The following is a 55,400-nucleotide window of genomic DNA, read 5'->3' as shown; positions in this document are numbered from 1 at the left end:
GACTCGCGAATGGCCGTCGAGCTGCTGGTCGGGGATCGTCGGGTCGTTCGACGCGACCTTGTATTTGTCGCGCTCGTTGCGGAACGCCGCCGCGCTGAGCAGCAGGCGCCCGTCCATGAACTCGGCCTTGGCGCCGATCTCGTAATTCTTCGCGGTCTCGGGATCGACGTTGCAGGTCGCGGTGGTGCAGGCGCCGTTCACGGCATTCTGCGACGGCGTCATCGAATTGCCGAACGCGGCGTAGAGCGAGACCGCTTCGACCGGCTTGTAGACCAGCCCGATGCGATAGGAGAACAGGTTCGCGTCGTTGTAGAGCCGCGGGCCGACGGTGAGCGGGCCCTGCGGCACCGTCACGGTCGCGGCGGGCGTCGAGGTGTCGGTGCGGTAATTGCCGTCGTTATGCTCCCAGCGGATGCCGCCGTTGATCTCGAACTTGCCGAGCTTCATCGCGTCGAACAGATAGAGCGCGTAATTGCTCACTTCGCCGCGCTGGCGGCCGCTCGCGATCAGATTGACCGGGCCGGTATAGACGTTGCTGCCATAGGTGAAGCCGGCGGGGCCGGGGACGACTTCGTTGGGATTGGCGATGTTGACCAGCGGGAAGGCCGCGTAGGCGGCGGTGCCGTTGGCATTGCGGAGTGCGTTGCCGGTCAGGAGCTGATATTTCTCCCAGCTCGCCGATCCGCCGACCACGAGGGTATGCTCGATCCCGCCGGTGTCGAACACCGCGCGCAGATCGAGCTGGTTGTACATCAGCTCGTTCTGCGAATCGCGGAAATTGCCGCGCGGACCGCCGATCAGATAATAGCCGGCGGGCACCGTCGCGGGGCAGGCCGCGCCGCTCGGCTGGACGCCGCTGGCGAGGCAATAGGTGCCCTGCGGCGGACCGACGATGGTGAGCTGGTTGACCTGCTGCCAGCGCGTCAGGTTGCGGACCGACATCGTGTCGCTGAAATCGTGCTCGAAGGTCATCGTCGCCTGATCGACGGTGATCTCCTGCGTATCCAGGTTGCGATAGCCGAAATAGTCGCTGCGATCGACGCCCGGCACGGCGCCGTCGTTGGTGGCGTTCTTGTAATAAGGCACGCCATATTGCGGGATGTTGGTATCTTCCTGATGGAGATATTGCAGCGTCAGGCGATTGGGGCTGCCGATTCCGATCGTCACCGAAGGCGCGACGCCCCAGCGCTCGTATTTCTCGACATCGCGGCCGGGGATATCGTTCTTGTGCGCCATCGCGTTGAGGCGGACCGCGACCAGCTCGCTGGCGCGCCAATTGGCGTCGATCGTGCCGCGATAATATTCGTCGGTGCCCACGCCGGCGGTCGCGACGACGCGGCTTTCGGCTAGCGGGCGCTTGGTGATGATGTTGATCGATCCGCCGACCGAGCCTGCGCCCGAATAGACCGAGTTGGCGCCGTTCACGATCTCGAGCTGCTCGAGATTGAACGAGTCGGAGCGGCTATAGGCGGCGCTGTCGCGGACGCCGTCCTGGGTGATGTCGCTGCCCGCCGAATAGCCGCGCAGATTGATCTGGTCGCTCGGCGGCGTGCCGCCCTCGGCCGCGCCGAAGGTGATGCCGGGGACGGTGGAGAGCATGTCGCGCAAGGTGAGCAGATTCTGCTGCTCGATCGTCTCGCCAGTGATCACGGTGACGGTCTGCGGGGTGTCGCGCACCGTTCGGGTGGCCTTGGGACTCTCCTGATGCGGCTGATAGGCCTGGCCGGTGACGATGATCGACTCGCGTTCCTGCGAGGTGTTGGCCTGACCTCCCGATTGGGTCTGGTCGTCGGCGACGACGGTCTTGTCCTTGTCGTCGGCGGCGCGGGCAGGCGACGAGGCGATGAAACCGACGCAGGCGAGCGCAAGGAAAGCCGGCGTCGCGGCAGGCGTGGAACGCGTCACGATGATCCCCCTATTGGTGTCGTTGCGGGGTCAGCTATTGCGAGGCATTCGCAGAGTCAAACGATATTGCGAACGACTTGCAGATTTGTATCAAATTGTCGCGGATTGGTGACGGTCGAGCAGCCAGGTCCGGATCGCGCTGGCGAGGTTGGGGGGATCTTCGGCCTGGATCCGGGCATGATCGATCGCCGCGACGAGCGCGTTGAGGGGAAGGGCGAGATCGGCCGCCGCGGCTTCGAGCGCGTCCCAGAAAGCGGGCTCGAGGCTGATCGAAGTCTGGTGTCCGGCGATGGTGACCGATCGCTTGACCGGGCCGTGGAAGCCGGTGCGGGGCGGCGTGATGTTCACCGATCAGCCGTCATCCCGGCGAAAGCCGGGATCTCGTGCAGCACGTCCTTCGCGCGCGGCCTGCGATCCCGGCTGTCGCCGGGATGACGAAAACGCCGGATCACTCGGTGTCGAACAAGGCCGCCAGCTGCTCGACCATCGTGCCCGCCAATTGCTCGGCGTCCATGATCGTCACTGCGCGGCTGTAATAGCGAGTCACGTCGTGGCCGATGCCGATCGCAACCAGCTCGACCGGCGAGCGCGCCTCGATCCAGCCGATCACCTGGCGCAGATGGCGTTCGAGATAGGAGCCCGAATTGACCGACAGGGTCGAATCGTCAACCGGCGCGCCGTCCGAGATCACCATCAGGATCTTGCGCTCCTCGGGACGCCCGATCATCCGCTGATGCGCCCAGAGCAGCGCCTCGCCGTCGATATTCTCCTTGAGCAGCCCCTCGCGCATCATCAGTCCGAGGCTGCGCTTGGCGCGGCGCCACGGCTCGTCGGCCTGCTTGTAGACGATGTGGCGCACATCGTTGAGCCGGCCGGGCTGGGCGGGGCGCCCCTCCGCCAGCCATTTCTCGCGCGCCTGGCCGCCTTTCCATGCCCTTGTGGTGAAGCCGAGGATCTCGGTCTTGACTCCGACGCGTTCGAGCGTGCGCGCCATGATGTCGGCGCTGATCGCGGCGATCGAGATCGGCCGTCCGCGCATCGAGCCCGAATTGTCGATCAGCAGCGTGACGACTGTGTCGCGGAATTCGGTGTCGCGTTCGATCTTGTACGACAGCGACTGCATTGGATTGACCACGACGCGCGCCAGCCGCGCAGCATCGAGCAGGCCCTCGTCCTGGTCGAAGTCCCAGCTGCGATTCTGCTGCGCCATCAGCCGGCGCTGGAGCCGGTTGGCCAGCTTGGTGACCGCGCCCTGCAGATGGACGAGCTGCTGATCGAGATAGGCGCGTAGCCGATCGAGCTCCTCGGCATCGCAGAGCTCGGTCGCGGCGATCACTTCGTCGAACTGGGTGGTGTAGGGACGGTATTCGAACTGCGGCGGCAAGTCGCTCCACGGGCGATTGGGCCGGACGGGCATCATGCCCTCCTCGCCATCGTCGCCGGGCTCGCCGTCGCCATCGTCCATCGCTTCGGACTCGCTGTCCTCGCCCTCCTCGGTCTGATCCGATTCGCGCTGCTCGCCGCGGGCCTCGACTTCGCCTTCGCCTTGCTGGGCCTCGCTGTCGCCTTCCTCGTCGCCGGGCTCGTCCTTGTCGTCGGTGCCTTCGTCCTCGCCGCCGCCTTCGTCCTCTTCGGGGACCATCTCGCCTTCGATCAGCTCGAGATCCTGAAGCAGCCGGGTGGCAAGGCTGGCAAAGGCGCGCTGATCGTCGATCGTAAGCGCGAGCGCATCGAGGTCGGCGGCGGCGCGCTCCTCGATCCAGTCGCGGATCAGCGCCATGCCCATCGCCGCGCCGGCCGGCGCCTCGCGCCCGGTCAGCCGCTCGCGGACCATCAGGCCGAGCGCGGTCGACAGCGGCACTTCCTCGCGGTTGCGCGCGCGGGCGATCGGGTCCGAGCGCAGCCGGACGTTCAGCGAATGCTCGAGATTGTCGGCGATGCCGACATAGCCGCGCGAACCGAGCGCCTCGACCCGCGCCGTCTCGACTGCGTCGAACACGGCGCGTGCCACCGGCTCCTTCGGGGCGCCGCGCAGGTGCAGCGCAGTGTCGTGATGGCGCATCCGCAGCGCGAAGCCATCGGCAAAGCCGCGCGCCTCGGCGACCTGCTCGGGCGGGAGGCTGCGCGACGGCAGCGGCACCTTGATGCTGCGCCCGTCCTGCCGCGGCGCCTCCGACGTGAAGGAGAGGTCGGCCTCGGCTTCGCCCGACAGCGCGCGTGCCGTGCCGCCGAGGACGTTGCGCAAACGCTCGAGAGGGGAATCGACAGCCATAAGTGCCTTTGTGCGGATCGAGGGGCAGGATGCAAGCGGACAACGCGGCAATCCGGGAGAAGCCTGCGGCATCGCCGCCGGGAGAGTGGCGTTTCCGACGACGATCGCGATCGAATTGCCGCCGCGCGAAAAGTCCAGCGAACGACGATTGCACCGGCTGCCCTGAAGAATGCTGCCGCGTTTAGAGAAATACTAACTACTCGACAGCAAGATCGTGCCCGACTGACTTCGGGAGACGAAGATGCGCGCGGCTGGCAAGCTCGTTCTGACCGTGGTGGGGGCGACGACATTGTTCGTCGCGCTGGCCGAGCCCGCCGAAGCACGGCGACGCATCCGTTTCGGCGGCTGGGGCAGCCACAGCAGCAGCAGCGGCTATGCCGAGAAGATCGACAAGGTCTATGACCTGCCCGATACCGGGGCCTATTTTCACGATGGCAAATATTACGATCTCGGCGCTTTCTATCAGGTCCGCGACGGTGCCGAGATCTATCCCGCCGAACCGAGCTTCGTGCTGTATAACAATGATCGCTACGTGAAGCTGGGCGGCGCCGAGCTGACGATGCTCACCGTTGATCTCGGCATGGATCCGACCGCGACCTATCGCGCGAACTATGCCGCGAAGGTGCCGGTGCGGCCGAGAAGCGCCAACGAGATCGAGCGCCTGCCCGGCGAGACCAATGCGCAGCTCCGCGACCGGGTGGGCAAGATGGCGCGCGAGCGCGGCGCGGGTGCGGCCGGGGCCGCGGAGCCGGCGGGAGCGGCGCGGGTCGGCGGGAACTGGCTGGCCGCCTTCTTCCTGCCGATGCTGATCATCGGCGGACTGTTCGCGTTCGGGTTGCGCAAATTCTTGCGCAAGCGGGTGGCTGCAGTGATCGCGGCCGAGCCGGATGCCCGCGCCGATCTCGACACGGGCTCGTTCGACCAGCGCATCGCCGCGCGCCTGCGCGAGTTGAACGGCGGGCAAAGCGACGCGGCCGCGCCGGCGATGCCGGCACCGCGAACCTTCGGGCGGAAGCTGGCCTAGCAACTCTACATTCAAGTCGCGCGTCAGCCCTGCCACGCGTCCTTCGTCACCCCGGACTTGTTCCGGGGTCCACCCTGCCGCAGGTGTCGGTCAAGCAGCTCTTTCGAATCGCTCGGCCGCCTGGCGGACCCCGGAACAAGTCCGGGGTGACGCCAGAGGTGTCGAGAGGCTGCTTCAACCCGCCTTGGCGACCACGCTCTCGGGCAGGTCCTTGCCGAACACGCGCTGATAATATTCGGCGACCTGCGCGCGCTCGGCCTCGTCGCATTTGTTGAGGAACGACAGGCGGAAGGCGAAGCCGACATCGCCGAAGATCAAGGCGTTCTGCGCCCAGGTGATCACCGTGCGCGGGCTCATCACCGTCGAGATGTCGCCGTTGATGAAGCCTTTCCGCGTCAGATCGGCGACGCGGACCATGTTTTCCACGGTCTCCTTGCCGCCCGGCTTGTCATACTCGCCCGACTTGGCGAGCACGATCTGCGCCTCGATCGCGGCGGGGAGATAATTGAGCGTCACCACAACGTTCCAGCGGTCCATCTGGCCCTGGTTGATCTGCTGGGTGCCGTGATAGAGCCCGCTGGTGTCGCCGAGGCCGACCGTGTTGGCAGTGGCGAACAGGCGGAAATACGGGTTCGGGCGGATCACGCGATTCTGATCGAGCAGGGTCAATTTGCCCTCGGTCTCGAGCACGCGCTGGATCACGAACATCACGTCGGGCCGGCCGGCGTCATATTCATCGAACACCAGAGCGGTCGGCGTCTGGATCGCCCAGGGGAGCAGGCCTTCGCGGAATTCGGTGACCTGCTGGCCGTCCTTGAGCACGATCGCGTCGCGGCCGATCAGGTCGATGCGGCTGATATGCGCGTCGAGGTTGATCCGGATGCACGGCCAGTTGAGGCGCGCCGCGACCTGCTCGATATGCGTCGACTTGCCGGTGCCGTGATAGCCCTGGATCATCACGCGGCGATTGTGCGCGAAGCCTGCGAGCACCGCGAGCGTGGTGTCGGCGTCGAAGACATAGGCCGGGTCGAGATCGGGAACCCGCTCGTCCGCCTCGCTGAACGCGGGGCATTCCATGTCGATGTCGATGCCGAAGACGTCGCGCACCTTAACCATCTTGTCGGGGGCGTCGAGAATCGTCGTCTCGCGGCTGTCGGGCTGGGTGTTGGGGATGTCGGCCATCATCGCTTCCTGCAAGAACGCCTTGCGAGTTAGAGGCTCGTTTGCCGCACCGCAACGCCAAACGTCCCCAATCGACGGACTCCACTCCCCTCCCTGCTTGCAGGGAGGGCCCCGGGGGTGGGTGCGCGCGTCTGCGCGCTCAAAACGACTCTTCGCCCGGAACCGAAGCGTCGGGCCAGGGCATCGAGCCCTGGCCCGACGCTACCCACCCTGACCCTCCCTTGGCAGGGAGGGGAATCAGTCGTTCTCGAATGTCGGCAGGCTGAACAGATCGACGAAGCGCTGGCCGAGCGGCACGTCCCCCGTCACCGTCACGCGTCCCTCGCGCATCGATTCGGTCAATGGATCGCGGCCGTAGAAGGTCGCCGCGAGCTTGGACGGCTCACCGGCGAAGATCACCTCGGCGCCCTCGGGATCGCGCCGCTCGATCGCGAGCAGCCCGTCGACGATTCGCGCGCGGAACGGATCGCCGCCGATGCGGAAGCCGAGATCGGGCGCGAAGTCCGGATCGGTCCTCGCGTTCATCATCGTGCGCAGCGAGAGCATGAAGGCGGTGTTGCTCAGCGGCAGCGTCACGTCGTGCGCCGGCGATCCCGCCGCCCAGCGACTGAGCGCGAAGATCGGCTCCTCGAGCGCGCGGCCCCATTTGGTGAGTTCATACACCTGCGCATTGGCGGGGGAGGGCAGGACGCGGCGGCGCAATATGCCCGCTTTCTCCATGCCTTCGAGCCTTTGGGTCAGGATGTTGGCGCTCAACCCTTCCAGCGCCCCGCGGATTTCGCCGAAGCGCCGCGGCCCGAGCAGCAGTTCGCGGACGATCAGCAGCGCCCAGCGCTCGCCGATCAGATCCATCGCCAGCGCTGTCCCGCACGCGTCGCGATACCAGCGGCGCATCTTGCCCAGATCGTTGTTAGTTATTTTTTGTGACTCCATGGTTGCTTTTTATAACTGAGTCGCGCATCAAGATCAAGAAAGCGATTCGCGACACTCGAAAAGCGGAGGTTTGCATGACGGTCGAAACGATCTTGCCCCCGGCGGAGGTTCTGGCGGCGCGCGCCAGGTCGCGCTGGCCGGGCGAGAGCGCCGAGTATCGCGCGGCGCGGACGGCGTTGCTGGCCGAGGAGATCGCGCTTCGCCGCCAGATCGAGCGCGTCGCCGGGCAGCGCCGGGCGCTGCCGCCGGGGCCGGTGGTCGGCGAATACAGCTTCGAAGGGCCCGAGGGTCCGGTGACGCTGGCCGAGCTGTTCGGCGACAAGGATACGCTCGTCGTCTATACGTGGATGTTCGGGCCGCAGCGCGAACGGCCGTGCCCGATGTGCACCTCGTTGCTTTCGGCTTGGGAGGGCGAGGCGCGCGACATCCAGCAGCGCGTCGCACTCGCGGTGACCGCGCGCTCGCCGCTCGCGAAGCTCGGCGCCTTTGCCGAGGAACGCGGCTGGCGGCATCTGCCGCTTTATTCGGACGCCAGCGGCGACTTCAGCCGCGACTATAACGCCGTCGCGCCCGACGGCGACGACATTCCGCAATTGCTGGTGTTCACCCGGCGCGACGGTACGATCCGCTTCTTCTGGGCCGGCGAGATGGACGACGCCACCGCCGATCCCGGCGAGGACCCGCGCGGCGCGCCCGATCTGATGCCGCTTTGGACGATTCTGGACTCCACCCCCGAGGGACGCGGTGCAGACTGGTACCCGTCGCTCACCTACCCGACCGCATAAAGGAGAGACGAGATGCCCCAGATGATCTTCGTGAACCTGCCCGTGAAGGACGTGGCGAAATCGACTGCGTTCTACGAAGCGATCGGCTGCACCAAAGATCCGCGCTTCAGCAACGAAGTTGCGAGCGCGATGCAGCTTTCGGACGAGATCGTGTTCATGATCCTGTCGGAGGATTTCTTCAAAACCTTCACGCCGAAGCCGATCGCCGATGCGCATGCCACCACCGAAGTGCTGATCTGCCTCTCGCGCGACAGCCGCGAGGCCGTCGACGCGATCGTCGACGCCGCGGCGGCGGCGGGGGGCGAGGCCGATGTCGGCCCGAAGCAGGACATGGGCTTCATGTACGGACGCACTTTCGCGGATCCGGACGGGCACATCTTCGAGCCGATGTTCATGGACATGGAAGCGGCGATGGCCGCGCACCCCGAAGGCCCGGCGCACGAGCCGGCCTGACCCGTTCGACAGGAGAGAGACGATGGACAAGCAACTGACCACCTGCCTGTGGTACAACTACACCGCCGAGGAAGCCGCGAACTTCTATGTCTCGCTGTTCCCGGACGGGCGCATCACCCGCGTCCAGCGCACCCCCGCCGACACGCCTTCGCAAAAGGCGGAGGAAGTGATCGTCGTCGAGTTCGAATTGCTCGGGCAGAGGTTCATCGGCCTGAACGGCGGCTCGCAATTCCAGCACAGCGAGGCGGTCAGCTTCGTGATCCACACCGACAGCCAGGACGAGACCGATCATTATTGGAACGCGATCGTCGGCAATGGCGGACAGGAATCGCAGTGCGGCTGGTGCAAGGACAAATGGGGCGTCAACTGGCAGGTCACGCCGAAGCGGCTGATCGAACTGGTCTTCGACAATCCCGATCCCGCCGCGGGCAAGCGCGCGATGCAGGCGATGTTCGAGATGAAGAAGATCGACATCGCGGCGATCGAGGCCGCCGCCAACGCCGGCTGAGGAGAGCACGATGTCGATCGAGATCACCGGCTTCAACTGGGTGCCCGACTTCGCCCGCGGCTATGTCCGCGACCTGCGTCCGCGCTGGGCATGCGAGGAAATCGGGCTGGAGTATGCCATGCGGCTGATCAGCCCGGTCCCGCCCAAGCCCGCTGCCTATTTCCACGAACAGCCCTGGGGTCAGGTGCCGGTGCTGCACGACGGCGAGGTGCAATTGTTCGAGAGCGGCGCGATCCTGCTCCATCTCGGCGAGCGCGACGCGCGGCTGTTGCCGCGCGAGGCCCAGGCACGCGCGACGGCGATTGCGTGGCTGTTCGCAGCGCTCAACAGCGTCGAGCCGTGGCTGTTCGAACTCGCCAATGTCGAGATCTTCGCGAAGGACGCGGAATGGGCGAAGCTGCGCAAGCCCAGCCTGCTCGCCGATACCGGCAAAAGGCTCGACGGATTGCAGGAGGCGCTGGGCGACCGCGAATGGCTGGGCGACGGGTTCAGCGTCGCCGACATCGCGATGGTCACCGTGCTGCGCAACGCCGATCATGCGGACCTGATGTCGAGCCGGCCGCGCCTCGCCGATTATGTTGCGCGCGGCACTGCGCGGCCTGCCTTTCAGCGCGCGATCGCCGCGCAACTCGCGGACTTCCGGCCCGAGCCGGTCGCCGCATAACCAGGAGAGAGAAGATGCCTTATGTCGCTGGTTTCGTGACTCCGGTTCCGACCGCCAACAAGGAAAGCTATGTCGCGCACGCCGCCAAAGCGGCGGACCTTTTCCGGGGGCTGGGCGCCACCCGCATGGTCGAAGCGTGGGGCGACGACGTGCCTGATGGCAAGCTCAACGATCTTAAAAAGGCGGTGCAACTCAAGTCCGACGAGAGCGTGCTGTTCAGCTGGATCGAATATCCCGACGCCGCGACCGGCAAGGCCGCGGGCGAGAAGTTGATGAACGATCCGCGAGCGGAGGAGATGATGAAGGACATGCCGTTCGACGGCAGCCGGATGATCTATGCCAGCTTCGATTCGATCCTCGAGCAGGGCTCGGGCGGCAAGCCCGGCTATGTCGACGGCTTCGTCGTCGCGGTGCCGCAAGGCAAGAAGGACGCGTACTGCGCGATGGCCGAAAAGGCCGCGGGCATGTTCGAGAAGCATGGCGCGTTGCGCGTCGTCGAGAATTGGGGCGAGGACGTGCCCGAGGGCAAGGTCACCGATTACAACCGCGCCACGCTGCGCGAGGACGGGGAACAGGTGGTCTATTCGTGGATCGAATGGCCCGACAAGTCGACTCGCGACACCGCCTGGGAGAAGATCATGGCCGATCCCGACATGCAGGCCGGGAAGGACATGCCGTTCGACGGCAAGCGCATGATGTGGGGCGGGTTCGTGCCCGTTCTCGACGAGACATTGGGCTGATCGGGAGAACGACGATGAGCAATCCGCATGGAACGCCGATCTGGTACGAATTGATCACCGGGGACCCCGACGCCGCCGGCGCCTTTTACGGCAAGGTGATCGGCTGGCAGAACGGCGGCTGCCCCGGCGGCACCGCCGAGGGCACCGGCGACTATCGCGTCTGGCTCGCCCCCGACGGGCAGGGTGTTGCCGGCATGATGAAGACGCCGGAGGGCGCGCCGCCCCAGCCGCGCTGGTTCAGCTATATCGGCGTCGACGATGTCGACGCGGCGGTCGAGAAGATCGTCGCGGCCGGCGGCAGCGTCCACATGCCGCCGACGACGATGGAAGGCGTCGGCCGGATGGCGATGGTCGCCGATCCGCAGGGCGTGACCTTCTATGTGATGAAGGGCGCCAGCCCCGAGGCGAGCACGGCGTTCAAGCGCATGACGGCGGGCCATGGCGAGTGGAACGAGCTCCAGACCAGCGACGACCAGGCCGCGCTCGCTTTCTATGCCGACCAGTTCGGCTGGGCGAAGGACGGGGCGATGCCGATGGGCGAGATGGGCGAATACAGCTTCCTCAGCCATGACGGCGGGATGATCGGCGCAGTGATGAAGGCGCCGCCGGGCGTGACGCCGGGCTGGAACTATTTCTTCCGGGTCGGCAGCATCGAGGAAGCCAAAGGCCGGATCGAGGCCGGCGGCGGCGCGATCGTCCAGGGACCGATGGAAGTTCCCGGCGGCGATTGGGTGATCTATGCGACGGATCCGCAAGGCGCCGCATTCGGCGTGGTCGGGACCAAGGGCTGATGCTCGAGCTCTTCGCGCATCCCTTGTCGTCTTATTGCTGGAAGGTGCTGATTCCGCTCTACGAGAACGACACGCCGTTCACCTACCGGATGCTCGACCCCGAGCATCCGGAGAACGGCGCCGAATTCGCCCGGCTCTGGCCGATCGGCAAATTCCCCTTGCTGGTCGACGACGGATGCCCGGTGATGGAATCGAGCGTGATCATCGAATATCTCCAGCGCCACCATCCCGGTCCGGTCCGCTTCCTCCCCGCGGACGATGCGGCGCTCGAGGTGCGGATGCTCGATCGCATCTTCGACAATCATGTGATGCACCCGATGCAACAGGTGGTGGCCGACGCATTGCGCCCGCCCGAACGACGCGATCCGGTCGGGGTCGAGCAGGCCAAGGCGGCATTGCGGCGGAGCTATGCGATGCTCGACGGCTGGCTCGCGGGGCGCGAATGGGCCGCGCCGGGCGGCTTCTCGCTCGCCGATTGCGCCGCGGCGCCGGCGCTCTTCTACGCCGACTGGGTCGATCCGATTCCGGAGGCGCTGGCCAATCTCAAGGCCTATCGCGCCCGCTTGCTCGCGCGGCCTTCGGTGGCTCGGGCGGTCGACGAGGCGCGGCCGTACCGACCGTATTTCCCGCTGGGGGCGCCGGATCGGGATTAGTGAAGAGTCAGTGCTCCTGCGAAAGCAGGAGCCCAGAGTCATGAAGCGATTCGACCTGCTACCCTAGGCTCCTGCTTTCGCAGGAGCACAGGAATCAGGCAAAAGCCGGCGAGCCCTTGAGCTGCTGATAGGCCTCGATGACCTGCTGCAGCCGCGTCTCGTAGCGGCGGTCGCCGCCGTTGCGATCGGGGTGGTAGCGGCGCACCAGCTCCGAATAGCGTTTGCGCAGCGCCGTCCGGTCCGAATCGATTTCGAGCGACAGCGTCCGCATCGCCTCGCGGTCGCGGCCGGTCAGCGGCTTGCCGTCCTTGCGGCCGGCCTGCTCCTTCATCCGATCGCGGAAGCGCGCGCCGATCGCGTCGAGCGGGTCGGCGAAATCGGCCCAGGGCGGCGGGCGGTCGGCGCCGCCGGTGGCGTTGAACGCACGGGTCTCGCGTTCCCAGCCCGAAAAGGGCCGCTGCGCGTCGTGGATCTCGTCGGGGCTCATGCCCTTGAAGAAATTATAGCCCGAATTGAATTCGCGGACATGATCGAGGCACAGCCAGCGGAACGGCGGTGGCCCGTCGCCGGTACGGCCGCTGCCTTCGAGCGGCGGCGCGCGGAACTCGCCCGGCTCGGCGCATCCCGGATGCGCGCACAATCGCCCCTCCGCCTCCACGCGACCGTGGAACCGGGCATTCGGTCGATCCTTTCTCGGCTGGCTGTCAGCCACGCTACCTCCCTTGGACAAACGGCGTATATAGGCGCGATGACCCACCCTTCCAGCGGCGGACTCGCCGATATCATCGCCGCCCGTCTCATCGCCGCGCTCGCCCCGACGCAGCTCGAGGTGATCAACGACAGCCACCATCACAGCGGCCATCTCGGCGACGACGGCACCGGCGAATCGCACTGGACCGTGGCGATCGAGAGCGGCGCCTTTGTCGGCCAGTCGCGCGTTCAGCGCCAGCGACTGGTCAACAACGCGCTCGCCGACCTGCTCGCCGGCCGCATCCACGCACTGGCGATTCGGGCCCGCGCACCGGGAGAATGAAATGACGACGTACAAGCTCTGGTACTGGGCCGAGATCCAGGGGCGGGGCGAGTTCGTCCGGCTGGCGATGGAGGCGGGCGGGATCGCTTATACCGACATGGCGCGCGAGCAGGGCAGCGACAGGTTGATCGCCGACATGAAGGGGCGGACCGACCGACCGCCTTTCGCGCCGCCTTATCTCGACACCGGCGAGCAAGTGATCGCGCAGGTCGCCAACATCCTGCTCTATCTCGGCGACCGGCACCGCATCGCGCCGTCGGACGATGCCGGGCGGCGCTGGCTCCACGAGGTCCAGCTCACCATCACCGATTTCATCGCCGAGGTGCATCAGGTCCATCATCCGGTGGGCGTCGGCCTTTATTATGAGGATCAGAGGGCCGAGGCCGCGCGCTTCGCGAAGGAATTCCGCGAGGCGCGGATGCCCAAATTCCTCGGCTGGTTCGAGCGTTCGGTCACCGGCGACTGGCTCGCCGGCGATCGCTGGAGCTATGGCGACACCTCGCTGTTCCAGCTGATCGAGGGGCTGCATTACATGTTCCCGAAGCGGATGAAGGCGATCGAGAGCGACTATCCGAAGCTGCTCGCGATCCGCGACCGCGTCGCGCTGCTGCCCGGAATCGCCGAATATTGCGCCAGCGATCGGCGGATCGGCTTCAACACCCAAGGCGTCTTCCGCCATTATCCCGAGCTCGATGCCGTCTGAATCGGAAAACATTGCTTTCCAAACTGTGGCTGTTCCGCCCGGGGCCGACTGGCTATTTCGGGGGCGAACGGAGGGCCGCATGACCGAAGACCTGATCATCCAGACGATCGAACCCGTCACCCACGATCTCGGCGGGTTCAAGGTGCACCGCACCCTGCCTTCACGGCCGCGGACGATGGTCGGGCCGTTCATCTTCTTCGACCAGATGGGCCCGGCGCATCTCGATATGGGCACCGGCATCGACGTGCGGCCGCATCCGCACATCAACCTCGCGACGGTGACCTATCTCTATGCCGGCGCGATCGATCACCGCGATTCGCTCGGCACGTTTGCGACGATCGAGCCGGGTGCAGTCAATCTGATGACCGCGGGGCACGGCATCGTCCATTCGGAGCGCTCGCCCTCGGCCGAGCGGGCGGTCGGTCCCGAATTGTCGGGGATCCAGACATGGATCGCCTTGCCCGAGCGCGACGAGGAGGTGGATCCCGCGTTCGAGCATGTCGGCGCTCCCGATCTGCCGGTGGTCGAGGTGGGCGGGGCGACCGCGCGGGTGATCATGGGCGAGCTGTGGGGGGCGAGGGCGCCGACCACGACCTATGCCGAGACCATCTACGCCGATATCGCGCTGGCGCCCGGCGCGAGCATCCCGATCGATGCCGGGGCCGACGAGCGCGCGGTCTATGTGTCGATGGGCGAGGCCAGCCTCGACGGGATGAAGCTCGCGCCGATGACGCTCTACGTGCTGCGCCCCGGCATTTCGGCGACCTTGCGTTCGGAGCAAGGCGGGCGGGTGATGCTGTGCGGGGGCGAGGCCTTCACCACGCCGCGCCACGTCTGGTGGAACTTCGTCTCGTCGAGCCGCGACCGCATCAACCAGGCCAAGGAGGACTGGAAGGCCGGCAATTTCCCCAAGGTGCCCGGCGACGACAAGGAATGGATCCCGATCCCGGAAATCCCGAAGACGGTGAGCTATCCCTAGCACGAGGCTCAGCGTCTGCCGGCGCAAGACGCGGTTCGGTTCGGAAGGGGAGGCGCTGGCGGCGGCTGCCCGTTTTGGAAAAGAGCTGCGGCCCTATCGCTGTGACCGCTGCTTCCAATTTCACTTGACCAGCCGCACCAAGGGCAAGCGGCTGCCCTAAGCGCTCCCCTCCCGCTTGCGGGAGGGGTCGGGGGAGGGCATGACCCATGTCCGCAGCGGGAGGCCAGCCCTCCCCTAGCCCCTGCAAGCGGAAGGGGAAAGGAAGGAGGGGACCATGACCGAACTCCAGCGGATCGCATTGCCCACCGGGGTCGAGCTCGACGTCGCGATCGCCGGCGATCCGGCCAACCCGCCGATCTTCCTGCTCCACGGCTTTCCCGAATCGCACCGGACATGGCGGCACCAGATCCCGGCGCTGGCGAAGGACCATTATGTCGTCGCGCCGGACCAGCGCGGCTTCGCGCGTTCGTCCAAGCCGGAGGGAGTCGAGAATTACACCCCCGACAAGCCCGTCGCCGATCTGCTCGCGCTCGCCGATCATCTCGGAGTCGAGCATTTCACGCTGGCAGGGCATGATTGGGGCGGAGCGATCGCGTGGATGGCGGCACTGCAGAATCCGCAGCGCATCACCCGGCTGATCATCGTCAACGCGCCGCACCCCAAGATCTTCCAGAAATCGCTGTTCGACGATCCCGGGCAGCGCAAGGCGAGCCAGTACATCACCCGCTTCCGCGACACGCGGATCGATCAGGGGCTGATCGGCGCGGGGCTCGAACGCTTCTTCGCCTCGACCTTCGCACAGCATGTGGTCGGCGGGATCGCGGGCGACGACAAGGCCGCGTACATGGACGAATGGGGCCAACCCGGCGCGATGACCGCGATGCTCAACTGGTACCGCGCCTCGGCGATCGTCGTGCCGGCACCCGGCGAAGATGCCGAGCGCCCGGCCTGGCTCGACGCGCCGTTTCCGCCGGTGACGCAACCCACGCTGGTGATCTGGGGGATGCGGGATTTCGCCTTGCTGCCGGTGCAACTCGAGCTCGGGGAGCTGGTCCCCGAGCTGACGATCGCGCGGATCGCGGAGGGCGGGCATTTCGTGCCGTGGGAGAAGCCCGAGGCAGTGACCGCGGCGATGCGCGACTGGCTGGCGGATCGAAAAGGCTGATGCTTCGTGCTCCTGCGAAAGCAGGAGCACCGGCATATGAACTCAAGGGCGACTCCGCATGACATAGGGCCGGGTTTCGTACGGCGGTGCCAGCGCCTCGACCCAGGCGCCATGGGCGTGAGTGAGCGCGACCAGTTCCATCGGCGTGTCGCCGGGCCAACCGCGGACGCGGACCTCGTGGCGGGCGAGGTCGCGATTGGGCTCCATCATCACCCAGCCGAGCGGGCGTTCGGGGGCGGCGCGTTCGCCGGCTTCGGTCATCGCAGCGGCGATGCGCTGCTGGGTCGCGGCGGGGAGATATTGCCAGACCACCGAGTGCATCAGCACCCGCGTGACTCCCTCGGGCTGAGGCTCGGCCAAGCGGGCCTCGACCCAGTCGGCGGCGTCGCCTTGCGCAAGCTCGACCCCTTCGGCGCGGACGATCGCGATGGTCTTTTCCAGCCGCGCCTGCCGCTCGACATTCTCGACCCAGCAATAGGCCTGAAGCCGCTCGGCATCGCGGTCGCCCGAGAGATCGAGCGGCTGGATGTCGACGCCGCGCGCCGAGAGGATCTCGACCGGGGCATCCGGCGGCGGCGGGCCGCGCCATTCGGGCATGATCTCGACCGGTGACTCCGCGGGTCCGGACTTGTGGCCGGCGAGATCGAAGCGATAGCGGCCGATCAGCAGATTGAGACCGGCACTCGAGCCGATCTCGAGCAGTTCGAATTTCGGGCCGTAGCGCGATGCGAGATGGAGGATGCCGGTCATCAGCCCGGCCGAGCGCCCGGCCTCGTTGGTCTGGGGCGGGCCGTCGAGCCATGGCAGCAGCGCGGCGTCGTGGGTGACGAACACCCGGTTCAGGATGGCGCCGATTTCGGCCTCGTCGGTGATAGCGCCGGTGAAGACCGGGGCGATCTCGGCGATGCCGCGGCGATGCAGCGCGTGGAGACCGCCGATCAGCCGCAGCACCAGGGCATCGGCGACCGGCTCGCCCGGCCAGTCGAGCACGCGGCGGCCGGTTGCGCTGTCGCGGGTCAGGCTGTGGCCGAGCACGGTGGCGATGCGCGTGGTGATCGGCGCGGCCATCGCGGCGCAATAGCCGGCCTGGATGCGGAAGCTGTCGCGGTTGGTCTGCTCGTCGGCCATGATCCCCCCTTTGCGAAGGCTCTGTTGCGCCCGCCCGGCCCCCCAAGTAAAGCCCCGGCACCCATGCAAGAACCGCTCATCCTCGCCGTGCCCAAGGGCCGGATCCTCGACGAGGCGCTGCCGCTGCTCGCCGCAGTCGGCATCGTCCCCGAGCCCGCGTTCTCGGACCCGAACAGCCGGGCGCTGCGCTTCGCGACCAACAGCCCGGCGATCGACCTGATCCGGGTGCGCGCGTTCGACGTCGCCACCTTCGTCGCGCACGGCGCGGCGCAGCTCGGCGTGGTCGGATCGGACGTGCTGGCGGAGTTCGACTATTCGGAGCTGTACGCGCCGGTCGATCTCGGCATCGGCCATTGCCGGATCTCGGTCGCCGAGCCGGTCGACCTGGCCGAGAAAGACGATCCGCGCGGCTGGAGCCATGTTCGCATCGCCACCAAATACCCGCACATCACCCGCGCCCATTTCGAGGCGCGGGGGGTGCAGGCCGAATGCGTCAAATTGAACGGCGCGATGGAGCTGGCGCCGGTGCTCGGGCTGGCGCCGCGGATCGTCGACCTCGTCTCCTCTGGCAAGACACTCAAGGAGAACGGGCTGGTCGAAGTCGAGGTGATCGCGCAGGTGACCAGCCGGCTGGTGGTCAACCGGGCGGCGTTCAAGATGCGCGCGGGGGAGGTTGTCCCGCTGGTCGATGCGTTCCGGAGGGCAGTGGCGTGACAAATTTGCGACGCCAGACCTGCTCACCCCCACCCTTCCGCGGCTTCGCCGCTCCCTCCTTCTCCCGATGGGAGAGGGAAGGGGCCCGCGCCGCGAAGCGGCGTGGGAAGGGTGAGGGTGATTGGCTATGATCCGCCTCGACTCCAGCTCCGCCGACTTCGCCGCGGCCTTCACGACCCTCGTCAACGCCCGCCGCGAGGCGGACGAGGATGTCGCGCGCAACGTCGCTCATATCATCAAGCGGGTGCGCGACGAAGGCGATGCTGCGCTCAGAGACCTGACCCGGCTGTTCGACAAGCACGATCTCGACCAGAGCGGCTGGAAGATCGACCGCGCCGATTGCCTCGCCGCGTGGGAAGACCTGCCCCCCGAGCTGCGCGACGCCCTCGAGCTCGCGGCCGAGCGGATCGCAGTCTACCACGCCAGGCAGAAGCCGCAGGACAGCGACGACGTGGATTCCGCCGGGATCCGGCTCGGCGCGCGGTGGCGGGCCGTGGATTCGGCAGGGGTGTACGTTCCCGGGGGGCGCGCGGCCTATCCCAGCTCGGTGCTGATGAACGCGATTCCCGCCAAGGCGGCGGGGGTGCGGCGGCTGGTGATGGTCACACCGACCCCGAACGGCGAGGTCAACCCGCTGGTGCTCGCGGCGGCGCATATCGCCGGAGTCGACGAATTGTGGCGCGTCGGCGGGGCGCAGGCAGTGGCGGCGCTCGCTTATGGCACCGACCGGATCGCCCCGGTCGACGTCGTAACCGGGCCCGGCAACGCTTGGGTCGCCGAAGCCAAGCGTCAGCTCTACGGCGTGGTCGGGATCGACATGGTCGCAGGGCCAAGCGAGATCGTCGTCGTCGCCGACGGCAAGAACGATCCCGACTGGATCGCCGCCGATCTGCTCAGCCAGGCCGAGCACGACCCGACCAGCCAGTCGATCCTGTTCACCGACGATGCGGAATTCGCCGATCGGGTGGCCGGTGCGGTCGATGCGCAGATCGCGACGCTGTCGACCGCGGCGACCGCGCGGGCGAGCTGGGACGCCAATGGCGCGATCATTCTGGTGCCGAGCCTCGTCGCGGCGATTCCCCTGTGCGACCGGCTCGCGCCCGAGCATCTCGAGCTCGCCTGCGACGATGCGGAGGGGCTGTTCGACATGGTCCACCATGCCGGCTCGGTGTTTCTCGGCCGGCACACCCCCGAGGCGGTCGGCGATTATGTCGCGGGGCCGAACCATGTGCTACCGACCGGGCGGCGCGCACGCTTCGCCTCGGGACTGTCGGTGCTCGATTTCATGAAGCGAACGAGCTTCCTGGCCTTGGACGAAGCCGGGCTTGCTGCTATCGGGCCCGCCGCGGTTGCGCTGGCCAATGCCGAAGGGCTGCCCGCGCACGCGAAATCGGTCGCGATCCGCCTCCAGAACCAAGAAGAATAATCATGCCCAGTCCCAAAGCCCGCACCCGTTCCAAGGCCCGTGCCGCCGCGCGGCTCGCCGCGGTGCAGGCACTGTACCAGCAGGAAATGGAGGGCACCAGGCTCACCGTTTTGCTCACCGAATTTCACCAGCACCGCCTCGGCGCGACGATCGAGGACGTCGAATATGCCGATGCCGACGTCGCCTTTTTCGACGACATCGTCAAAGGCGTCGATGCGCGGCGCGAGGAGATCGACCGGCTGATCTCGGAAAAGCTGACCGCCGACTGGTCGCTCGACCGGCTCGACAAGCCGATGCGGCAGATCCTACGCGCCGGGACCTATGAACTGCTCGCGCGCAACGATGTGCCGGTGGGCGCGGTGATCAGCGAATATCTCGACGTGACCGACGCGTTCTACGACCGGCGCGAAAAGGGGTTCGTCAACGGCATCCTCGATGCCGTCGCGAAGGAAGTGCGGGGTTGACCTTATTCCTCCCCGAGCTCCGCTCGGGGAGGGGGACCGTGCGCAGCACGGTGGAGGGGCCACGGCACAGGCGCGGGAATCGCTGCCGTAGGGGAAAACGCCGCCGCGCGGCGCCCCTCCACCACCGCCTTCGGCGGCGGTCCCCCTCCCCGAGGCAAGCTCGGGGAGGAATTAGGTGAACGAACACGATTTCATCGCTGCGCTCCGCGCCCTCCCGCTCCACCCCGGGGCGCAGGATCTGCGCGACGATACGGCGGTGATCGAGATCGGCGGCGAGACGCTCGTCGTCACCCACGACGCGATTGCCGAGGGGGTGCATTACCGCGCCGGCACGGACCCGGCGGACATCGCGTGGAAGCTGGTCGCAGTGAATTTGTCCGACCTCGCCGCCAAGGCGGCCGAACCAGTCGGAGTGCTGATCGGCGCGACCCTGGTCGAGGGTAGCGAGCGCTTCGTCGACGGCCTTCGCGAGGTGCTCGAAGCCTATGGCGTCAAATTGCTCGGCGGCGACACCATTTCCCATACCGGCCCGGCGACCTTCGGCTGCACGGCGATCGGCCGGGCGACGGTCCGCCCGGTGCCGGCGCGGATGGGCGCGCGGGCAGGGGATGCGCTCTACGTCACTGGGACGATCGGCGCGGCGCTGCTCGGGTTCGAGGCTGGGGAGGGCGCCGCCTATCTGCGGCCGCGGCCGCGGCTGGCCGAGGGGCTCGGGCTCGGACCGCATGTCAGCGCGATGATGGACGTGTCCGACGGGCTGCTGCTCGACGCGCGGCGAATGGCGGAGGCGAGCGGGTGCACCGCCGCGATCGCGCTCGACGCGGTCCCGTTTGCGCCGGGCACCACCGACCGGCTGGCGGCCGCCAGCTGGGGCGACGATTACGAATTGCTGTTCGCCGCGCCCGAAGGCGTGCGCCTGCCGGTGCCCGCGACGCGGATCGGCACGATGCTGAACAAGGGCGCCGAACCCCTTCTGCTCGACGGAAAATCCCCGTCCACGCGGCTCGGCTACGAGCACCGCTGAGGCGGGTTGCGCCCGCTCGGGGTGCTCGATACCTTCCCGCTTCCGCAAGACCGGCATCAAGACCGGCGGCGGTTCCAGTTCTAGGGGAAGGACTTCGCCTGATGACGATTGTGTATCTCGCCATCGCCTGCGGTTTGCTGGCGTTGGCTTATGGCTTTCTGACGAGTCAGCAAGTGCTGCGGGCATCGCCCGGTAACGCGAAGATGCAAGACATCGCCGCCGCCATCCAGGAAGGCGCCAAAGCCTATCTGCGGCGGCAATATATCGCCATCGCGATCGTCGGCGTGGTCGTCGCAATCGTGTTGTTCTTCACGCTGGGCGCGCTGCCGACGCTCGGCTTCGTGATCGGCGCGGTGCTTTCGGGCGTCGCCGGGTTCGTCGGCATGAACATCTCGGTGCGCGCCAATGTCCGCACCGCAGAGGCGGCGCGGCATTCGCTCCAGTCGGGGCTGACTCTCGCGTTCCGCTCGGGCGCGATTACCGGCATGCTGGTGGCGGGGCTGGGGCTGCTCGCGATCGCGGGGATCTTCGCCTATCTGGTCGAAGTCGCCGATCTCGCGCCCGATGCGCGGCCGGTGATCGAGACGCTGACCGGACTTGCCTTCGGCGCCTCGCTGATCTCGATCTTCGCGCGTCTCGGCGGCGGCATCTTCACCAAGGCGGCCGATGTCGGCGCCGATCTGGTCGGCAAGGTCGAGGCCGGAATCCCCGAGGACGATCCCCGCAACCCTGCGGTGATCGCGGACAATGTCGGCGACAATGTCGGCGACTGCGCGGGTATGGCCGCCGACCTTTTCGAGACCTATGTCGTCACGCTCGGCATCACCATGGTGACGATCGCCTTGCTGATGCGCGGGCTCGCACCCGAGCAGCTCATGCAGCTGATGACCTTGCCGCTGATCGTCGGCGGCGTGTGCATCCTCACCTCGATCATCGGCACCTATTTCGTGCGGCTGGGCAAAGGCCAGTCGATCATGGGCGCGCTGTACAAGGGCTTCTGGGTCACGGTGATCCTGTCGATCCCGGCGATCATCGGGGTGACGCATTACACGCTGGGCGGGCTCGACACGCTGATCGGCGGCGTCGGCGATCCCGCGGCGTTCCTCGAAAGTTCGACCGGCACCGCCGATCAGGTCAATATCGGCACCGCCGCCGGGCCGAGCTTCACCGGCTGGGATCTGGTCATCTGCATGATGATCGGGCTCGGCGTGACCGGCCTGCTGGTGTGGATCACCGAATATTACACCGGCACCAACTATCGCCCGGTCAAGTCGATCGCCAGGGCATCCGAGACCGGCCACGGCACCAATGTGATCCAGGGCCTCGCGATCAGCCTCGAATCGACTGCGCTGCCCACGCTCGTGATCGTCGTCGCGGTGATCGCGGCGTATCAGATCGCCGGGGTGATCGGCGTGGCGTTCGCGGCGACCTCGCTGCTCGCGCTGGCGGGGATGGTCGTCGCGCTCGACGCTTATGGGCCGGTGACCGACAATGCCGGCGGCATTGCCGAGATGGCGGGGCTCGAGGACGAGGTTCGCCACAAGACCGACGCGCTCGACGCAGTGGGCAACACCACCAAGGCCGTCACCAAGGGCTATGCGATCGGCTCCGCCGCGCTCGCGGCGCTCGTCTTGTTCGGGGCGTACACCACCGACCTTCACGAGTTCTTCCCGAACGTCGACGTCGATTTCAGCCTGAGCAATCCCTACGTCATCGTCGGGCTGCTGCTCGGCGCATTGCTGCCCTATCTGTTCGGGGCGTTCGGCATGACCGCAGTCGGCCGTGCGGCGGGATCGGTGGTGCAGGACGTGCGCGACCAGTTCCGCGACAATCCGGGGATCATGGAAGGGACCAGCCGGCCCAATTACGGTCGCACCGTCGACATCGTCACTCGCGCGGCGATCAAGGAAATGATCGTTCCGTCGCTGCTGCCGGTGCTCAGCCCGATCGCCGTGTATTTCATCATCGCCGCAGTGGCGGGCCAGCATGAGGGCTTTGCGGCGCTCGGCGCGATGCTGCTCGGGGTGATCGTCTCCGGTCTGTTCGTCGCGATCTCGATGACCAGCGGCGGCGGCGCGTGGGACAATGCCAAGAAATATATCGAGGACGGCAATCACGGCGGCAAGGGGTCCGAGGCGCACAAGGCCGCGGTGACCGGCGACACCGTCGGCGATCCGTACAAGGATACCGCGGGTCCGGCGGTCAATCCGATGATCAAGATCACCAACATCGTCGCGTTGCTGCTGCTCGCGGCGCTGGCGGGGAGTCACGTCGCGGGGTGATCGAAAACCCCCTCTCCCATCGGGAGAGGGGAGGGGCCCGCTCGCGAAGCGAGTGGGAAGGGTGAGGGCGACCTAGTCTCCTCACCCTCACCCTTTCCGCCGACTTTGTCGGCTCCCTCCCTCTCCCAATGGGAGAGGGAGATTTATCAAGCCACCAGCCGGGCCAGTTCCGCCTGCATCGCCAGCAACCGCAGCTGCGTCCGCGCCGCATCGAGATTGTGCCGGGCGAGGTGGCTGCCGCAGCCTTGCATGCTGCCTTCCAGATCGGGCCGCTCGCCGATTTCCAGACACCGTTCCCACGCGCCCATCGCGAGCGGGAGCCATTCGTCGAGCGCCTGCGCCGGATCGTTCTGGGCGCGATCGTGCAACAGATTGCCGAGCACGAAGAACAAATCGGGCGAGCCTGGATAGCGCGCCATCTCGGCATCGGCGAGCGCCAGCGCGGCTTCGGTCTGACCGGTCTTGCCCAGGCAATGCAGCTGGCGGACCACCAGCGCGTGGCGCCAATTGGCCTCGGATGGGGTGCCTTGCAGCGCCGCGGCGTAATGGTCGCAGGCAGTGGCGAGATCGCTATGGATCTCGGCATCCTTGGCGAGCTGGTAGAGCAGATAGGAGTCGCCGGGCCGGTCGTGCAGGTCGCGCAGCAGCAGCGGCGCGTTGCGGTCGCGCTTGCGTTTCAGCTGCTCGCCCAGATAGCCGTCATGGCCGACATGGAGTTCGATGCGCGCGTGCGGCAAAGGCGACACCGGCTGTTCGTGGACGCGGCCCCGATAGCGGACGCCGTGTGGCAGCAGGCGGGTGAGCCAGTTGCGGCGCTCGGCGTCGCCAGCGCCTTCCATCGCACTGTGGACGCAGAGCTGGCCGAGCCGCGGGGCGCGGCACCAGCGGCGCAATTGCTCGCCGCCCGAGACGATCCACTCGTCGGCGTCGAGGACGAGGTTCCAGTCGGCATCGGCAAGATCGAGCGCGTGGTTGCGCGCGGCGGAAAAGTCGTCGGACCAGGCGAGGTGGTGAACCTCGGCGCCGTACTGCGCGGCGAGCAAGGGCGTGCCGTCGATCGAGCCGGTATCGAGCACCAGCATCTTGTCGACATGCGGCCGGATGCTGTCGAGGCAGCGCGCGATGCACCGCGCCTCGTCGCGAACGATCAGCACGGCGGCGATGACAGGTTGGTGCGGCAAGCGACGGGCCCGGATGGTTGGAACGCCCGGGAAACTTGGGCGAACAAGGCAAACATAGTGTTAACCATCGCGGATTAGCTTCGCGGACGCACCGTGAGGAACGCGACATGATCCCGAAGCTGATGCACTTCATCTGGGTGGGCGACGAAGCAAAGTGCCCGACCAACTGCATGGATACGTGGCGCGCGCTCAATCCCGATTGGGAATTCCTGCTATGGGGCAATGAAGATTTCGCCGAGCAGGACTGGTTCAATCGCGGGCATATGGACGCGATGCACGGGGTCGAGCTCAACGGCGTCGCCGACATGATGCGCTGGGAGATATTGCACGCCAAGGGCGGGGTGGTGGTCGACGCCGACAGCATCGCGCTGCGCCCGCTCGACGACCATCTGCTCGATTGCGAGGCGTTCGCCTGCTGGGAGAGCGAGATCGCCCGGCCCGGGCTGATCGCCGCGGGCTATTTCGGCTGCGAGGCGGGCAATGCGTTCGTCGAGCAGATCATTCGCGACATCCATGACGAGCCCAGCGTCACCCATGCCAAGGCGTGGAAGACCGTCGGTCCGCAACGACTGACCGATAGTTATCGTCAATATGGCTATTCGAAGCTGCGCATCTATCCGAGCCATTATTTCATTCCGCGGCACTTCACCGGCGCAACCTATGACGGCAGCGATCCGGTCTATGCCGACCAGCTCTGGGGCTCGACGCTGCGCGCCTATGACGAGATCCACACGCGTGCGGTGGCCGCGCCCGTCGCACGCGCCGAGGCGCCCGGCGTGTCGGCGCTCGAGGCGCGCAACGCGCCCTATTTCGTCCAGCGCGTGCCGGTCAGCAAGGAACTCGAAGGGCTCGGCCGCGGCGCGGTGCTCGGCAATTTCTGCGCAGGCAAGCGCGTGCTCCATGTCGGCTGTGCCGATTGGCCGATCACCAACCTCAAGACCTCGCTCCACCTCGCGCTCGAACCGATCTGCGCGCAGCTCGATGGCGTCGACCCGCATACCGAGGCGCTCGACCAGCTTGCGCCGCACGTGAAGGGGAAGCTGTTTTCGAGCCTCGATCAGGTCGGCGACAGCTACGACCTGGTGCTGGTGCCCGAGGTGATGGAGCATGTCCCCAACGTCTCGGATTTCCTCGCCCAGCTCGAGCGGATCGATGCCGCGGCGTTCCTGATCTCGGTGCCCGACGCGTTCCAGTGCCGGGGCCGGCATTTCGACTATCTCGCCGACAGCGAGACCTTCGTCGAAGTCGTCCACCCCGATCACAATGTGTGGTACACGCCCTACACCTTCGCCAACACGATCCGGAAATACAGCGCGCTGCGGGTCGAGAAGATGTGGTTCTTCAACAAGATCTCGCTGCTGGCGCTGCTGTCGAAGGCGGAGATGCGGCTCGCGGCATGACGCGGCGTCGCGGCTCTGCTAAGTGCGCGCGACCTTAACCCGTCGGAATGCCTTCGTGTCCGAACCCGTCCTGCCTTTCCGTGTCGCCGCGCTCTATCGATTCACCCGGTTCGACGACATCGCGGCGATCAAGGCGCCGCTCGACCGGCTGTGCGGCGCGCAGGGCGTGAAAGGCACCTTGCTGCTCGCGGCCGAAGGGATCAACGGGACGATCGCCGGCAGCGATGCCGCGATCGAAGCGGTGCTCGGGCATATCCGGGGCTTGCCCGGTTGCGCGGGCCTCGACGTCAAATATTCGCGCGCCGCGGCGATGCCGTTCCACCGGATGAAGGTCCGGCTCAAGCGCGAGATCGTCACGATGGGCGAGCCCGATCTCGATCCGACCGATACCGGCGCCTATGTCGCGCCGCAGGACTGGAACGCGCTGATCGATGCGCCCGACACGATCGTGATCGACACCCGCAACGATTATGAAGTCGCGATCGGCAGCTTTGCCGGCGCGATCGACCCCGGGACGCAGAGCTTTCGCGATTTCCCCGAATGGGTGCGCGCGCATCGCCACGAGTGGGAGGGGCGCGACGAAAAGCCGAAGATCGCAATGTTCTGCACCGGCGGGATCCGCTGCGAGAAATCGACGGCATTGCTCAAGGCCGAGGGGATCGATCGGGTCTATCATCTGAAGGGCGGGATCCTCGCCTATCTCGAGCAGGTGCCGGCGGAGGAGAGCCGCTGGCAGGGCGAATGCTTCGTGTTCGACGAGCGCGTGTCGGTCGGGCACGGGCTCGCGCTCGGAAGTTACGGACTGTGCCGCGCCTGTCGCAGGCCGGTAAGCGCGGAGGACCGGAATTCGCCGCTGTTCGTCGAGGGCGTGGCGTGCCCCGCCTGCCATGCCGAGCGCAGCGACGAACAGCGCGCGCGTTATGCCGAGCGGCATCGGCAGACCGCATTGGCGGCGGTGCGGGGCGAGGCGCATGTCGGCGCGAAGTTTCCGGACCGCGACGCTGATTGAGCCGATCCTCTACAGCTTTCGCCGCTGCCCCTATGCGATGCGGGCGCGGCTGGCGCTGGCGGTGAGCGGGACCGGTCATGAGCTCCGCGAGGTCAAGCTGCGCGACAAGCCGGCGGAGATGCTCGCGGCGTCGCCCAAGGCGACGGTGCCGGTGCTGGTGCTGCCGGGCGGGGCGGTGATCGACGAAAGCCTCGACATCATGCGCTGGGCGCTTGCCCGCAACGATCCCCAGGGCTGGCTGGCGGGCGACGATGCCGGGTTGATCGCCGCCAATGACGGGCCGTTCAAACACCATCTCGATCGCTACAAATATCCGGAGCGATATGGGTCGGATCCGGGCGTGCATCGGGCGTCGGGGCTGGATCTGCTGGCGGTGCTCGAAGCGCGATTGGCTTCGAGGGACTGGCTTTGCGGCGACCGGCAATCGCTCACCGATGCGGCAATCATGCCATTCGTGCGCCAGTTCGCCGCGGTCGATCGGGCGTGGTTCGAGGCACAAGCTTTGCCGCGGGTGCAAGGCTGGCTGGCGCGCCAGATCGCGTCGGAGCTGTTCGCCGAGGTGATGGTCGTGCGGCCGCAATGGGTTCCCGATTCCCCTCCCTGAAAGGGAGGGGCCAGGGGTGGGCGCGACCCCGGTGGAGGCCCCCGGGGCGCGCCCGACGGGACGCATCGAGCAAAAGAAAAGGCCGGCATCGAGCCCGGCCTTTTCTGCCCACCCCCTACCCCTCCCCAGAAAGGAGGGGAGTCCCTAGGGGGGAGGGGAATTTACAGGCTCCGCGCGATCAGCAGCTTCATGATCTCGTTCGAGCCGCCATAGATCCGCTGGACCCGCGCGTTGCGCCACATCCGGGCGATCGGATAGTCGTTGATATAGCCATAGCCGCCATGAAGCTGGAGGCATTCGTCGACGACCTGCCATTCGCTGTCGGTGACCCAGAGTTTGGCGATCGCGGCGCTGGTCAGGTCGAGGGTACCGGCGAGCTGGCGCGCGATACAGTCGTTGACATAGACTCGCGCGACTTCGGCCTTCGCCTTGCACTCGGCGAGCTTGAACTGGGTGTTCTGGAAATCGAAGACGCGCTGGCCGAACGCCTGCCGCTCCTTGACGTACTCGGTGGTCACCGCGACCGCCTTTTCCATCGTGATCACGCTGGATACCGCGATGACGAGGCGCTCGCGGGGCAGCTCGGCCATCAACTGGCGGAACCCCTGGCCTTCGGTGGTGCCGAGCAGATTGTCGGCGGGGACCCAGACCTGGTCGAAGAACAGTTCGGAGGTGTCTTGCGCATCGAGGCCGATCTTGTCGAGCGCCTTGCCGCGGCGGAAACCTTCGGCCCGATCGGTCTCGACGACGAGCAGCGATACGCCCTTGCCGCCGGCGGCGGGATCGGTCTTGGCGACGACGATGATGAAATCGGCGATCTGGCCGTTCGAGATGAAGGTCTTGGCGCCGTCGATCCGATAGCCGTTGCCGTCGCGAATCGCCGTGGTGCGGATCGCCTGGAGGTCGGAGCCCGCGCCGGGCTCGCTCATCGCGATCGCCGCGACGCTTTCGCCGGAGCAGAGCCGGGGTAGCCAGCGGCGTTTCTGCTCCTCGGTGCCGTGGGCGAGGACATAGGGCAGGATGATGACGTTGTGCAGCGACAGCGCGAAGCCCTCGACGCCATGACGGCCGACCGCCTCGACGAGGACGACGTCATGGCGGAAGTCGCCGCCGGCGCCGCCATATTCGACCGGGATCGAAACGCCGAGCAGCCCGGCCTCGCCCGCGTGGCGCCAGAAGGCGCGCTCGACCTGGCCGGCCTCGCGCCAGCGCGCGATGCGCTCGGGCGGGGCCTCGCGCTCGAAGAAGCGGGCTGCGCCGTCGGCGAGCGCGACCAGTTCGGGGTCTTCGCGCCAGTGCGAAAGGGACATCGTCAGCCTCCTGTCGTCACCCCGGCCGGAGTGCCGGGGTCCACCACGCAGCGACGGAAGGGGAAGAGGGGTGAGCCCTTCCAGTGCCGCGCGGTGGACCCCGGAACAAGTCCGGGGTGACGGTTATGGTTGTTGGCACCGCCATCGCTCGGTCACCGCGGCGCCATGCGGATCGCGCCGTCGAGGCGGACGTCCTCGCCGTTGAAATAGGGGTTGCGCAGCATCTCGAGCGCGAGGCTGGCATAATCCTCGGGGCGGCCGAGGCGCTTTGGGAAAGGCACCGAGGCGGCGAGCGCTTCCTTCACCTGCGGCGGCGCGGCGTTCATCAGCGGCGTATCGAAGATGCCGGGCAGGATCGTGTTGACCCGTATGCCTTCGCCCGACAGATCGCGGGCGATCGGCAGGGTCATGCCGACGATCCCTCCCTTCGAGGCCGAATAGGCGGCCTGGCCGATCTGGCCGTCCTCGGCGGCGACGCTGGCAGTGTTGACGATCGCGCCGCGCTCGCCGCCTTCGCCGGGTTCGAGCGTAAGCATGCCCGCGGCGGACTTCACGATGCAGCGGAAGGTACCGACCAGATTGACCTGGATCACCCAGTCGAACGAAGCGGCGGGGAATTGGCGGATCTCGCCGGTCGCCTTGTCGCGGCCGACGGTCTTGAAGGCGTTGCCGACTCCGGCGCAATTGACGAGGATGCGCTCCTGGCCGTGCGCCGCGCGTGCCTTGGCGAAGCCGGCATCGACTTCGTCGTCGGAGCGGACGTCGACCTTGCAGAAAATTCCACCAATCTCGGCGGCGAGCGCTTCGCCCTTTTCGGCGTTCATGTCGAAGAGCGCGACCTTCGCGCCCGCCGCAGCCAGCGCCCGCGCGGTCGCCGCGCCGAGGCCCGAGGCACCACCGGTCACTACCGCTGCCGTGTTTTCGAAATGCATGTCGGTCTCCTAGCCAATCGTTCCTGCGGCTCGCAGCGCCGCGATTTGGGGTTCGTCATAACCGAGGTCCGCCAGCACCCGATCGGTCCATTCGCCTGGCTGCGACGGCTGCGGCGGCGCGGCGGGGGTGGCGGTAAAGCGCGGAGCGGGCGCGGGGGCGCCGTCGGCGAAAGTGCCGCGCGCGGTATTGTGCGAGTGCGTGGCGGCCTCGTCGAAGGTGAGGACGGGGGAGACACACGCCTCGGGCGCGAAATGCGTGAGCCAGGCGTCGCGCGTGCGGGTGGCGAAGCGCGCGGCGAAGCGTTCGGCGCGCATCGGCCATGCGGCGGAATCCATTTGCCCGTCCGGATCTTCGCCGAGGCCGGCGGCAAGCGCTGCATAGAATTGCGGCTCGATCGCGCCGACCGCGACATGGCGACCGTCGGCGCAGGCATAGGTCCGGTAGAAGGGCGCCGCGCCGCTCAGCAGGTTCGCGGCCGGCCCGTCGTGCCACATCCCCGCGGCCTTGAAGCCCCAGCTCATGCTGGCTAGCAATGCAGCGCCCTCGGTCATCGCGGCATCGACGACTTGCCCAGGCGCGCCGCGCTTCACCGCGAGCAACGCGCTGACCATGCCGAAAGCGAGCAGCATTCCGCCGCCGCCGAAATCGCCGACATAATTGACCGGGGCGACAGGGGGCGCTCCGGGCGTGCCGATGCCGTCGAGCAGGCCGGCGACTGCGATATAATTGATGTCGTGCCCGGGCGCTTGCGCGAGCGGGCCGTCCTGCCCCCAGCCGGTCATCCGGCCATAGACGAGGCGCGGATTGCCGGCGAGCAGAGTGTCGGGGCCGAGCCCGAGCCGCTCCATCACGCCGGGGCGAAAGCCTTCGATCAGGCCGTCGGCGTCGCGGCAGAGCGCGCGAGCGATTTCGACGCCCTGGGGGGATTTGAGCTCGACGCCGATCGCTTTTCGGGAACGCGCCAGCGCGTGCGGGCCGAAGCTTGCGCCGGGACGCTCGATGCGGATCACCTCGGCGCCGTGATCGGCGAGCATCATCGCGGCGAAGGGGCCGGGACCGATCCCGCCGAACTCGACGATGCGGATGCCGGCGAGGGTGGCAGGCATCTAAAGTCCTCCGCCGGAGGGGGAGGGGGGCCGCGAAGCGGTGGAGGGGTAGTCGCCACAAGGGCTGAACCGTCGCTCGTGGAGGCTACCCCTCCACCAGCTTCGCTGGTCCCCCTCCCCCTCCGGGGGAGGATTGTCGTGCGGTCTCACAGCGCCTCGACGATCGTCACATTGGCGATGCCGCCGCCTTCGCACATCGTCTGGAGCCCGTAGCGCAGGCCGCGCTTGCGCAACGCGTGGACCAGGGTGGTCATCAGCTTGGTGCCCGAGGCGCCGAGCGGATGGCCGAGCGCGATCGCGCCGCCATTGACGTTGAGCCTCGCCGGGTCCGCGCCGGTATGTTCGAGCCATGCGAGCGGGACCGGGGCGAAGGCTTCGTTGACTTCGTACAGGTCGATGTCGCCGATCCGCATGCCGGCGCGCTGCAGCGCGCGGTCGGTGGCGAACAATGGCTCTTCGAGCATGATCACCGGATCGCCGGCAGTGACGGTGAGGTTGTGGATGCGCGCCAGCGGCGTCAGGCCGTGCGCGGCGAGCGCGGCCTCGCTGACCACCATCACCGCCGAGGCGCCGTCGCAGATCTGGCTGGCATTGCCCGCGGTGATCACGCCGCCCTCGACCAGGGTCTTGAGGCTGCCGAGACCTTCGAGGCTGGCATCGAAGCGGATGCCTTCGTCCTGCGCATGGGTGCGCACCCCTTCGGGGGTCTCGACCTCGAGCATCAGGATCTCTTTGGCGAAGTCGCCGCGCTCGACCGCCGCGGCGGCGCGGCGGTGGCTCTCGAGCGAATAGGCATCGAGCGCCGCGCGGCTATGGCCGTATTTCTTCGCCATCATCTCGGCGCCGGTGAACTGGCTGAACCCGCGCACGCCGAAGCGCCTGAGCGTCCGGTCGCTGAACGGCTTCGCACCCGCGACGCTGGTGCCCATCGGCACGCGGCTCATATGCTCGACGCCCGCGGCGATCACCACGTCCTGCGTGCCCGACAGCACCGCCTGCGCCGCGAACTGGATCGCCTGTTGCGAACTGCCGCATTGGCGGTCGATCGTCACGGCGGGAATGCTGGTCGGCAGCCCCGCGGCAAGCACCGCATTGCGCCCGACATGCAGCGCCTGTTCGCCGGCCTGGCCGACACAGCCCATGACCACGTCGTCGATCGCTTTCGGGTCCACGCCGCTGCGTGCCGCGACTTCGGCGAGCACCGCACCGGCAAGATCCACCGGATGCCAGCCCATCAGCCGGCCGTTGCGCCGGCCGCCGGCGGTTCGCACCGCCGCGACGATATAGGCTTCCGCCATTTCCGCTTCCCCTCCTTGCGGCCCTGGCGGCCATCAACTTACACCAGTGTAAGTGGGGCGGGTCGGCGAAGGCAAGGCCCTGCGCGCTGGACTTTGCGTGCTCGACGCCCCATTTAGGCGGCGTGGACGCGTGAACCCGCCGTCCGCCTTCCCTTTTCGCGCGTAGCAGAGTAAAGGCACCGCCACTTTTGCTGGCGCTCATCTGAGAGGCATATTTTTGGCCAAAGAAGAACTTCTGGAAATGCGCGGACAGGTCGTTGAGCTTTTGCCCAACGCCATGTTCCGCGTCCGGCTCGAGAATGATCACGAGATTCTCGGCCACACCGCCGGCAAGATGCGCAAGAACCGCATCCGCGTGCTGGTCGGCGACGAAGTCCTCGTCGAGCTCACGCCCTACGACCTGACCAAGGGCCGTATCACCTACCGCTTCAAGTGAGCGGCGGGCCTGTGCGGCTCGTACTCGCTTCCACGTCGCCGCGCCGGCTCGATCTGCTCAGACGGATCGGGGCCGAGCCTGCGCGCATCGCCGCGCCCGATGTCGACGAGCAGGTCCGTGCCGGAGAGCTGCCCCGCGCCTATGTGCTGCGCGTCGCGATCGAAAAGGCGCAGGCGGTGACGCGCGCGGCGGACGAGATCGTCCTTGCCGGGGACACCACGATCGCGGTCGGCCGCCGTATTCTCGCCAAGCCCGCGGACGAAGCCGATCTGCGGCGGATGCTCGGCCTGCTTTCCGGACGGCGGCACCATTGCCTGTCGGCGGTGTGCCTGATCGGGCGCGACGGCGTCCCCCGGACGCGAATCTCCGACACGATCGTCACCTTCAAGCGATTGAGCCATGCCGAGATCGACTGGTACGTCGCGAGCGGCGAGGGGATGGGCAAGGCCGGGGGCTATGCGATCCAGGGCAAGGCCGAGGCGTTCTTGCGCTTCCTCTCGGGAAGCCATTCGGGCGTGGTCGGGCTGCCGGTGTTCGAGACCCGCGCATTGCTCGAAGCGGCAGGATATGCGCTTGGCTGAGTGGCTTTACGAGGCCGGGATCGGCGAGAATCGCGCCGCTCTGGTCTCGCGCGGCGCGATCTGGAAAGTGCGGATCGAGCCCGAGGGCGGCGGCGTGCGGCACGGCGCGGTGCTGGATGCGCGTCTGGTCGACAAGAGTAGCGGCAAGGTCGCGTTCGACGGCGGCGAGGCTTTGTGCGATCCGCTGCCGCAGGGCGTCACCCAGGGCGGCATGCTGCGGGTCAGGATCGTCCGCGAGGCGATCCCCGAATCGGGAAGGCCAAAATTGCCCAAGGCGGTGCCCGCCGGCGCGGACGCGGTGCCGGGCGCGGGGCCGGACCTGCTCGCCCGGATCACTGCGAGCGGGGTGCCGGTGCGGGTGCTGCGCGCGCATGAGCCCGATCTGCTCGAGCAAGCCGGCTGGTCCGAAGTGCTCGAAGAGGCGGTGACCGGCGAGATCGCGTTTCCCGGCGGGGCGCTGCGGCTGTCGCCGACGCCGGCGATGGCCCTGTTCGACGTCGATGGCGGCGGCCCGCTCGAGCCGCTCGCAGTGGCGGCGGCGCATGCCGTGGCGCGGGCGATCGAACGGCACGGGATCGCCGGCTCGATTGGAATCGACTTCCCGACCTTGGCAAACAAGGCGGCGCGACAGGCCGTGGCCGAGGCGATCGACGCGGCTTTGCCCCAGCCGTTCGAGCGGACGACGGTCAACGGCTTCGGCTTCCTGCAGATCGTCCGGCGGCGGACGCGGGCCTCGCTTCCCGAATTGCTGCGTGCCGATCCGGTGGGGGCGGCGACGCGCGCCGAGCTGCGCCGGATCGAGCGGCTTCCCCCGCCGCCGCCGGCTACCCATATGGTGGACCGGCGAATCGCCAACCGGCTGGCGCAGCGGCCCGAATGGACCGCCGAGCTGGCGCGGCGAATCGGCGGGGCGACATTCTTCGTCGCCCCCAGGGAGTAGACATTGGCCAAGCGTGACGGCTGCCCGATTTGCGGCAAAGCGACCGAACCCGAGTTCAAGCCCTTCTGCAGCCGCGGCTGCAAGGATCGCGACCTGCTGCAATGGCTGGGCGAGGGATATCGCGTTCCGGGCGAAGCCGTTGATCCGAACGCGCAAAGCGGGCTGGACACGGGCCGGGACGCCGACTAAGAGCCCGCTTCCGGCGTTCGCCCGGACCCGTGCCCGGGTAGCTCAGTTGGTAGAGCATGCGACTGAAAATCGCAGTGTCGGCGGTTCGATCCCGTCCCCGGGCACCATTTTCCTCAACGACATTTTCATCGTTACTGCGGTGTTCCTGCGAAAGCCGGAGCCCAGGGTAGCGCAGTACTCCCGCCATCCTCGGCTCCTGCTTTCGCAGGAACACGGCATGGGAGCGCCAGCGCCCCTCTTGCCACCAGTCTCCGCTCCCGCTAGCTGGCCCGCATGCATCAAGAGTCGGGCGACACCCGACACCAACCTGCTCCCGGGCAAGGTGGTGCTTGCGCATTTTGCGCAAGGATGTGGCCGTCATGGCAACCCTCGGGTCTCCATTCAGCCACGCGTCGCACGCTCCTGGTGCCGGTAGAGCAACCAGAGAAAGTGTATGCGCGTGACCCAGCAACCCCAGCAATTTGCCAGCGACAATTACGCCGGAATCTGCCCCGAGGCATGGGCGGCGATGGAGGCGGCGAATAAAGGCTATGCGCCGGCTTATGGCGAGGACGACTGGACCCAGCGCGCCGCCGACGCCTTCCGCAATCTGTTCGCCAGCGACTGCGAGGTTTTCTTCGCGTTCAACGGCACCGCGGCCAATTCGCTGGCGCTCGCCGCGCTCTGCCAGTCCTTTCACAGCGTGATCTGCTCGTCCTCGGCGCATGTCGAGACCGACGAATGCGGCGCGCCCGAATTCTTCTCGAACGGCTCCAAGCTGCTGGTGGCGAGCACGGCCGACGGCAAACTCACCCCGGCCGCGATCCGTGAGGTCGCGACGAGCCGCTCGGACATCCACTTTCCCAAACCGCGGGTGGTGACGATCACCCAGCCGACCGAGACCGGGCAGGTCTATTCGATCGAGGAAATCCAGGCGATCTCCGCCACCTGCCGCGCGCTCGGCCTCAAGCTGCACATGGACGGCGCTCGCTTCGCCCAGGCCTGCGCGCATCTCGGCTGCGACCCCGCCGAGATCACATGGCGCGCCGGCGTCGACGTATTGTGCTTCGGCGGCACCAAGAACGGCATGGCGGTGGGCGAGGCGATCCTGTTCTTCGATCGCGGCCTCGCCGAGGATTTCGACTATCGCTGCAAGCAGGCAGGGCAGCTCGCCTCGAAGATGCGGTTCCTTGCGGCACCTTGGGTCGGGATGCTCGAAAGCGGCGCGTGGCTGCGCAACGCCGCGCATGCCAATGGCTGCGCCGCGCGGCTGGCGGCGGCGATCCGCGACGTGCCGAGCGTCGCGCCGATGTTCACGGTCGAGGCCAACGCGGTGTTCCTGCGCGCGCCGGCGACGTTGCTCGAAGGGCTGCGGGCGCGGGGCTGGAGCTTCTATACCTTCATCGGTGGGGGCGCGCGCTTCATGTTCGCGTGGGACGCCGATCCGGCACGCGTCGACGCGCTGGCGGCGGACATTCGTGCGGCCAGCGAGGAGACGGCGCGCGCCGCGGCCTAGCGCCCTTCGGCACTTGTGCTTCTGCTTTCGCAGGAGCACGGGATAACCCTCGTTAAAGCGACGTCGTCTCCAGCGTCGTGGTTTCGGGCCTGGGCAGGCCCGACGCCTTGTATTCGGCGATCAGCGCTTCCTTGCGGGCGCGCAGTTCGTCGCCGAGCGCGTCCATGTCGAGCCCGGCCTTGCGCGCCTGCGAGAACATGCCTTCCATGCGCATCTCCTCTTCCTCGACATGGTGCTCGATCTGCTCGGAGAGCACCTTGACCTTGGCGTCGTAATATTCGTCCTCGGGGCTGCCCGCCTCGATCTCGGCGATCAGCACCTTGGCGCCGTCATGCTCGACATAGGCCTCCTTGAGCAGGTCTTCCTCGATCTTGCCTTCGCACGCCGGATAGAAGATCTCTTCCTCGATCCTGGTGTGCACGGTCAGCTCGAGGCAGATCTGGGTAGCGAGCTGGCGCTTGGCGGCCGCGCTGCGGGCCGCCTCGAACTGCTCGAACAATTCCTCGACGGCGCGATGATCGGCCTTGAGAAGTGCGATCGCGTCCTGCTTGCGGTCTTCGGCCATGATGTCCTCCTGTTTCGGAGGCTCAACTTTGTGCGGGGGCGATCGTTCCACCGTGCCGGACGAACGCGCTCACGACTATTCCGCCGAGAATCAGCGTCATACCAGCGAAATGATAGCCGTGGAGCTGTTCGCCGAGGGTGAGCGCGGCGAGCAGGGCGCCGAATAGCGGCATCAGCGTGATCGCCTGTCCGGCGCTCGCCGGGCCGAGCGTGGCGACGGCGGCGTTGAACAATGCATAAGCGAGGACCGAGGGCAGCAAGGCGACATAGAGCACCGCAAGGATCACCCGAGGGGTCCAATGCATCGCGGCGATCTCGGCGGCTTCGGTGGCGGCGAGCGGGAGCATCGCGAGCACGCCGATCGCGAAGGTGACCGCGAGAAAACTCTGCGCATGGATCTGGGGACGCAACCGCAGCAGCGACGTGTAGAAGGCCCAGGCGACCACCGCGCAGAGAATCAGCGCATCGCCGCGATTGAACGCGACTTGCGACAGCGCCGTCAGATGCCCCTGCAAGACGATCGTCACGACGCCGAGGATCGACAGCGCGACGCCGAGCACCGCGCCCCAGGCGGCGCGGACGCGGAAGATCAGGAAGTCGACGAGGAGCACCAGCGCCGGGATCGCCGCCTGGAGCAGCATCGCATTGCTCGCCATGGTGTAGCGCAATCCCGAATAGAGAAAGGCGTTGAACGCGGCGACGCCGAGCAGGCCGAGCAGCAGAATGATCGGCCAGTGGCGGGCAATCGCGGCGCGGTTCCCGGCGAGTTGGCGCGCGGCGAAGGGCGCGATCACCAGCAGCGCGCCGGTCCAGCGCAGCAGAGCGAGGAGGAAGGGCGGAATGTCGCCGTGGACAGCGCGCGCGACGATCGAATTGCCCGCCCAGAGCAGCATCACGAGCGCGAGCATGGCATAAGCGGCAGTCTGGGGGCGCAGGCGGATCATGGCCGCCCTCTAGGGCGAGGAATCGCGCGTGGCGAGCGGCGCCGCGTTTCCACGGCGTGTCCCCGATGCTAGGCGCTGTCACGCGAGGAGATCGATGTGCAGATTGCAGTTCTGACGTTCGACGGGTTCAACGAGCTGGACTCGTTCGTTGCCGCGGCGATCCTCAACCGGATGAAGCCGAAGGGCTGGGCTGCGCACATCGCTTCGCCGACGCCCGAAGTCAGGTCGATGGGCGGCGTGGTGGTGCAGCGCCAGCGCCCGCTCGATTTCGCGCGCGAGGCCGATGCGGTGATCATCGGCAGTGGCATCAAGACGCGCGAGATTGCGGCCGATGGCGATCTGCTCTCGCGGATCGCGCTCGATCCGTCGCGGCAGCTGATCGGCGCGCAATGCTCGGGGACCTTGCTGCTGGCGAAGCTCGGGCTGATCGGCGATCTTCCCGCCTGCACCGATCTGATGAGCAAGCCATGGGTGATCGAGGCGGGGGTGGACGTCCTCGACGCGCCGTTCGTGGCGCACGGCAATGTCGCGACCGCGGGCGGGTGTCTCGCGTCGCAATATCTGGCGGCGTGGATGATCGCGCGGCAGGCGAGCGTCGCGGACGCCGAAGAGGCGATCCGCTATGTCGCGCCGGTCGGCGAGAAAGACGAATATGTCGCGCGGGCGCTCGGCGCGGTGACGCCGTTTCTTACGGACGCAGAGCCTTTGGCTGCGTGACTCCCTTGGTGACCCCTCCCCAGAAGGAGAGCGGTCTGATTTTCGCGATCGGTCAGCGCCTCACAATGCGCGGAAGCGGAAGTCTCGGAAGCGGGCTTCGCCTTCGCCGGCCGAATAGAGCCCCGGGCGCAGCATCAGGAAGCCGCCGCGGACATTGTGGTGGTAGCCCGAGACTTCCATACCGCGATCGAAGCGTTGCCACGTCTGCCCGCCGTCACCGGAGGTGTGGAAGGAGATGACGTGGCGGTTGTTGGTCACGCGCATCTTCATCCGCCGTCCGTGCGGGTTGGCCGGCCGGCCGCGCTCGATGCCATATTGGTGCGTGACGAAGCGCTTCTCGTCGAAGCCGAGCCCGCAATAGAGCTTCTCGTCATAGAATAGCAGCAGCCCGGCCACACCGCCCGGCGCGATCTCGACATCGCATTCGAATTGATAGGCCTGATCGCCGGTGATGAGCAGGAGCGGCGAGGAACTGCTCGGCGCAGTGCCGCTGGCCTTGAGCACGAGGGCGCCGTCCTCGACGCGCTGGCGGCGGCTCTCGTCGGGCGCGGGCTTGAAGAAGTTCCATTTGCGGCCGAGCTCGAGCGCCTGGCTGAAATCGTCGGAGAGCGGCTGGCCATGAGGCAAGGCGCTGCCGCCCTTCGGCTTGCGGATCGGCTGCGAGAGATCGCCGCCTTTCATCCGGAACCAGCCGTCCTTCGTCCATTCGATCGGATCGAGCAAAGCCTGGCGGCCGAGCGTCCAATAGCCGTTCTCATAGCCGTGATAGATCGACCACCAGCTGCCGTCGGGCGCCTCGACCAGCGAGGCATGGCCGCGCGACCACCATTTCTCGTCGATACTGGTGGTGTGGACCAGCGGATTGGCCGGGCAATTCTCCCAAGGCCCGTGGATCGAGCGCGCGCGTGCGGCGATGACCATGTGGCCGGTCGGCGGGCCGGCGGTGCCGCCCACCGCAGTGATCATGTAGAAATAGTCGCCATGGCGGTGGAGCTTGGGCCCCTCGGGCGCGAAGCCCTCGACCACCCAATCCTCGGGATAGCGCCACGGATCATAAACATGCTCGACCGCGCCCACGGTCGAGAGCCCGTCGGCCGCGAGGCGAATGCGGTCGCCGCCGGAGAGGAACAGCCAGCGCGAGCCGTCTTCGCCCACGGCGTGGCAGGGATCGATATGGTTGTGCAGCCCGAGATCGATCGGATCGCTCCACGGGCCGTCGATATGGTCGGCCCAGATCACAAAGATCGAGTTCGGCTTCGCCTTGACCGGGATGTAGAGGAAATAGCGATTGTCGTGCTTTTCGAGGCTGACCGCCCAGACCGAGCCGATATTCTTCGTCAGCGCGGCCCTGCGCGGCTGCCAGTTCACCAGATCGCGCGAGTGCCAGATCGTCAGCCCCGGATAGGAATCGAAGCTCGAGAAAGTCATGTAATAATCCGCGCCGTCCTTGAGGATGGCGGGATCGGCGCGGTCGCCCGACAGCAAGGGATTGAGGAACTTGCCGTTGCCGAGATCGGCGATGCGCTGATTGTCGAAGCCGCGCTTCCAGTCGGGCGCCGGCTTGCGGGCAGCCATTGCCGCGGCCGCACCGGGCCGAACCAGTGCCGCGGCACTTCCCGCCAGCGCCGCCGCGAACGTTTCCCGCCTGCTGATGTCCATGTCTTCCTCTTTCAGATTGCTGCGAAGGGTTGGTCGCGGTGCACGATCACGCGGCCGTCGGGGGCGAAGTCGACGCGGACGAGGCCGGGCCTCTCGCGCCACGGGCTCGCCTCGTCATTGCCGAAGAAGGTGACCCACCAGCGTCCCTGCCCGTCGCGCAGGAAATTGCCGCCGCCGCAGCAGGGCGGGCCTTCGTGGCGATTGCGCCACGGGCCGGTCGGCTGGTCCGCCATCCACATCGCGAACGAATAGCGGTCCGCGTAGCGATCGACCACGCCGAGATAATAGATGCCGTCGCGCCGGAACATCGTCGCGCCCTCATAGCCGAAATGGCGAAGGCCCTTCGCGGCGCATTCCTTGCGATGATGGGTCGGGTCGAGATCATATTCGCCTTCGGCGGCGACCATCTTCTGCCAAGGGCCGTCGAACCCGCGCATGTCGGGTTTCAGCCGGACGATCTCGTCGGCCGAGCCCAAGGTGAACCACACCGATCCGTCGTCGTCCGCGAACAAGGTCGCGTCGATGCCGCCGCGCAACGGCCTGTCTGGGGAGAACGCATGGGCATAGGGACCTTCGGGGCGCCCGGTCTCGCTCCTGAGGATCGCGACGCCGGCGCGGCTCATCGAATGGACGATCCAGTAATTGCCGCGGATGTAATGGATCTCGGGCGCCCAGAGCGCGCGGAAGGGCACGCCCTTGCGCATCCGCCACTCGCGCTCCCAGACGCCGTCGCGCTCGATGCTCCAGACGAGGCCGAGCCAGGTCCAGTCCTGCAGATCCTTCGAGCGCCACAGTTCGACCCCGTCATTGACCGCCCAGATATTGTCGCCGGTCGAACCGGTCATGTAATAATGGCCGTCGCCGCCGAGGCAGACGATCGTGTCGCGGATATGCACGTCGTGGAGCGGGCGGATCGCCGGGAGCAGGCCCGCGGCCACCGCGCTGCCGGTTGCCGAATTTTCCCATGGCGCGATCGGATAGCCCGGCTTGCCCGGCCCGTTGTAGCGGACATTCGGCAGCCCCGAGACCCAGCCGCCACGCGCGCTCGCGGCGTCGGGCCTGCGGCCGGGGCCGCTCCGCCCCGAATAAGGCCAATAGCCGGGGGGCGGGGCGGGGACGATCCGGCCGCTGTCGTCGCCCTTGGGATCGAGCTCGCCGCCCGAAAGCGGGGCAGGGCCGTAGGGCCGCTCCTGCGCCCGCGCCGGCCCGCTTAGCCCCAGGGCCAGGCTGCCGGCGAGGAGCGACCTGCGGTCGAGGCGAGGGGCGTACCGACGGATCGTGCCTTCTCCGTCTCTAGAAGCGGAAGCGGACGCCGGCGCGGAAGATCCGGCCCGAACTGGCATATTGGGTCACGGCATTCTGCCCTTCATAGGCGTAGCGATCGCTGGTCTGGTTGGTGAGATTGAGTCCCTCCAGCGTCAGCGAGGCCCAGCTGGTGAAGTTGAAGCTCATCGACGCATCGATGTTGGTGGTCGAGCGGCTGTAGACGAAGTCGTTGATCAGCGGGCCGGTGCAATAGCCGCCGGGCTGGTTGTTGGCGTTGATCGTCCCCGGGCTGGCCGGGACTGCCGGGATGATGCCCGGGCTGCACGACCCAGCCGCGATCGGATAAGCGGTGCTGTAGCCCTTGCGCTGCGCCACCGAGACGCGGGCGCGGAACGGCTTGCTCTCGTAATAGAGCGTGGCGTTGATCGCATCGGGCGAGACTCCGAGGAACGGCCCCTTGCCGGTGGTGCGCGGTGCCGTCGCCGAGCCGGGATCGAGGATGTAGTTCAGCTCCGAATCGATATGGGTGTAGTTCAGCTGCGCGCCGAAATTCTTGAGAAAGCCCGGCAGGAAGGTGAAGTCCATCTGGAAGCTGGCCTCGATGCCGCGCAGCCAGCCGCCCGGCGCATCGGCGAATTGCCGCGCCTGGAAATCGTACCCGCTGGCGATGTAATTCGCCTGGGGCGAGCCCGGGGTGAACTGGGCGAGGATCGCCGCGATCGTCTCGGCATCGGCGAAGCGGCTGAGCGGCGCGGTGAAGAAGATCGTCTGCGGGAAGCTGTCGATCTCCTTCTGGAACGCCGCCAGCGAGAGCAGGCCGCCGGGCGCGAAATACCATTCGACACTGGCGTCGAAATTGGTCGAGCGGAACGGCTGGAGCTTGGGATTGCCGACGGTCAGGGTCGCGCCGGTCGTCGCGGTCGACGAGCTCGGAATCGAGATCGCAGTGAGCGTCGGCGCAAGATTGCCGAGCAACGGGCGCGCCATCACCTTCGACGCGGAGATGCGGACGAGCAGGTTCTCGACCGGCTCGTAGACGACATTCACCGAAGGCAGGAAGTCGGTATATTTGTTGGTGCCGACGATCGGGCGGCCCGCCGTGGTTGCGCCGGTCGAGGTCAGATCGGTGATCGCGACGCGGGTGCCGGCATTGCCGCGGAAGGGCCGGCCGAACAATTCGCTGTTCCAGTCGGCCTGGAAGTAGAAGCCGGTATCGACTTCCTCGACGCCGAAATTCTCGCGTCCGCCGTTGCGCTTGTTGGTCAGGCGCCAATCGCCCCATTTGTTGACGCAGTTGCAGGTGAAGTCGAACAGATTGTCGAACGCCTGGATGCTGGGCGCGATGAAGCTGGTCAGCGTGCCATCGGGAACGTTGAGTCCCTGGCCGAAATTGATCGTGCGGCTGACGCTGGCAGTGGTGACGCCGGCTTCGCGCAACGTCGGGTTGAGCAGGTCGTTGTTGCGCTCGAAGAAGCGCGTGTCGAAGCTGTATTTGCGGATGCTGGCGCCGAAGCCGAGGTTGAACTCGTCATTGGCCTGCCAGTCGAAGTCGATCTTGGCCTGCTTGTAGGTGTTCTTGACGAAGCGCTGATAGTGGCGAATTCCCGAAAAGCCCTTGACCACTTCCCAGTTCGTCGGATCGGCCGCGTCGAAGCCGAAATCGATCTGGGGCATCGAGCCGCCGCCGCGTTCGTCATAGATGAACGACCCCTGCGAATCCATGCGGTTGAACTCGACCAGCAACCCCTGCGTGTAGTTGGTCGATTCCGACAGGCCCGCGGTGATCTCGGTCTTGAACACGTCCGAGAAGCTGTGTTGCAGGTTGATCGAGCCCTGCTTGAACTTGGTCGTGTAGGTCGACTGGTCGGCCGCCGAGCGGAAGTCGACGTTGCGCATCACCAGATAGTCGGCGAGGCCGTTGGTGACATTGGCGTCGAGCACCTCGACCGCCGGACGGCCGATCAGCGCGCCGCGGAAGGCGAGGCGATTGGCGCTCGGGATGTAGCCGGCCGAGTTCGGGTTGTTGTAATAGTCGTAGGGGTCGAGATTGAACGGGTTGACGCTGAAGATGTTGGCGTTGGCCGGGGTGGTGCCGCCGGGCGCCACCGCCGCGCTGCCGAGCACCGACGCGCCGAGCACGCCGCTCGCGTTGAACGCCGTCGCGAAGGCCGGGGTGGAGCCGTAGAGTTGCTGGCCGCAATCCTGCGCCGGAACGAAGTCGCTCCCGGCGTTGGGCACGCACAGGCCGGGATATAAAGCGCGCGCCGCCGAGGGCGTGAGACTGTTGCCCGCGGTGTTGTAGGCCGCGTTGGTGTTGTTGCGGTTGAGCCCGACCGACGAGACCTGATTGTAGGTGCTCTGGTTCCGGAAGCGCGAATAGGCGCCGTCGATGCTGAGCAGGGTGCGGTCGCCGATCTGCCATTGATAGGATGCGGTGAGGCCGAGGCGCTCGTTGCGGACATCCTGCTGCTCGACTGCGGCGAGCGCAGGGATCCGGACGAGCGAGTCGTCGAGGCGGCCGGGGGTGTTGAACGGCGCGCCGGGATAGAGCTTGGCATAGGCCGCGGCATCGGAGCCGGTGAGCGCGGCGAGCGCTTCGGGATTGGTCACCACGCTGCCGAAGCTGGTGCCGGTCGGGGCGGCGAAGCCGGCGCGCTGCGGGTTTTCGGCGCCGAGAAAGTCCGAATTGCGGTAGAGATAATCGGCCTGGCCCGGCGCGCGGCGATATTGATCGAGCTCGTTCTTCGATCTGCTCCACGCGCCCGAGACGAGAAAGCCCATCGAACCGTCGAAGAAGCGAGTCGAGGCGAGTCCGGCGATGCGCGGATCCCATTTCTTGCTGTTCTGCTGGTAGCTGCCTTCGCCCGACAGCGCGAAGGCCGATTTGGCGTAATCGAACGGGCGCGCGGTCTGCAGGTCGATCGTCGCGGCGAGCGAGCCTTCGTCGGTTTCCGCCGACGGCGTCTTCTGCACCTTCAGCGAACTGAACAGTTCCGACGCGAAGGTATTGTAATCGAACTCGCGGCTGCGATTGGGGCTGCTGCCGGCATCGTTGGAGCCCGCGGTCGACAGCGCTTCGAGGCCGTTGAGGCGGGTGCGGTTGAAGTCGCCGCCGAGCCCGCGGACGGTGATCTTGCGGCCTTCGCCATTGTCGCGATCGATCGAGACGCCGGGTAGACGCTGGAGCGATTCTGCGAGATTGGCGTCGGGGAAGTCGGCGATGTCCTCGGCGTTGATCGCGTCGATCTGGACGGTGGCGTCGCGCTTCTCGCGGATCGCGCTGCGCAGCGACGCGCGATAGCCGGTGACGACGATATCGCTTTCCTGCGTTGCGCCGGCATCGCCTCCTGCGACGGCAGTCTGCGCCTCGGCGACAGGCTCGGCACCTTGCGCGGCTGCAGCGTGGCCCCAGGTCGTGGCCAGCGCGAGCGCCGCGAAGGACGCGCCGGTGCGCAGGATGGCGGTGGCATGCTTGTTGGTCATCATTTCCCCTCCCGTTGGCCGGGCGCCGCTATCCCTTGCGGCGTCCCGTCAGCGATTTGCCCGCGAGGAGGAGCGCGCGGCGCGGCCGCGGTACCCGACGCGCCGGCGATCATCGTCGCCGCGGACCCGGGATTCGCCTCTCCTCGTTTCGCGACCTTTGCGGCCGTCGATCACCGATATCGGTATAGACACCGGTAGCATGATGGTAGCGCCAACATGTCCTTCGAGCAACCACCGAGAATTGGAATAAACTTCATAGAAATCAGTATTATATCAAATATGATACCGGTATCAATCGTGCGGCGGGCGCGGAATTGAGGGTTGCGCCGAATCGCACCGACGATGCTTCAGCTGGCGTGGGGCGCGCTCAAAGAAGCGCGCCATTTCCGGCGCAAAGCGCCCGGATCGCTGGGGATGCGATCGTCGAGATAGGTCACCGTATCGATGCGATCGAGGCGGAAGGAACGGAAATCCTTGCGGAGTTCGCACCATGCGATGAGCACGCGGACCGAATCCAGATAACCGATCACCAATGGCCACAACGTGCGCTCGGTCCCCGCACCCGAGGGATCGGTATAACGAATGACGATCTTGCGCGCCGCGCGGATCGCGCCGCGAAGCCCGGCGGCGTCGACGCGATCGGCAACCGAGTCCCAGGCGGGCGGCGTGCGGGAGGAAGGGTCTATAAGGAAGTCGCGCATTTCCTCCGGCAGCACCGCCGCCACTTTGGCGAGCACGTCGTGCGCCGCCCGGGCCAGCGCCGGATCGGCATGGCCGGCGACCCATTGGACGCCCAGCGCCACTGCGTCGATCTCGTCGGCGGTCAACATCAGCGGCGGCAGATCGAAGCCGCCTTCCAGCACATAGCCGATCCCCGCTTCGCCGCGGATCGGCACGCGCTGACCGATCAACGCGGCGACATCGCGATAGACCGAGCGCTTCGACGTCTCGAGTTCCTCCGCGATTGCATCGGCGGTCACCGGCCGCCCGGTGCGGCGGAGGATCTGGACGATCTGGAAGAGGCGGTCGGCCTTGCGCATCGAAAGCTTCCTACTGCCATGCTGCTGACACCATGCTGGCAGCAGCATGGCAGTAAGTCGATCCTCGCAAGCTAGGGAGACAGACGATGCAAAAGACTTATCATGGCAGCTGCCACTGCGGCGCGATCCGCTTCGAGGCCGATATCGATCTCACCGCCGAGACCGGCAAATGCAATTGCTCGATCTGCACCAAGCGGCGGAACTGGGGCGCCTTGCTCAAGCCCGAGGCGTTCCGGCTGCTCAGCGGCGCGGAAATGCTCAACGACTATTCGTTCGGAACGGGGCAGGGGAGCCATCGCTTCTGCCGCACTTGCGGCTGCGCGCCGTTCAGCCAGGGCGACGTGCCCGAGATCGGCGGGGCTTTCGTCTCGGTGCAGCTGGGCGCGCTCGACGACGCGACCGACGAGGAGCTCGCCGCGGTGCCGGTGAAATATAGCGACGGGCGCAACAATGCGTGGTGGAACGCGCCTGCGGTGACGAGCTATCTTTAGGGTTCGATTCGTCTAGCCTTTTCGTCATCCCGGATGTTTAGGTTTTCCCGGACAACCGCAGGTTACGCTGGAAAGCCTTCAGTCCGGGATCCACCGCGCCGCTGGAGGCTTGCCGCACGGTGGATCCCGGAAGCCGATTTTCTGATCAAATCGAAGATTTGAAGAAAATCGGCTTCCGGGATGACGATGGCGCGTTGGGAACCTAGCTTGGCGCCGCGAGCAGCCCCGGAATTTCGCCCGGCAGTTCGCGGCCGAGAAAGCCGAGTGGGCCGATGCGCTCGGCGAGGCGGCGGCCCGCCTCGCCGTGCAGCCATACGCCCCATGCGGCGGCGACGCGGGGCATCGCGCCGCGTGCCAGCAGCCCGCCGATGATGCCGGCGAGGACGTCGCCCGAACCACCGGTGGCGAGGCCGGGTCCCCCGCCGGGATAAAGCAGCAATCCCTCGCCGGGGCAGGCGATCCACGTTTCCGTGCCTTTGAGCAATACGATGGCATTGAACCGGCGGGCGCCTTCCTGCGCAAGGCCGGCGGGATCGGCGTGGATCCGCGCCGGATCGCAGCGCATCAGGCGGATCATCTCGCCGGGGTGCGGGGTAAGGACGATGCGGCCGTCATGCGCGCGGATTTCGTCGGTCATGTCCGCGGCGGCGGCGAGTATCGCCGCGTCGAGGACCATCGTGCGCGTGGCATCGGGTTTCGCGACCACCGGCTTCAGGATCGCTTTGGCCGGCGCTTCGGCGCCCATTCCCGGACCGAGCACCAGCGCGTCGCAGCGTTCGAGATGGTCGGCCAATAGCGTGCCGGCATCGTCGCCGAGCTCGCCGGCGGGATTGGCGGGAAGCGCGAAGACCGCGGCTTCGGGGACCTGCACGCCGAGCGGCATCGCCGCGCGCGCGACGGTGGCGAGCTGGAGCTTGCCTGCGCCGGCGCGGAGTGCGGCCTCGCCGGTCAGGCGAAGCGCGCCGGGCACGGTTTCCGAACCGCCGGCGACGAGCACTCGGCCGCGGCGATTCTTGTCGGTGTCGGGGCCGGGCTCGGGCAGCGGATGCGCCGCGAGCCAGCTTGCGTCGAGCGGCGTCATCCGCGCGGGGCGACCAGCGCGTCGGGCGCCGACGTGGTCTCGGCGGCCGGATCCTCGTCGACCGGCGCGGTGACGTTGTAGCGCACGAGGACGAGCCCGCCGTCCTTCCCGGCGCCCGGATCATGGGCATATTCGGTGATCGAGCAATTGGCGACGTCGCCGCTCTTGTCGATCGCGAGGATCTCTTCCTCCGACAGATTCTCGATGATGTAGCGCAGGCACAAAACCACGACCTGATGCGCGACGATCATCACCTCGCGGGCGGCATAATGGAGCGAGACCGTGTCCATCAGCGAGCGCAGCCGGAAGATCACGTCGCACCAGCTCTCGCCGCCGGGTGGACGGTGGTAGAATTTGCCGAGCAGGCGGCGGAATTCGGCCTGTTCGGGCTGGACCGCGCGGATGCCGGCGGTGGTGAGCCCGTCGAGGATGCCGAATTCCTTCTCGCGCAGCCGCTCGTCGGCGCAGATCGTCTCGTCGGGATCGGCGCCGCCCGCATCGCGGAAGCGCCGGGCGGTCTCGCGGGCGCGGACATAGGGACTGGCGAGGATCACGTCGGGCCGGCCGTTGCCCGCGCCGCGCGCAAACCAGCGGCCGAGGGCATCGGCCTGGGCGTAGCCGAGCCTGGAAAGCGGCACGTCGACGTCGCGGCCCTCGATCGCGATGCGGTGCTCGCCCGAGGCATGCGCGAGATCGCGCGCGACGTTGCCGGCACTCTGGCCATGGCGAACGAGCCAGAGGCGGCTGGGCCAGCGGGCGGTGGTCATGCGGAGTGGTTCGTGCGCGGCATGGCGAGGTAATGCGGGGAGGCCCGCGCCTGTTCCCTCTACCGCTTGCGGGAGAGGGAGAGGCGCAGCGGTGGGTGAGGGTTGGCGCAATCGGCCATGTGGGTCGGAATCCTCGAAAGGGACTCCCGCTGAACCCTCACCCCGGCCCTCTCCCAAGCGGGAGAGGGGGCAGGTCAGGCGCCGGCGGCCGCAAGCCGGTCGAGCTGGTCGCGGGTCAGTTCGACATCCCATGCGCCGATCAGCTCGTCGAGTTGCTCGATCGAGGTCGCGCTGGCGATCGGGACGACCACGCCGTCCTGCGCGGCGAGCCAGGCGAGGGCGATCTGGGCGAGGCTGGCGCCGGTTTCCGCGGCGACCGCGTCCATCGCTTCGAGCACCTTCTGGCCCTTGCCCTCGAGCAACGCCGCCATCCGGCCGCCGCGGACACTTTTGCCGAGATCGGCGTGGCTGCGATATTTACCGGTGAGGAAGCCCGAGGCGAGACCGTAATAGGGTACCACGCCGATATTGTGCGTGACGCACAGATCCTCGAGCTCGCCCTCGAACTTGTGGCGGCTGACGAGGTTATATTCGGGCTGGAGCACGCGATAATGCGGCAGGCCGTCGCGCGTGGCGAGGTCGAGCGCCGACTTGAGCCGTGCGGCGTGGAAGTTCGAGGCGCCGAGCGCGCGGAGCTTGCCCGCCCGGATCAGCGTGTCGAACGCGGCGAGCGCGTCCTCTTGCCGAACATCCTCGTCGTCCTGATGCGCGAAATACAGGTCGATCGTGTCGACCCCGAGCCGCTTCAGCGAGGCCTCGGCTGCAGCGGCGATGCGGGCCGGCGCGAGCTTGCTGCCGCCCTCGCCGTCTAGCATGCCGACCTTGGTCGCGATCAGCACCTTGTCGCGCTTGCCCGAAGAGCGCAGCCATTCGCCGATGATCGTCTCCGATTCGCCGCCCTGATGGCCGGGAACCCAGGCCGAATAGACGTCGGCGGTGTCGATCATCGTGCCGCCTCTTTCGACGAAGCGATCGAGGATGCGGAAGCTGGCCGCCTTGTCCGCGGTCCAGCCGAAGACGTTGCCGCCGAGCACCATCGGCGGCGTCATCAGCCCGCTGGCGCCGAGTTCGCGAAAGCTGCTCATTGCGGTGCGTTCGCGGCGTTGATGTCGGTGGCCGCCGCCGCCGCGTTGAGCTGGCGCGCCTCGTCGGCGCTGCTGCCGCTATCGTCGCCGGACTGGCAGCCGGCGAGCGCAAGGAGAAGCAGCAGCGGCAGCCCGCGCATCACTCCTCGATCTCGTTGCCGACGGCAGGGACGTCGGCGACATTGCCTTCGTACGAATTCTCGGCCGCGGTGAAGGCGGATTCGGTGGCCGCATTGGCGGCGTTCACGTCGCTGACCGCTTCGCCCATCGTGTTGCTGTCGCCGCTGATCGTCTCGTTTGCCTCCGCGGCCTCGTTCTTCGCGCCGCTGCACGCGCTGACGGCGAGCAGGGCAACGGGCAGGAGCAGCAGGGTCTTGCGCATGGGTTCATCCTCTTGTTCGGTCTCGCGAGGGCTAATCAGCCGAAGCGGGCGGCGCAACTGCGTTGACCTGATATAAAGATATCTTTATATCTATAACCGACATGGTCCAGGCCCTCGCCATCTTCCGCGCCCTCGCCGATTCCACCCGGCTGCGCATCGTCGCGTTGCTGCGCGCGATGGAGCTGTCGGTGGGCGAGCTTGCGCAGGTGCTCGGGCAGAGCCAGCCGCGGGTCAGCCGGCACGTGAAGATCCTGTGCGATGCCGGGCTGGTTGAACGCCGCAAGGAAGGGAGCTGGGTGTTCGTCGCTCTTGGCGCGCATGCCAAGGTCCAGCCGATACTCGCGGCGCTCGACAGCTGGAGCGAGGCCGATCACTGGACCGTCGCCGACGAGGCGCGGCTGGCGGCAGTGCGCGCCGACCGGGCCAGCGCCGCAGCCGAATGGTTCGAGGCCAATGCCGGCGAATGGGACGCGATCCGCTCGCTCCATGTCGCCGACAGCGAAGTCGAGGCGGCGATGGCGAAGGCGCTCGGCGATGCGAAGCTCGGCTGCCTGATCGACATCGGCACCGGCACCGGGCGGATGCTCGAATTGTTCGCGCCGCTCGCAGAAAATGCGTTGGGGATCGATCGCTCTTCCGAGATGCTGCGGCTCGCGCGCGCCAAGCTTTCCGAGCGCGGGCTCGCCAATGCCGAGCTTCGCCAGGCCGATCTCTATGCGCTGCCGCTCGCCGATGGCGGGGCGGATGCGGCACTATTGCACCATGTGCTCCATTTCGCGCAGCAGCCCGGCGCGGCGATCGGCGAGGCGGCGCGGGTGCTGAGCGACGGCGGAAGGCTGCTGATCGTCGATTTCGCACCGCACGACCGCGAGGAGCTGCGCTCGCGCGACGCGCATACCCGCCTGGGCTTCTCGGACGAACAGATCCTCGGCTGGTTCGGCAATGCCGGGCTCGCCCCGGTGCTGGTCGAGACGCTCGAGGGCGGTGCGCTCACCGTCAAATTATGGCTCGGTCGCAAGACCGGGGTGAAATCGAAGGAAGTGAAAGCGGCATGAGCATCGTGGACCCGCTGGCAGCGCCGTTGTTCGCGGACGTCGCCGGCGACATCGAGGTGAGCTTCGAATTCTTCCCGCCCAAGAGCGAGAAGATGGAAGAGACCTTGTGGGAATCGATTCAGACGCTGTCGCCGCTGGGGCCGCGCTTCGTCAGCGTGACCTATGGTGCGGGCGGGACGACGCGCGAGCGGACGCACAACACGGTTGCGCGGATCGCGCGCGAGACCGCGATTCCCGCAGCGGCGCACCTCACCTGCGTCGAGGCGACGCGCGAAGAGATCGACCAGGTCGCCGAGGAATATTGGGCGGCGGGGGTGCGGCACATCGTCGCGCTCCGCGGCGATCCGCCGCGCGCCGGCGAGAAATATGCGACGCATCCCGGCGGATATGAGAATGCCGCCGATCTGGTGGCGGGGCTTCGGAAACTGCATCCGTTCGAGATCTCGGTCGCGGCCTATCCCGAATGCCATCCGGACTCGCCCAATGCGACCGCCGATCTCGACAATCTGAAGGCCAAGATCGATGCCGGCGCGACGCGGGCGATCACCCAGTTCTTCTTCGAGCCCGAGACCTTTTTCCGCTTCCGCGACGACGCGGCCAAGGCCGGGATCACCGCCGAGATCGTCCCGGGGATCATGCCGGTGATGAATTTCGCCAGCGTCCAGCGGATGTCGGCGATGTGCGGGACCGCGGTGCCGGCATGGATGGGCAAATTGTTCGAGGGGCTCGACGAGCATCCCGCTGCGCGGCAATTGGTCGCGGCGACGCTTGCGGCCGAATTGTGCCGGAAGCTCTATGCCGGCGACGTGCGGCAATTCCACTTCTACACGCTCAACCGCGCCGAATTGAGCTACGCGATCTGCCATTTGCTCGGGCTGCGGCCGCGAGTGGGGGCGGAGCTGGTGGCGGCGTAAAAATTCCCCTCCCGCTTGCGGGAGGGTTTAGGGGAGGGGCTGTCCTCCCCTCGATATTTCAGGCCCTCCCCCGACCCCTCCCGCAAGCGGGAGGGGAGCGAAAGCGGAGAGCGAAGGGAAGCATGATGACTGCACGCGAAAAATTGCTGGCCGAAGCCGCCAGGCGCATCCTGATCACTGACGGGGCGTTCGGGACCGAGATCCAGAACTGGAAGCTCGACGAGGCGGCCTATGCCGGCACTCTCGGGCTGAGCCACGACCAGAAGGGCAATAACGACATCCTCGCGCTGACCATGCCCGAGGTGCCGGCGTCGATTCACCGCGCCTATTTCGAGGCCGGGGCCGACATCGCCGAGACCAACACCTTCTCGGCCAACCGGATCAGCCAGGCGGACTATGGCGCCGAGCATCTGGTGCGCGAGATCAATATCGAGAGCGCGAAGCTCGCCCGGTCGATCGCCGACGAGTTCGAGGCCAGGGACCGGCGTCCCCGCTTCGTCGCCGGCGCGCTCGGGCCGACCAACAAGACCCTGTCGCTCAGCCCCGACGTCAACGATCCGGGCTATCGCGAGATCGATTTCGATCATTTGAAGGACGTCTATCGCGAGCAGATCGACGCGCTGGTCGAGGGCGGGGTGGACTTCATCCTGATCGAGACGGTGTTCGACACCCTGAACGCCAAGGCCGGGATCATGGCGGCGATCGAGGCGGGCGAAGCGCTGGGCCGCGACCTGCCGATCATGATGTCGATGACGCTGACCGATCTTTCGGGCCGCAACCTGTCCGGGCACACCGTCGAGGCGTTCTGGCACGCGGTGCGGCACGCCAAGCCGCTGACCATCGGGCTCAATTGCTCGTTCGGCGCCGAGCAGCTGCGGCCGCACGTCAAGACGCTGAGCGCGCTGTGCGATACGCTGATCATGGTCTATCCGAACGCCGGCCTGCCCAACGAGCTCGGCGCCTATGACGAGGCGCCGGCGACCACCGCGGGCCTCGTCAAGGAATGGGCCGATGCCGGGCAGGTCAACGTGCTCGGCGGATGCTGCGGATCGACTCCGGCGCATATCGCGGCGATCGCCGAGGCAGTGAAGGGTCTGCCGGCGCGGCCGATCCCGACACAGGCGGTGCAGACCCGGCTCGCCGGGCTCGAGCCGTTCACGATGGCTGTGTGAGCCACGAAAACCCTCTCCCGCTTGCGGGAGAGGGTCGGGTGAGGGTGCAAGCTGGCCTCACTCGCGACGTTTGAAGATCACACGACTCACCCTCACCCCGACCCTCTCCCGCAAGCGGGAGAGGGGGAGAAGGGGAAGAAAGAAGACTATGACCACCGCCTCTTCCACCGCTTTCGTCAATATCGGCGAGCGCACCAACGTCACCGGATCTGCCCGCTTCAAGAAGCTGGTGATGGCGGGGGATTATGCCGCCGCAGTCGAGGTCGCGCTACAGCAGGTCGAGGCCGGCGCGCAGGTGCTCGACGTCAACATGGACGAGGGCCTGCTCGACGCGCACGAGGCGATGACCACCTTCCTCAAGCTGATCCAGGCCGAGCCCGACATCGCCCGCATCCCGGTGATGGTCGACAGCTCGAAATGGGACGTGATCGAGGCGGGGCTGAAATGCGTCTCGGGCAAGCCGATCGTCAATTCGATCAGCATGAAGGAAGGCGTCGACCAGTTCCTCGACCATGCGCGGAAATGCATGGCCTACGGCGCAGCCGTGGTGGTGATGGCGTTCGACGAGGTCGGGCAGGCCGACACCAAAGACCGCAAGGTCGAGATTTGCGAGCGGGCGTACAAATTGCTCGTCGGGATCGGCTTCCCGCCCGAGGACATCATCTTCGATCCCAATGTGTTCGCAGTGGCTACGGGCATCGAGGAGCACAATAATTACGGCGTCGACTTCATCGAGGCTTGCAAGGAGATCAAGGCACGCTGCCCGCACGTGCATATCTCGGGCGGGCTCTCGAACCTGAGCTTCTCGTTCCGCGGCAACGAGCCGGTGCGCAAGGCGATGCACTCGGTGTTCCTCTATCATGCGATCCCCGCGGGGATGGACATGGCGATCGTCAATGCCGGCCAGCTAGACGTCTATGACCAGATCGAGCCCGAGCTGCGCACCGCCTGCGAAGACGTCATCCTCAACCGCGACCCCGATGCGGGCGAGCGGCTGGTGGCGCTGGCGGAACGTTTCCGCGGCACCGATGCGGTGGCCGAGAAGCAGGCCGCCGAATGGCGCGGCTGGCCGGTCGCCAAGCGGCTCGAACATGCGCTGGTGAAGGGCATCGACGCGCACGTCGTCGAGGATACCGAGGAATGCCGCCTCGCCTTCGCCCGCCCGATCGAAGTGATCGAGGGCCCGCTGATGGACGGGATGAACGTGGTCGGCGACCTGTTCGGATCGGGCAAGATGTTCCTGCCGCAGGTGGTCAAGTCGGCGCGCGTCATGAAGAAGGCCGTGGCGCATCTGTTGCCTTTCATCGAGGCGAGCAAGGAGCCCGGCGCCAAGGGCAAGGGCAAGGTGGTGATGGCCACGGTCAAGGGCGACGTCCACGATATCGGCAAGAACATCGTCGGAGTGGTGTTGCAGTGCAACGGCTTCGACGTGGTCGATCTGGGCGTGATGGTGCCGTGGTCGAAGATCATCGAGGCGGCGAACGAGAACGACGCCGACATGATCGGGCTGTCGGGGCTGATCACCCCGTCGCTCGACGAGATGGTCACCGTCGCCGAGGAAATGCAGCGGCTGAAAATGACGATGCCGTTGCTGATCGGCGGCGCGACGACCAGCCGGGTGCATACCGCGCTGCGGATCGAGCCGGCGTACAAGGGTCCGGTGGTCCATGTGCTCGACGCGAGTCGCGCGGTGGGCGTCGCGACCACGCTCGTCTCCGAGACGATCCGCGACGATTATGTCGCCAAGATCGCCGAGGAATATGAGGCGGTCCGCGTCGCGCGGGCCGGGCGCGGGCAGAGCGAATTGGTGCCGCTCGACAAGGCGCGCGACAATGCGTTCGAGGCCGACATGGCGCTCAAGCCGGGCAAGCCGCGGATGCCGGGGGTGCACGAATTCCTCGACTGGGATCTCGAGGATCTGCGGAAATATATCGACTGGACGCCGTTCTTCCGCGCCTGGGAACTGGCCGGCAATTATCCGGCGATCCTCGAGGACGAGGTGGTCGGCGAGAGCGCGACGTCGCTGTTCGCCGATGCGCAGGCGATGCTCGACAAGATCATAGCCGAGAAATGGCTGACCGCGCGCGGCGTTGCCGGGCTGTGGCCGTGCCGGCGGCAGGGCGACGACATCATCGTCCATGTCGAGGACGAGGAGCATGTCACCTTGCCGATGCTGCGCCAGCAGATCGCCAAGCGCGAGGGCCGGGCGAACATGTGCCTCGCCGACTTCATCGATCATGACGGCGACTGGATCGGCGGCTTCGCGGTCGGCATCCACGGCATCGAGCCGCACCTCGCGCGCTTCAAGAATGCGATCGACGATTATTCGGACATCCTGTTGAAGGCGCTGGCCGATCGCTTGGCCGAAGCTTTTGCAGAGCGGCTGCACCAGTTCGTGCGGACGTCGCTATGGGGCTATGCCGAGGGCGAGCAGTTGACCAACGAGGCGCTGATCAAGGAACAATATCGCGGCATTCGCCCGGCGCCGGGCTATCCGGCCTGCCCCGAGCACAGCCTCAAGCCGATCCTGTTCAAAATGCTCGACGCGCACAAGCGCACCGGCATCAGCCTGACCGAGAGCTTCGCGATGCTGCCGACCGCAGCGGTTTCGGGCTTTTATTTCGGGCATCCGCAGGCCGAATATTTCGGCGTCGCGCGGATCGGGCAGGACCAGCTGCAGGAATATGCGACGCGGCGCGGGATCCCGCTCGATCTGGCTACGCGCTACCTGCGGCCTAATCTGGATTGATTGCGCTCTACCGTCACCCCGGCCTTGTGCCGGGGTTCACGGTGCCGCGGCAGAAGTTCTGTCGTCTCTTGACCTTCATTCAGTCTCACGGTGGACCCCGGAACAAGTCCGGGGTGACGAAGCTGGGAACAGGAATCGGCCTAACCGCGACTCACCCGCGGGCCGGGCCAGCGATCGCGCGGGTTCGGGTCCTCGACGGTCATGTTCGCCCCCTCGGTGGCGCGGACCGGCGCGCTCGTCAGGTCGAAATCGTGCAGGCAGCGCGCGTTGACGCCGAAATGATCGGGCGCGACGCGCTTCCGGTGGAAGACGTAGATGCCGCAGCGGCTGCAGAAATAATGCCGCGCGCGGTGCGTGTTCCACTGGTAGAGCGTGAGCAGATCCGCCCCGGCGGTCACCTGCAGCGCGGTCTCGGGCACCTTCGCCATCAGCGCGCCGCGCATTGCGCATAGCGAGCAATCGCAGGTGGTGCATTCGTCGATCTGCCAGTCGAGTTCGAAGCGCACCTCGCCGCAATGGCATGAACCGTGGATCATCTGTGCCTCCCCGCGCAACCGGCGAGTCGCGGTCGGTTTGTAGGATCTGCGTCGTTCAGATTCACGGTTTGCACGGCAATTCGGCAATTTCGTTGCTCGAAGACGCAAGGATGTTGCGCAGCAAT

The 55,400-nt window shown here is 66.9% G+C and carries 56 protein-coding genes, 1 tRNA gene and 1 riboswitch (2 of these 58 running past the window's edge); of the genes, 33 read left to right on the top strand and 24 right to left on the bottom strand.

The genetic code is table 11. The annotated features are described in order from the left end of the window. The 3 genes from Q9Q95_RS00750 to cobT form a co-directional block, all read right to left on the bottom strand. A protein-coding gene (locus Q9Q95_RS00750) for a TonB-dependent siderophore receptor (RefSeq protein ID WP_306093151.1) crosses the window boundary here: on the bottom strand, positions 1–1,905 show its 5' portion. The gene continues 498 nt to the left of window position 1, outside the view; the window shows 1,905 of its 2,403 coding nt (coding positions 1–1,905); it begins with the start codon at positions 1,903–1,905; its stop codon lies beyond the left edge, outside the window. A gap of 90 nt (positions 1,906–1,995) precedes the next feature. Next, entirely contained in the window at positions 1,996–2,253 is a 258-nt protein-coding gene (locus Q9Q95_RS00745) for a ribbon-helix-helix domain-containing protein (RefSeq protein ID WP_306093150.1), read from the bottom strand. Positions 2,254–2,353: 100 nt separating this feature from the next. Next, complete coding sequence (gene cobT, locus Q9Q95_RS00740; protein ID WP_306093149.1) at positions 2,354–4,177, bottom strand: cobaltochelatase subunit CobT; 1,824 nt, start codon at positions 4,175–4,177, stop codon at positions 2,354–2,356. Between the two features lie 241 nt (positions 4,178–4,418). Here cobT and Q9Q95_RS00735 point away from each other — a divergent pair, with 241 nt between their 5' ends. After that, a complete protein-coding gene (locus tag Q9Q95_RS00735; RefSeq protein ID WP_306093148.1) occupies positions 4,419–5,201 on the top strand; it encodes a hypothetical protein in 783 nt (260 codons plus the stop codon). 174 nt (positions 5,202–5,375) lie between these two features. Here the strand turns inward: Q9Q95_RS00735 and cobS are convergent, their stop codons facing one another. Beyond that, positions 5,376–6,383: a cobaltochelatase subunit CobS gene (gene cobS / locus Q9Q95_RS00730; RefSeq protein ID WP_306093597.1), complete on the bottom strand. Its 1,008-nt coding sequence runs from the start codon at positions 6,381–6,383 to the stop codon at positions 5,376–5,378. A gap of 237 nt (positions 6,384–6,620) precedes the next feature. Beyond that, positions 6,621–7,316, bottom strand: coding sequence for a helix-turn-helix domain-containing protein (locus tag Q9Q95_RS00725; RefSeq protein WP_306093147.1), 696 nt, complete (start codon positions 7,314–7,316; stop codon positions 6,621–6,623). 74 nt (positions 7,317–7,390) lie between these two features. On the opposite strand from Q9Q95_RS00725, the gene Q9Q95_RS00720 reads away from it, so the two are divergent. From Q9Q95_RS00720 to Q9Q95_RS00685, 7 genes are read left to right on the top strand one after another with little or no spacing between them, the layout of a single operon-like run. Continuing rightward, complete coding sequence (locus Q9Q95_RS00720; protein ID WP_306093146.1) at positions 7,391–8,101, top strand: DUF899 family protein; 711 nt, start codon at positions 7,391–7,393, stop codon at positions 8,099–8,101. A 12-nt stretch (positions 8,102–8,113) separates the two neighbouring features. Continuing rightward, positions 8,114–8,554, top strand: coding sequence for a VOC family protein (locus Q9Q95_RS00715; RefSeq protein ID WP_306093145.1), 441 nt, complete (start codon positions 8,114–8,116; stop codon positions 8,552–8,554). Between the two features lie 22 nt (positions 8,555–8,576). Then, complete coding sequence (locus Q9Q95_RS00710) at positions 8,577–9,062, top strand: VOC family protein (protein WP_306093144.1); 486 nt, start codon at positions 8,577–8,579, stop codon at positions 9,060–9,062. A 10-nt stretch (positions 9,063–9,072) separates the two neighbouring features. Beyond that, the gene (locus tag Q9Q95_RS00705) at positions 9,073–9,726 is read left to right on the top strand and encodes a glutathione S-transferase family protein (RefSeq protein WP_306093143.1); all 654 of its coding nucleotides are present in this window, start codon (positions 9,073–9,075) and stop codon (positions 9,724–9,726) included. Between the two features lie 14 nt (positions 9,727–9,740). Beyond that, positions 9,741–10,466, top strand: a complete 726-nt coding sequence (locus tag Q9Q95_RS21195; RefSeq protein WP_371876650.1) for a DUF1428 domain-containing protein — start codon at positions 9,741–9,743, stop codon at positions 10,464–10,466. A gap of 14 nt (positions 10,467–10,480) precedes the next feature. Next, entirely contained in the window at positions 10,481–11,257 is a 777-nt protein-coding gene (locus tag Q9Q95_RS00690; RefSeq protein ID WP_306093142.1) for a VOC family protein, read from the top strand. After that, complete coding sequence (locus Q9Q95_RS00685; RefSeq protein WP_306093593.1) at positions 11,254–11,910, top strand: glutathione S-transferase family protein; 657 nt, start codon at positions 11,254–11,256, stop codon at positions 11,908–11,910. The genes Q9Q95_RS00690 and Q9Q95_RS00685 overlap by 4 nt, the downstream gene beginning before the upstream one ends. A gap of 94 nt (positions 11,911–12,004) precedes the next feature. On the opposite strand, the gene Q9Q95_RS00680 is transcribed toward Q9Q95_RS00685, so the two are convergent. After that, complete coding sequence (locus Q9Q95_RS00680) at positions 12,005–12,622, bottom strand: J domain-containing protein (protein ID WP_306093141.1); 618 nt, start codon at positions 12,620–12,622, stop codon at positions 12,005–12,007. 36 nt (positions 12,623–12,658) lie between these two features. On the opposite strand from Q9Q95_RS00680, the gene Q9Q95_RS00675 reads away from it, so the two are divergent. The 4 genes from Q9Q95_RS00675 to Q9Q95_RS00660 all read left to right on the top strand — a co-directional run bounded on the left by Q9Q95_RS00675 (position 12,659) and on the right by Q9Q95_RS00660 (position 15,790). Next, entirely contained in the window at positions 12,659–12,943 is a 285-nt protein-coding gene (locus tag Q9Q95_RS00675; RefSeq protein ID WP_306093140.1) for a BolA family transcriptional regulator, read from the top strand. 1 nt (position 12,944) lies between these two features. Then, positions 12,945–13,646 carry a glutathione S-transferase gene (locus Q9Q95_RS00670; protein WP_306093139.1) on the top strand — a complete coding sequence of 234 codons (702 nt, stop codon included), beginning with the start codon at positions 12,945–12,947 and terminating at the stop codon, positions 13,644–13,646. 79 nt (positions 13,647–13,725) lie between these two features. Then, positions 13,726–14,625: a pirin family protein gene (locus Q9Q95_RS00665; RefSeq protein WP_306093138.1), complete on the top strand. Its 900-nt coding sequence runs from the start codon at positions 13,726–13,728 to the stop codon at positions 14,623–14,625. Between the two features lie 274 nt (positions 14,626–14,899). Continuing rightward, positions 14,900–15,790 carry an alpha/beta fold hydrolase gene (locus Q9Q95_RS00660; protein ID WP_306093137.1) on the top strand — a complete coding sequence of 297 codons (891 nt, stop codon included), beginning with the start codon at positions 14,900–14,902 and terminating at the stop codon, positions 15,788–15,790. Positions 15,791–15,832: 42 nt separating this feature from the next. Here Q9Q95_RS00660 and Q9Q95_RS00655 read toward each other — a convergent pair whose 3' ends face one another. Then, positions 15,833–16,918, bottom strand: a complete 1,086-nt coding sequence (locus Q9Q95_RS00655) for a DUF2332 domain-containing protein (RefSeq protein ID WP_306093136.1) — start codon at positions 16,916–16,918, stop codon at positions 15,833–15,835. Between the two features lie 63 nt (positions 16,919–16,981). Here Q9Q95_RS00655 and hisG point away from each other — a divergent pair, with 63 nt between their 5' ends. From hisG to Q9Q95_RS00630, 5 genes are all read left to right on the top strand, one after another. Then, positions 16,982–17,632, top strand: coding sequence for an ATP phosphoribosyltransferase (gene hisG, locus Q9Q95_RS00650; RefSeq protein WP_306093135.1), 651 nt, complete (start codon positions 16,982–16,984; stop codon positions 17,630–17,632). 127 nt (positions 17,633–17,759) lie between these two features. After that, positions 17,760–19,058 carry a histidinol dehydrogenase gene (gene hisD / locus Q9Q95_RS00645; protein ID WP_306093134.1) on the top strand — a complete coding sequence of 433 codons (1,299 nt, stop codon included), beginning with the start codon at positions 17,760–17,762 and terminating at the stop codon, positions 19,056–19,058. A 2-nt stretch (positions 19,059–19,060) separates the two neighbouring features. Continuing rightward, entirely contained in the window at positions 19,061–19,522 is a 462-nt protein-coding gene (gene nusB, locus Q9Q95_RS00640; protein WP_306093133.1) for a transcription antitermination factor NusB, read from the top strand. Between the two features lie 175 nt (positions 19,523–19,697). Next, positions 19,698–20,546, top strand: a complete 849-nt coding sequence (gene thiL, locus Q9Q95_RS00635) for a thiamine-phosphate kinase (RefSeq protein WP_306093132.1) — start codon at positions 19,698–19,700, stop codon at positions 20,544–20,546. A 101-nt stretch (positions 20,547–20,647) separates the two neighbouring features. Next, on the top strand, positions 20,648–22,828 hold the full coding sequence (locus Q9Q95_RS00630) for a sodium-translocating pyrophosphatase (protein WP_306093131.1): 2,181 nt from the start codon (positions 20,648–20,650) through the stop codon (positions 22,826–22,828). Positions 22,829–22,974: 146 nt separating this feature from the next. Here Q9Q95_RS00630 and Q9Q95_RS00625 read toward each other — a convergent pair whose 3' ends face one another. Then, positions 22,975–24,009 carry a glycosyltransferase family 2 protein gene (locus Q9Q95_RS00625; RefSeq protein ID WP_306093130.1) on the bottom strand — a complete coding sequence of 345 codons (1,035 nt, stop codon included), beginning with the start codon at positions 24,007–24,009 and terminating at the stop codon, positions 22,975–22,977. A gap of 107 nt (positions 24,010–24,116) precedes the next feature. Between Q9Q95_RS00625 and Q9Q95_RS00620 the strand changes: the two genes are divergently transcribed. From Q9Q95_RS00620 to Q9Q95_RS00610, 3 genes are read left to right on the top strand one after another with little or no spacing between them, the layout of a single operon-like run. Then, positions 24,117–25,409: a glycosyltransferase gene (locus Q9Q95_RS00620; protein WP_306093129.1), complete on the top strand. Its 1,293-nt coding sequence runs from the start codon at positions 24,117–24,119 to the stop codon at positions 25,407–25,409. 55 nt (positions 25,410–25,464) lie between these two features. After that, positions 25,465–26,418: a rhodanese-related sulfurtransferase gene (locus Q9Q95_RS00615; protein ID WP_306093128.1), complete on the top strand. Its 954-nt coding sequence runs from the start codon at positions 25,465–25,467 to the stop codon at positions 26,416–26,418. Next, a complete protein-coding gene (locus Q9Q95_RS00610; protein ID WP_306093127.1) occupies positions 26,381–27,022 on the top strand; it encodes a glutathione S-transferase in 642 nt (213 codons plus the stop codon). The genes Q9Q95_RS00615 and Q9Q95_RS00610 overlap by 38 nt, the downstream gene beginning before the upstream one ends. Before the next feature lie 161 nt (positions 27,023–27,183). Here Q9Q95_RS00610 and Q9Q95_RS00605 read toward each other — a convergent pair whose 3' ends face one another. The 4 genes from Q9Q95_RS00605 to Q9Q95_RS00590 form a co-directional block, all read right to left on the bottom strand. Further along, the gene (locus Q9Q95_RS00605; protein ID WP_306093126.1) at positions 27,184–28,332 is read right to left on the bottom strand and encodes an acyl-CoA dehydrogenase family protein; all 1,149 of its coding nucleotides are present in this window, start codon (positions 28,330–28,332) and stop codon (positions 27,184–27,186) included. Positions 28,333–28,484: 152 nt separating this feature from the next. Further along, positions 28,485–29,264 carry an SDR family NAD(P)-dependent oxidoreductase gene (locus Q9Q95_RS00600; RefSeq protein ID WP_306093125.1) on the bottom strand — a complete coding sequence of 260 codons (780 nt, stop codon included), beginning with the start codon at positions 29,262–29,264 and terminating at the stop codon, positions 28,485–28,487. A 9-nt stretch (positions 29,265–29,273) separates the two neighbouring features. Next, complete coding sequence (locus Q9Q95_RS00595) at positions 29,274–30,371, bottom strand: CaiB/BaiF CoA-transferase family protein (RefSeq protein WP_306093124.1); 1,098 nt, start codon at positions 30,369–30,371, stop codon at positions 29,274–29,276. 146 nt (positions 30,372–30,517) lie between these two features. After that, positions 30,518–31,669: an acetyl-CoA C-acetyltransferase gene (locus tag Q9Q95_RS00590; protein ID WP_306093123.1), complete on the bottom strand. Its 1,152-nt coding sequence runs from the start codon at positions 31,667–31,669 to the stop codon at positions 30,518–30,520. Between the two features lie 217 nt (positions 31,670–31,886). Between Q9Q95_RS00590 and infA the strand changes: the two genes are divergently transcribed. From infA to Q9Q95_RS00560, 6 genes are all read left to right on the top strand, one after another. Continuing rightward, a complete protein-coding gene (gene infA / locus Q9Q95_RS00585) occupies positions 31,887–32,105 on the top strand; it encodes a translation initiation factor IF-1 (protein ID WP_003049127.1) in 219 nt (72 codons plus the stop codon). 11 nt (positions 32,106–32,116) lie between these two features. Next, the gene (locus Q9Q95_RS00580) at positions 32,117–32,686 is read left to right on the top strand and encodes a nucleoside triphosphate pyrophosphatase (protein WP_306093122.1); all 570 of its coding nucleotides are present in this window, start codon (positions 32,117–32,119) and stop codon (positions 32,684–32,686) included. Further along, positions 32,679–33,626, top strand: coding sequence for a ribonuclease E/G (locus Q9Q95_RS00575; RefSeq protein ID WP_306093121.1), 948 nt, complete (start codon positions 32,679–32,681; stop codon positions 33,624–33,626). The genes Q9Q95_RS00580 and Q9Q95_RS00575 overlap by 8 nt, the downstream gene beginning before the upstream one ends. A 3-nt stretch (positions 33,627–33,629) precedes the next feature. Continuing rightward, a complete protein-coding gene (locus tag Q9Q95_RS00570; protein ID WP_306093120.1) occupies positions 33,630–33,815 on the top strand; it encodes a DNA gyrase inhibitor YacG in 186 nt (61 codons plus the stop codon). 31 nt (positions 33,816–33,846) lie between these two features. Then, positions 33,847–33,922, top strand: a tRNA-Phe gene (locus Q9Q95_RS00565). A gap of 163 nt (positions 33,923–34,085) precedes the next feature. Further along, positions 34,086–34,195, top strand: a riboswitch (SAM-I-IV-variant riboswitch). A 53-nt stretch (positions 34,196–34,248) separates the two neighbouring features. Continuing rightward, complete coding sequence (locus Q9Q95_RS00560) at positions 34,249–35,310, top strand: low specificity L-threonine aldolase (RefSeq protein ID WP_371876648.1); 1,062 nt, start codon at positions 34,249–34,251, stop codon at positions 35,308–35,310. A 52-nt stretch (positions 35,311–35,362) separates the two neighbouring features. On the opposite strand, the gene Q9Q95_RS00555 is transcribed toward Q9Q95_RS00560, so the two are convergent. Together Q9Q95_RS00555 and Q9Q95_RS00550 are read right to left on the bottom strand one after the other, a co-directional pair. Further along, on the bottom strand, positions 35,363–35,875 hold the full coding sequence (locus tag Q9Q95_RS00555) for a hemerythrin domain-containing protein (RefSeq protein ID WP_306093118.1): 513 nt from the start codon (positions 35,873–35,875) through the stop codon (positions 35,363–35,365). Positions 35,876–35,897: 22 nt separating this feature from the next. Further along, positions 35,898–36,818 carry a DMT family transporter gene (locus tag Q9Q95_RS00550; protein ID WP_306093117.1) on the bottom strand — a complete coding sequence of 307 codons (921 nt, stop codon included), beginning with the start codon at positions 36,816–36,818 and terminating at the stop codon, positions 35,898–35,900. Between the two features lie 96 nt (positions 36,819–36,914). Here Q9Q95_RS00550 and Q9Q95_RS00545 point away from each other — a divergent pair, with 96 nt between their 5' ends. Next, the gene (locus Q9Q95_RS00545) at positions 36,915–37,535 is read left to right on the top strand and encodes a DJ-1/PfpI family protein (protein WP_306093116.1); all 621 of its coding nucleotides are present in this window, start codon (positions 36,915–36,917) and stop codon (positions 37,533–37,535) included. Positions 37,536–37,595: 60 nt separating this feature from the next. Here the strand turns inward: Q9Q95_RS00545 and Q9Q95_RS00540 are convergent, their stop codons facing one another. The 4 genes from Q9Q95_RS00540 to Q9Q95_RS00525 form a co-directional block, all read right to left on the bottom strand. After that, positions 37,596–39,194, bottom strand: coding sequence for a family 43 glycosylhydrolase (locus Q9Q95_RS00540; protein ID WP_306093115.1), 1,599 nt, complete (start codon positions 39,192–39,194; stop codon positions 37,596–37,598). Between the two features lie 11 nt (positions 39,195–39,205). Beyond that, positions 39,206–40,537 carry a family 43 glycosylhydrolase gene (locus tag Q9Q95_RS00535; protein WP_306093114.1) on the bottom strand — a complete coding sequence of 444 codons (1,332 nt, stop codon included), beginning with the start codon at positions 40,535–40,537 and terminating at the stop codon, positions 39,206–39,208. Further along, positions 40,488–43,946: a TonB-dependent receptor gene (locus Q9Q95_RS00530; protein ID WP_306093113.1), complete on the bottom strand. Its 3,459-nt coding sequence runs from the start codon at positions 43,944–43,946 to the stop codon at positions 40,488–40,490. Before Q9Q95_RS00530 ends, Q9Q95_RS00535 begins: the two co-directional genes overlap by 50 nt. Positions 43,947–44,290: 344 nt before the next feature. Continuing rightward, positions 44,291–44,983 carry a YafY family protein gene (locus tag Q9Q95_RS00525; protein WP_306093112.1) on the bottom strand — a complete coding sequence of 231 codons (693 nt, stop codon included), beginning with the start codon at positions 44,981–44,983 and terminating at the stop codon, positions 44,291–44,293. Between the two features lie 86 nt (positions 44,984–45,069). Between Q9Q95_RS00525 and Q9Q95_RS00520 the strand changes: the two genes are divergently transcribed. Beyond that, positions 45,070–45,474, top strand: coding sequence for a GFA family protein (locus Q9Q95_RS00520; protein WP_306093111.1), 405 nt, complete (start codon positions 45,070–45,072; stop codon positions 45,472–45,474). A gap of 202 nt (positions 45,475–45,676) precedes the next feature. Here the strand turns inward: Q9Q95_RS00520 and Q9Q95_RS00515 are convergent, their stop codons facing one another. The 5 genes from Q9Q95_RS00515 to Q9Q95_RS00495 form a co-directional block, all read right to left on the bottom strand. Further along, on the bottom strand, positions 45,677–46,555 hold the full coding sequence (locus Q9Q95_RS00515) for an NAD(P)H-hydrate dehydratase (protein WP_306093110.1): 879 nt from the start codon (positions 46,553–46,555) through the stop codon (positions 45,677–45,679). Further along, positions 46,552–47,322, bottom strand: coding sequence for a histidine phosphatase family protein (locus tag Q9Q95_RS00510; protein ID WP_306093109.1), 771 nt, complete (start codon positions 47,320–47,322; stop codon positions 46,552–46,554). The genes Q9Q95_RS00515 and Q9Q95_RS00510 overlap by 4 nt, the downstream gene beginning before the upstream one ends. A gap of 194 nt (positions 47,323–47,516) precedes the next feature. Beyond that, positions 47,517–48,467 carry an aldo/keto reductase gene (locus Q9Q95_RS00505; protein ID WP_306093108.1) on the bottom strand — a complete coding sequence of 317 codons (951 nt, stop codon included), beginning with the start codon at positions 48,465–48,467 and terminating at the stop codon, positions 47,517–47,519. After that, positions 48,464–48,610 (bottom strand): hypothetical protein, encoded by a 147-nt coding sequence (locus tag Q9Q95_RS00500; RefSeq protein ID WP_306093107.1) that lies wholly within the window; start codon positions 48,608–48,610, stop codon positions 48,464–48,466. The genes Q9Q95_RS00505 and Q9Q95_RS00500 overlap by 4 nt, the downstream gene beginning before the upstream one ends. Beyond that, positions 48,607–48,849 (bottom strand): hypothetical protein, encoded by a 243-nt coding sequence (locus Q9Q95_RS00495; RefSeq protein WP_306093106.1) that lies wholly within the window; start codon positions 48,847–48,849, stop codon positions 48,607–48,609. The genes Q9Q95_RS00500 and Q9Q95_RS00495 overlap by 4 nt, the downstream gene beginning before the upstream one ends. Positions 48,850–48,950: 101 nt before the next feature. On the opposite strand from Q9Q95_RS00495, the gene Q9Q95_RS00490 reads away from it, so the two are divergent. The 4 genes from Q9Q95_RS00490 to metH all read left to right on the top strand — a co-directional run bounded on the left by Q9Q95_RS00490 (position 48,951) and on the right by metH (position 54,739). Continuing rightward, positions 48,951–49,904 (top strand): metalloregulator ArsR/SmtB family transcription factor, encoded by a 954-nt coding sequence (locus tag Q9Q95_RS00490; RefSeq protein ID WP_306093105.1) that lies wholly within the window; start codon positions 48,951–48,953, stop codon positions 49,902–49,904. Next, complete coding sequence (gene metF / locus Q9Q95_RS00485; RefSeq protein WP_306093104.1) at positions 49,901–50,818, top strand: methylenetetrahydrofolate reductase; 918 nt, start codon at positions 49,901–49,903, stop codon at positions 50,816–50,818. Before Q9Q95_RS00490 ends, metF begins: the two co-directional genes overlap by 4 nt. Positions 50,819–50,943: 125 nt before the next feature. Next, complete coding sequence (locus Q9Q95_RS00480; RefSeq protein ID WP_306093103.1) at positions 50,944–51,990, top strand: homocysteine S-methyltransferase family protein; 1,047 nt, start codon at positions 50,944–50,946, stop codon at positions 51,988–51,990. A 148-nt stretch (positions 51,991–52,138) separates the two neighbouring features. Next, a complete protein-coding gene (gene metH, locus Q9Q95_RS00475; protein ID WP_306093102.1) occupies positions 52,139–54,739 on the top strand; it encodes a methionine synthase in 2,601 nt (866 codons plus the stop codon). A 140-nt stretch (positions 54,740–54,879) separates the two neighbouring features. Here metH and Q9Q95_RS00470 read toward each other — a convergent pair whose 3' ends face one another. Beyond that, positions 54,880–55,275, bottom strand: a complete 396-nt coding sequence (locus Q9Q95_RS00470; protein ID WP_306093101.1) for a GFA family protein — start codon at positions 55,273–55,275, stop codon at positions 54,880–54,882. A gap of 110 nt (positions 55,276–55,385) precedes the next feature. Here Q9Q95_RS00470 and Q9Q95_RS00465 point away from each other — a divergent pair, with 110 nt between their 5' ends. After that, positions 55,386–55,400, top strand: the 5' portion of a protein-coding gene (locus Q9Q95_RS00465) for a hypothetical protein (protein ID WP_306093100.1). Its footprint extends 195 nt past the window's final position; the window shows 15 of its 210 coding nt (coding positions 1–15); the start codon lies at positions 55,386–55,388; its stop codon lies beyond the right edge, outside the window.

It is taken from the genome of Sphingomonas sp. DG1-23 (assembly GCF_030730875.1).
In the GTDB taxonomy this organism is placed as follows: domain Bacteria; phylum Pseudomonadota; class Alphaproteobacteria; order Sphingomonadales; family Sphingomonadaceae; genus Sphingomonas.
Note: the sequence above shows the minus strand (reverse complement) of the source record. Positions and strands in the feature narration are given on the sequence as shown.

Bases quoted from the DNA above. Each gene is read 5' to 3' on its own strand.
- cobT (WP_306093149.1), bottom strand. From the start codon at position 4,177: ATGGCTGTCGATTCCCCTCTCGAGCGTTTGCGCAACGTCCTCGGCGGC.
- Q9Q95_RS00735 (WP_306093148.1), top strand. From the start codon at position 4,419: ATGCGCGCGGCTGGCAAGCTCGTTCTGACCGTGGTGGGGGCGACGACA.
- cobS (WP_306093597.1), bottom strand. From the start codon at position 6,383: ATGGCCGACATCCCCAACACCCAGCCCGACAGCCGCGAGACGACGATT.
- Q9Q95_RS00725 (WP_306093147.1), bottom strand. From the start codon at position 7,316: ATGGAGTCACAAAAAATAACTAACAACGATCTGGGCAAGATGCGCCGC.
- Q9Q95_RS00720 (WP_306093146.1), top strand. From the start codon at position 7,391: ATGACGGTCGAAACGATCTTGCCCCCGGCGGAGGTTCTGGCGGCGCGC.
- Q9Q95_RS00715 (WP_306093145.1), top strand. From the start codon at position 8,114: ATGCCCCAGATGATCTTCGTGAACCTGCCCGTGAAGGACGTGGCGAAA.
- Q9Q95_RS00710 (WP_306093144.1), top strand. From the start codon at position 8,577: ATGGACAAGCAACTGACCACCTGCCTGTGGTACAACTACACCGCCGAG.
- Q9Q95_RS00705 (WP_306093143.1), top strand. From the start codon at position 9,073: ATGTCGATCGAGATCACCGGCTTCAACTGGGTGCCCGACTTCGCCCGC.
- Q9Q95_RS21195 (WP_371876650.1), top strand. From the start codon at position 9,741: ATGCCTTATGTCGCTGGTTTCGTGACTCCGGTTCCGACCGCCAACAAG.
- Q9Q95_RS00690 (WP_306093142.1), top strand. From the start codon at position 10,481: ATGAGCAATCCGCATGGAACGCCGATCTGGTACGAATTGATCACCGGG.
- Q9Q95_RS00675 (WP_306093140.1), top strand. From the start codon at position 12,659: ATGACCCACCCTTCCAGCGGCGGACTCGCCGATATCATCGCCGCCCGT.
- Q9Q95_RS00670 (WP_306093139.1), top strand. From the start codon at position 12,945: ATGACGACGTACAAGCTCTGGTACTGGGCCGAGATCCAGGGGCGGGGC.
- Q9Q95_RS00665 (WP_306093138.1), top strand. From the start codon at position 13,726: ATGACCGAAGACCTGATCATCCAGACGATCGAACCCGTCACCCACGAT.
- Q9Q95_RS00660 (WP_306093137.1), top strand. From the start codon at position 14,900: ATGACCGAACTCCAGCGGATCGCATTGCCCACCGGGGTCGAGCTCGAC.
- Q9Q95_RS00655 (WP_306093136.1), bottom strand. From the start codon at position 16,918: ATGGCCGACGAGCAGACCAACCGCGACAGCTTCCGCATCCAGGCCGGC.
- hisG (WP_306093135.1), top strand. From the start codon at position 16,982: ATGCAAGAACCGCTCATCCTCGCCGTGCCCAAGGGCCGGATCCTCGAC.
- hisD (WP_306093134.1), top strand. From the start codon at position 17,760: ATGATCCGCCTCGACTCCAGCTCCGCCGACTTCGCCGCGGCCTTCACG.
- nusB (WP_306093133.1), top strand. From the start codon at position 19,061: ATGCCCAGTCCCAAAGCCCGCACCCGTTCCAAGGCCCGTGCCGCCGCG.
- Q9Q95_RS00630 (WP_306093131.1), top strand. From the start codon at position 20,648: ATGACGATTGTGTATCTCGCCATCGCCTGCGGTTTGCTGGCGTTGGCT.
- Q9Q95_RS00620 (WP_306093129.1), top strand. From the start codon at position 24,117: ATGATCCCGAAGCTGATGCACTTCATCTGGGTGGGCGACGAAGCAAAG.
- Q9Q95_RS00610 (WP_306093127.1), top strand. From the start codon at position 26,381: ATGTCGGCGCGAAGTTTCCGGACCGCGACGCTGATTGAGCCGATCCTC.
- Q9Q95_RS00605 (WP_306093126.1), bottom strand. From the start codon at position 28,332: ATGTCCCTTTCGCACTGGCGCGAAGACCCCGAACTGGTCGCGCTCGCC.
- Q9Q95_RS00600 (WP_306093125.1), bottom strand. From the start codon at position 29,264: ATGCATTTCGAAAACACGGCAGCGGTAGTGACCGGTGGTGCCTCGGGC.
- Q9Q95_RS00595 (WP_306093124.1), bottom strand. From the start codon at position 30,371: ATGCCTGCCACCCTCGCCGGCATCCGCATCGTCGAGTTCGGCGGGATC.
- Q9Q95_RS00590 (WP_306093123.1), bottom strand. From the start codon at position 31,669: ATGGCGGAAGCCTATATCGTCGCGGCGGTGCGAACCGCCGGCGGCCGG.
- Q9Q95_RS00560 (WP_371876648.1), top strand. From the start codon at position 34,249: ATGCGCGTGACCCAGCAACCCCAGCAATTTGCCAGCGACAATTACGCC.
- Q9Q95_RS00555 (WP_306093118.1), bottom strand. From the start codon at position 35,875: ATGGCCGAAGACCGCAAGCAGGACGCGATCGCACTTCTCAAGGCCGAT.
- Q9Q95_RS00550 (WP_306093117.1), bottom strand. From the start codon at position 36,818: ATGATCCGCCTGCGCCCCCAGACTGCCGCTTATGCCATGCTCGCGCTC.
- Q9Q95_RS00540 (WP_306093115.1), bottom strand. From the start codon at position 39,194: ATGGACATCAGCAGGCGGGAAACGTTCGCGGCGGCGCTGGCGGGAAGT.
- Q9Q95_RS00535 (WP_306093114.1), bottom strand. From the start codon at position 40,537: ATGCCAGTTCGGGCCGGATCTTCCGCGCCGGCGTCCGCTTCCGCTTCT.
- Q9Q95_RS00530 (WP_306093113.1), bottom strand. From the start codon at position 43,946: ATGATGACCAACAAGCATGCCACCGCCATCCTGCGCACCGGCGCGTCC.
- Q9Q95_RS00525 (WP_306093112.1), bottom strand. From the start codon at position 44,983: ATGCGCAAGGCCGACCGCCTCTTCCAGATCGTCCAGATCCTCCGCCGC.
- Q9Q95_RS00520 (WP_306093111.1), top strand. From the start codon at position 45,070: ATGCAAAAGACTTATCATGGCAGCTGCCACTGCGGCGCGATCCGCTTC.
- Q9Q95_RS00515 (WP_306093110.1), bottom strand. From the start codon at position 46,555: ATGACGCCGCTCGACGCAAGCTGGCTCGCGGCGCATCCGCTGCCCGAG.
- Q9Q95_RS00510 (WP_306093109.1), bottom strand. From the start codon at position 47,322: ATGACCACCGCCCGCTGGCCCAGCCGCCTCTGGCTCGTTCGCCATGGC.
- Q9Q95_RS00505 (WP_306093108.1), bottom strand. From the start codon at position 48,467: ATGAGCAGCTTTCGCGAACTCGGCGCCAGCGGGCTGATGACGCCGCCG.
- Q9Q95_RS00495 (WP_306093106.1), bottom strand. From the start codon at position 48,849: ATGCGCAAGACCCTGCTGCTCCTGCCCGTTGCCCTGCTCGCCGTCAGC.
- Q9Q95_RS00490 (WP_306093105.1), top strand. From the start codon at position 48,951: ATGGTCCAGGCCCTCGCCATCTTCCGCGCCCTCGCCGATTCCACCCGG.
- metF (WP_306093104.1), top strand. From the start codon at position 49,901: ATGAGCATCGTGGACCCGCTGGCAGCGCCGTTGTTCGCGGACGTCGCC.
- Q9Q95_RS00480 (WP_306093103.1), top strand. From the start codon at position 50,944: ATGACTGCACGCGAAAAATTGCTGGCCGAAGCCGCCAGGCGCATCCTG.
- metH (WP_306093102.1), top strand. From the start codon at position 52,139: ATGACCACCGCCTCTTCCACCGCTTTCGTCAATATCGGCGAGCGCACC.
- Q9Q95_RS00470 (WP_306093101.1), bottom strand. From the start codon at position 55,275: ATGATCCACGGTTCATGCCATTGCGGCGAGGTGCGCTTCGAACTCGAC.